Below are 57,671 nucleotides of genomic sequence, written 5' to 3'. Positions count from 1 at the left end.
CTTGTATCGTTTTTATCAATTTCTATAGAGGATATACTATTTATGAATGTGGCATCCGAAGAAGTATCAAATATTTTCGTAAAACTACAAAAGGGAGATGAAGAAGCATTTTCTTTCTTTTACAAATTCTTTATCAACGACATGTATGCCTATGGCAAGAGTCTGGGTGTAGAAGACGATTATGTAATGGACGCCATACAGGATGTATTTCTGAAAATTTTTTTTAACAAACCACGATTTAACTCTGTAGCGCATTTTAAGTTTTTTCTTCTGAAATCCCTGAAAAATAAGTTATATGATTTTTTCAGATACAAACCTTTCTCCAATACAACGGATATTCAGCATGATGCTTTTAATTTTTCCATCAAGACTACTATTCTTGATGAAATTATTGAGGATGAAGACCGGGTGGTGATACAACAGAAAATAGAGAAATTATTGAACAGCCTCTCTCCTCTGCAGAAAGAAGCTGTGTACTTACGATATATTCAGGAACTGGAATATGCCCAAATCTCCGAAATGATGGGGAGGAATGAGACTTCGATCCGGAAACTCGTATCCCAGGCAATCAATAAAATCAGAAAAGAAAATGCCACTTTACCTTCAATCATATTTATCATATTGTTATTCAAAGGATTTTAAATTATCTTTTAAATAAGCGATTTCACTACTGGACACTTAGATCCAGTTGATTTTTAATTGTTTATAATCGAGCTCTTTGACATTTTTGTAATCGCAATTCGTAAGTATCTCTCTTATAGGAGTTTTGTCCAGTAGGGAGATGCTGAGTATTTGCAGAATTTCGTAGATTGGACGCTCAACTTTCAATTCGTAACCAATCGAGGCTACCAGACAGTAAGCGATGATAGCACAATATAATTGGATTTTAACGGCGTTGATGGTCGTTCCCCAGAAGCTTTTTACTTTCAGGTGTTGTTTTATCCATTTGAAGAACAACTCAACCATCCAGCGTTTTTTATACAGTAGCGCTATCTCGACGGCCGTCAAGTCCATGTTATTGGTTATAAAAACGAAGTCCTGCCCAGTTCCACGTCGTGATACTTGATTCTGCGCAGTTTGCCGGGATAGTCCTTTTGCTGGTAGAATCCCTCCAGTTTCCCGATCTGGTCGCATTGCACGCCCGTCGACTTGTCAACTTCCCGGGAATACATCCTGCGGAACTTGAAGTTCTTCTTGGCCCGCGTGACAAACCAGGCTTCGGATTCATTCACCCGGTACAACCTGTCAAAGTCCACGTATCCGCGGTCGAAGATATAAAAGCTCCCGGATTCATAATGAAGATAATCCATCGCGTTCATATCATTGACCTTTGCGCTGGTGATCAACACGAAAGTCGGAATGGAAGTCTTCAGGTCATACAATGTATGCAACTTGATGCCTCCCTTGTGCTTGCGGAACTCCGCCCACCAGAAGACACTCAGGCACAGGTCGATGGTGGAGGAGTCAAAGGCATAGACGTTCCCGTCCACCTTGACTTCAAAGTCCTCCCTGTAATGACTTTGACGGGCCTTGTCCATCATCACATAGGCAAAATCCTCAAAGATTTTATAGCTACGGTTACGATTGGCTTTGCCCAGATTTGTCCGGGTTACGCTTGCCCCCAGTCCCAAATGGTAATATTTGGATTGATGGGCTTCCAAGCTCAACATCAAGTCCCGCATACTGTCACGGGCTGTCAATTGTCCAAAGATCATGCATAGCATCTGGTTCCAGCAGGTGAAACTTCGGACTTTCTTGTTTCCATCGTGCCTGGATACGATATGGTCAAACACCCTACGTGGTAGAAATTCTGTAAGCTGTGCGAAAATATATTTGCCTTGATTCATGATTTTTACTTTTGGGCAAAGTAAAATATAATCATCGCATTTCAAATCGTCACACAACTAAAATTTCTCAAAACTGCGATCTACAAAAGATTTCAAAGAACTATTTTTTTATTTAAGTGCCCACTAATGAAGCGATTTTCTTATAAAAAATGCTCACAAAAAAGAGAGATGTTCGTATCTAATGAAACAGGCTATAGGACGAATAATAAATGCGGAAGAATAAATATCAGGGATACAGGGCTATCGACTTTCTTAAAGATGAAGACTTCCTAAGGTGGAATTTCTTCAAAGAAGAGGATGATAATGCCTATTGGAAAAATGTGATGGAAAAAAATCCGGAACTAAATTCTTCAATAGAGAAAGCCATCTCTTTATACAGTACCCAAATCCGGCTGAATCATTATTCCCTTGCACCCGAGGCAATAGAAACTCATCACAACGTTTTTTATCAACGCATACATCAGCACAAAAGACGGCGGAAACTATATACATGGCTTTCTTTTGCTGCGGCTTCGTTCCTGCTCTTGTTTGCCGTTACCCAAATCTATCAACATTCTGAGAAACAGGAATCCGGATTGTTGGAATTCGTGGAAGCCAATCCGCTTTCAGCAGACTCATCTTCGGAGGACATTCAACTTTTTGTTTCCTCCGAAAAGATAATCAGGATAGAAGAAAAAGAACCTTCGATTTCTTACAATCCCGACAGCATCCAGATAACGGGAAAATCAGTAGCAGAAGTGAACACGCCGGAGTATAACCAACTCATTATTCCCAAAGGAAAAAGATCACGGTTAACTTTATCCGACGGGACAACATTACATGTAAATTCCGGCTCAAAAGTCGTTTACCCTAACCGGTTCACAGGAAATATACGCGAAATATACGTAAACGGAGAAGCGTTTCTCGATGTGGCAACTGATCCCGATAGACCATTTATAGTAAAAACAAATGATATAGAAATCAGGGTGTTGGGTACAAAATTCAATGTGATGGCCTATGAAGAAGACCATGAGACACAGGTTGTACTCGCTACGGGAGCGGTACAGATAGCATCCGGCAAAAACAGGTCAAAGACGGAGCTGACACCTTCACTGATGTATCAATATAAAGACGGACAAACATCGGTAACAAAAATTGAAGTGGAGAAATACATTTCATGGATCCATGGAATTCTTTACGCTGAAGACGAGAGGCTTGATATCTTGATGACCAAGCTATCCCGTTACTATGGAGAAGAGATCATTTACGATGAAAATATTGTCAATCAGCGGTGTTCAGGGAAAGTTGATTTGAAGAATGACCTGGGGGAAGTGCTTAACGGCCTAACCTTCTCTTTCCCGATAGAAATTGAGCATGAAAATGGAATATATAAGGTAAGAATCAAATAGAGTACCCTTGTTAGGCAATCGGTGTATAATAATTTGGTTTTTATAATCTATTTAGTACAAACTTAAAAAATATTTAACAATGAAAGATACAGGATAACAGTAAAAAAGGATCGGACGACATCGCCAAACACCATCCGATCCGGGATTTCAAAAAGTAAGCAAACAAAAAGTTCAACCCTTTAAAATCATGACAAATATATGACAAAAAAAGTTAGTATTCTCATAAAAGACGCTAATACTCGGAAAACTTTTAGAATTATGAAGTTAATCACACTGTTCCTTGCCATAGGAATAAGTATCAGTTACGCCGGCAATAGCTATTCACAGGCTACAACCCTCAGTCTGAAGCTAAAGAACAGAACTGTTCGGGAAGTTTTTACAGAGATAGAGAAACACAGTGAATATATATTCCTGTACAATAGGGACACGTTGGATCCGGAACGGGTAGTATCAATCAATGTGAAGGAAGAAACCATTAGTGAGGTGCTGGATAAATTGTTTGCCGGAACCGATAACATTTACAAAGTATCCGACAGGCAGGTTTATATTTCAAAAGCGCCGAAACAAGAAAATTTCACGAAAGAGATCCAGCAGCAGAAGAGGCAGGTCTCAGGAAAAGTGACGGATGAGAACGGTGAGCCGGTAATAGGAGCCAATATCATGGAGAAGGGTACAACCAATGGTACAGTCACGGATATTGACGGAAATTTCACCTTAGAGGTTGATGAAAATTCTTCGCTGCAAATATCATATATCGGTTATTTATCGGTGAATATAAATACCTCAGGAAAGAATAAAATTGACGTAACACTGCAAGAGGATCTGAAAGGATTGGAAGAAGTGGTAGTGGTTGGTTATGGAACACAAAAGAAAGCGAACCTCACCGGTTCTGTGGTGAGTGTGGACCTACAGGAAATATCTAAACGTAAGGTCGGCCAAACATCAATGGCCTTACAAGGAATTGTACCGGGACTAACCGTCACACAATCTTCAGGACAACCGGGGGCCGATGGAGGAACTCTCAGGATCCGGGGGATTACGACGTTGGGAGAAAACAATCCGCTGATATTGGTAGACGGGGTAGAAATGGGTATTAACAACATTGATCCAGCAATGATTGAATCTATCTCAGTACTGAAGGACGCAGCATCGGCCGCCATTTATGGGACAAGGGCTGCAAACGGTGTAATTCTCATCACCACTAAAAGGGCACAGGCAGACAAATTTATTGTTACTTATAATGGATATATGGGATTTCAGCAGCCCACAACTTTGCCAAAGAAAGTAAATGCGATCGATCATATGGAAATGCTTTCAATTGCACAGAAAAATGCCGGCACCAACCCCACATTCGATGATGCATACATCCAAAACTACAAGAATAATATGCACATTGATCCGGATGCCTATCCCAATGTGGATTGGTTTAATGAGGTTTTAACGGAATCAGGATTTTCTCACAATCATTTTCTGACCCTCAGTGGAGGATCCAATCGCATAAGGACAATTGTCAATATCGGGTATTATGATCAAAATGGGATTATACCCAATACAAAATATAACCGATATACATTACGCGTGAATATGGATATGGATGTATCACGTAAGATAGCAACACAAATCGACGCACATCTTGCCATGGGTAAACGAAAAGAGCCCAATCAGGGTGTAGGATCCATCGTCCATTATTCATTCCGCACCCCGGCAATTTTTCCAATGCAATTTTCAAACGGGGACTGGGGATACGCATATAACGGATTAAATGCCAGGGCAATGGCAATAGATGGAGGATTAAAGCATACTGAGAATCCATCTGCGACACTAAATCTGGGACTCACCTATAAGCCTGCAGACTGGTTGGTATTCCAAGGTAATTACAATCCTAATTACTATGCATTATTTACATCTGCATTCAACAAAGCCATAACTACTTTTTACTCTGACGGCTCACAGGCATTTACTCAACCAACCAACTCCGAACTGACAGAAAAAACCGATATGGGGCTGACTCATCTTCTTACTGCAACCGGAACAGCATCGAAAAGTTTTCACCAAAACAATTTCAAGCTTTTATTGGGTTATCAACAGGAGAGTACCAGAGTCAAATGGCATTCCGGTTATAGGGAAGGATTTCAGTTTCCTCAATATACTGTATTGAATGCCGGAAGTGAAGAAATTCAGAAAGCAAACGGATCTGAAAGCGAAATTGCACTTCGCTCTTACTTCGGACGCCTGAACTACGATTACGCAGGCAAATACTTGTTGGAAGCTAATATGCGATATGATGGTACTTCCCGCTTTGCAAAAGCAAACCGATGGGGGTTCTTCCCTTCATTTTCTGCAGGATGGAGGGTCTCAGAAGAGGATTTTTGGCAAACTCTCGTTCAAACCATCAGTAACTTTAAGGTGAGAGCATCGTGGGGCGAACTTGGCAATCAAAACGTAGGAGGGTATTATCCTTCTTATCAGACGATCTCCATGGATTTTCCCTATGTAAGCAATAATACAGTGATTGACGGCGCAGGAATCTCTACCCTTGTAAATGAAGAATTAATTTGGGAGACAACCAGAATGACAGGTGTAGGAGTGGACCTTGGCTTTGGGAATAAATTGGATGTAGTTGCTGACTATTATTACAGGAAAACCCATGATATCCTTCTCAGGCTCGATATTCCCCCTACGATTGGATTCGGTGCACCTTACCAAAATGCAGGCGTAATGGAAAACAAAGGATGGGATGTCTCTGTAACGTATCGGGATAATGCAGGCCCATTTAATTACAAAATGAGTTTCAACCTTTCAGACGTGCAAAATAAAATTCTCGATTTAAAGGGACAGGATCAAACCTCGCTTATTGCTAACAGAGAAGGCCATCCATTTAGATCTTTTTACGGGTTTGAGGCTGATGGTTATATCCAGGACTCTGATTATGATACTGAAGGCAAATATAAACACGCGACTCAATTTGCCGGATTTGGCAGAGGAGATATAAAATATAAAGATCAACTCACCGTAGATACTGATGGAGATGGTATTCCTGATTCGGGAGACGGCATCATCAATGATGCAGATAAGGTAGTCATCGGAAGTTCTATACCACGTTTTACCTACGGATTGAATTTTTACGGTGAATACAAAGGTTTTGACCTCAGCTTTCTTATCCAGGGTATTGGAAAACTCAAAGGCTATCTCGGCGGTCAGGCCATCCAGCCATTCTATGTAGGAGGAACCGCATTGGAAATGCACAAGGATTACTGGACACCAGAGAATACTGAAGCCAGCTTTCCCAGATTATATTTTAACGGAACCAATAATACGCAATACTCTTCATTCTGGCTGAAAGATGCCTCATACATGAGACTTAAAAATCTCCAGATCGGATATACTCTGCCACAGCATTTTTCAAAGAAAATGTCAATAAATAATATCAGAGTATACGCGAATGGAGATAACCTGCTTACATTCGATAATTTCTGGGATGGGTATGATGTGGAAAATACCAACAATGTTACCAGCGCCGCTTATTATCCAATGGTGAAAAATTTCACTTTTGGGGTAGAAATTTCTTTTTAAAATCGAATTAAAACTAAAAAACAATGAAAAATAGAAATTATATATTGGTTCTTCTGTTGATAACACTGCACGTTTCTTGTTCAGACTTTCTCGACAGATACCCTATGGATGCCCCTTCAAATGCTACATTCTTATCGAACCAGAAAGAAATGGAAATGGGGGTTATTTCATGTTACAATCCCTTATGGCTTACCTATTGGGGGTTACCATTTAACCTTGCTTTTGATTATGCAACGGATATAGGCTACGAAAGAAACGCCTACGGACTTCACACGTTACCTCAGGGTGCTGCAACTCCTACAGTGGATATTATAAGGGACTACTGGGCTTCATTCTATGATGGAATTGCTTATTGTAATTATTTCATCAACAATATGCATAATGGAGAGACAAATGTGGATCCGGTGATCTTTAACAGACTCAAGTCTGAAGCAAGATTTCTAAGGGCACTCTATTATTCCTATTTAACGGAGTTGTATGGAGATGTGCCACTGATTACAAAAGTACTGACAGTCACATCGCAGGAAGCGAGAACACCAAAATCGCAAGTGGTAGATTTTATTTTGAGCGAGCTCACCGAAATAGTCCAATATCTGCCGGAAGAAAACAACCCCCTGTCAGGAAAAATAGCCAAGGGTGCAGCATTAGCATTAAAGGCCAGGACTGCACTATACAATGAAAAGTGGAACGATGCCATTGATGCTTCATCGAAAGTGATAAGCATGGAAGGTGAGCAATATATAATTGAAAAGGATTTTTCAAAACTATTCACCCTCGCAGGAGAGAGTTCCAAGGAGATTATCTTATCAGTGCAATATTTGAAACCATATATGGTACACCCCACCTATCGTCAGTTGGGCTCCAGAACAGCAGGAGGGTATACAAACAAAAAACCGGCATATCAACTGCAGGATGCCTTTGAGTGTATTGACGGACTTCCCATTGACAAATCTCCCTTATATGACCCAATGAATCCCTATCAAAACAGGGATCCCAGATTAGAATATACGCTAGCAGTACCTGGATCAGTGTTCCTGGGATATCAATTTGAAACCCACGGTGATAGTGTGCTTATCTGGAATTACCGGAACAATACCCGTGTAAACAATCTGGAAGTAACCAATGCGTATGGAACATGGACTGGCTTGTGTTTCAGGAAATATTGTAATCTTGAAGACGCCGCGGATCCAAATAATTCCGATACAAATCCTATTCTCATCCGGTATGCAGAAGTATTACTCACTTACGCTGAAGCAAAGATCAAAGCTGGTCAGATTGATCAGTCCGTATTGGATGCGATCAATAAAATCAGAAGTAGAGAATCAGTCAATATGCCTCATGTAACCACTACAGACCCTCAAGAACTGTTCCAGATAATTTGTAGAGAAAGAAAAGTTGAATTTGCAGGTGAAGGATTGAGGCTATTCGATATAAGAAGATGGAAAATGGCAGAGAAAGTATTAAATGAGCCACTTCTGGGAAGAATGAAGAAAACGTATCCTGGAATACCACATATGGATGAATATGGCAACTCGTATTACGATCAATCAGTCATAGCCTCACCCGGAGAATCAGTTGACTATAAAATGCGTCTGGTAGATGAAAGACACTTCAATGCTTCACGTGACTATTTATGGCCCATACCTGAAACCGAAATGCAGGCAAATCCTAATATGACGCAGAATCCAAACTACTAAGAATAAAATGAAAAAATTTATGCTTACTGCTGGTGCCTAAAACGGAACAATAAATAAACTTGATCATCCCGGAGTGCTGAATAAAACCGGACATATCGGTTTGTTAGGGCACGTCCCGGAATTGAATTCAGAAACATACGTATTAAAGAGTTAAAGTAAATTTAATTAAACAGATCCTAATCATAAATATAAAGATGGATAGAAAAAAAATAATTGTAACGATTTTTTTTACTTTTTGCATTATAATGAATTCTTTTGGAGATATAAAGCAAAAAAAATATGATGTAGTTATTTATGGAGGAACTTCGTCCGGGATCTCCGCAGCTATTCAATGCTCACGAATGAACAAAACTGTTTTGCTCATTGAACCAACAAACAGAATAGGCGGATTGACTACAGGGGGGTTGGGAGCTACTGATATTGGGAGTAAAATAGCCATAGGAGGAATTTCTCGTGAATTTTATCAAAATATCAAAAAGTATTACGACAATCCTGAAAACTGGACACGACAGGATAAAGCAGACTATTCAGAATCGAGAAACAGGGATCAAAATGATGATGCCATGTGGACTTTCGAACCATCTGTAGCATTACAGGTCTATAAAGAAATGATAAAGAACGAGTCAATCGACCTGGTTTACAACAAACGTTTACTTCGCAATGGGGGTGTAAAAAAAGGAGGAACCTTCATAACAGAAATTACAATGGAATCAGGTGAGGTCTATAAAGGAAAGATGTTTATAGATGCTTCATATGAAGGCGATCTCATGGCTTCTGCCGGAGTCAGTTATATAATAGGAAGAGAATCCAATAAATTGTATGGCGAAACCCTCAACGGAGTACAATTGGATAAGATCAACAAGACAATAGGTAATAGAATATCTCACAATGCATTACACCATAATTTCATTAACAGGGTTGATCCGTATGTTATTAAAGGAAATCCGGACAGTGGCTTACTCCCATACATATCTAGTGATCCGCCGGGTATTGACGGAGAAGGAGATAATAAAATCCAGGCTTACTGCTTTAGAATGACACTTACAGACCATCCTGATAATCGGATTCCTTTCAAAAAGCCTGAAAATTATAATGAGTTGAATTATGAACTACTTTTTCGAAATTATGAAGCGGCTGAAGGACCTATAGAAGAGATGTACTCCTACGGTGATCCCTTGGTACCCTGGATCAATACCCCCATGCCAAACAGAAAAACGGATACAAATAATCAGAAAGGGTTTTCAACAGATTTCATCGGACAAAATCATGCTTATCCTGAAGCAAGTTATGAGGAACGAGACAAGATCGTTGAAGAACATCTAAACTATCAGAAAGGGTTAATGTGGACACTTGCCTATCACCCACGCATTCCCCAGAAAGTAAGAGATGTTGTGTCTCAATGGGGAGTATGCAAAGATGAATACACTGAAAATGAGGACAACTGGACACGCCAGCTGTATATCCGGGAAGCAAGGCGTATGGTTAGTGATTACGTAATGACACAGAAAAACTGTGAGGGTATTGAAGTAGCAGAAGATCCTATTGCCATGGCCGGATATGGGATGGATTCCCATCATGTGCAAAGATATGTGGATGTGAACGGTTTTGTGCAAAATGAAGGGAATGTGGAAGCCAGGGGATATCCTCCCTATCCTGTAAGTTATCGCTCAATTATACCCCGAAAGGATGAATGTTCAAACCTTTTGGTTCCTGTTTGCCTGAGTGCTTCACATATAGCCTTTGGTTCACTTCGCATGGAACCGGTGTTTATGATACTTGGACAATCAGCAGCCATGGCTGCTTCTCAGGCCATAGATGAGAATAAAAAAATACAGGATATAAGCTACCCCAAATTATTAGAAACATTACTGAAATACAAACAAATTATCACACTCCCTGTTCATTAATTTCTTTCTGAAAAACAGGAAATAACATTCGCATAAACTCTCCATGATTAAACATGGAGAGTTTATACCTTGTATGAATGGAAAAAAAGCATTCACACCCAAAAGTGTCATCTTTTAATTGCTATCCTGAATGACACTTTTGGATTTCTTTGTAAATAATCAAATTAGCAGCATAACACGTTTTTAATTTCAATAAAAAGATACCGTCTTCAATACTTTTATTTTTCCATATTGTTAGATATATAAAAAAATATCTATATTTGAATAATAAATCCGAAGTTTTTCGATATTTGAATGTTTTCGCTACACTAAATGAGGAAACGACTAATTGTAATAAATCTGACCGTTATGCTAAAGATACTTATTCTCATTGATTATTCCAGCGAATTCAGTCGCCGGCTACTAAGAGGATTGATCCAATACTCCAAAGAACATGGGCCTTGGATTTTTTACCGATTGCCCTCTTACTACAAAACACTATATGGTAAAGAGGGTATTGTGGAGTGGGCTAAAGAGTGGGAAGCCGATGCCATTGTGGCACGATGGGACCATGAAGGGACAAATCTGCTGGCTTCATTGAACATTCCTATCCTACTTCAGAATTACAAAGAACGGAGTAACTATTTCTCCAATCTGACCGGAGATTATTTTGGTACGGGAGAGATGGCGGCACAGTTTTTCATCAAAAGACGCTACCGTAATTTTGCATTCTATGGAAATAAAGGGGTGGTTTGGTCACGTGAAAGAGCGGAAGGGTTTAGAACCCAAATAGAAAAAGTAGGCGGGAATTATCACTATTTCGAAAGTGAGAATCTGAACGGAGAGGAATGGGGAACCAGCCATATACAACTCGACGAATGGCTCTTGTCACTGCCCAAACCTGTGGGACTATTCGCCTGCGACGATAATTTCGCATTAAGGGTATCCCAAATCTGTAAAATCAATAATATCCGAATACCCGAAGAGATTGCATTATTGGGTGTAGATAATGACGAACTGATTTGTAATCTGTCCGACCCGCCTATCTCTTCTATTGTTACAGATGTGGAAAAAGGAGGATATGAGGCAGGAAGACTCATTGATAGGATGAGTAAAGGCGAAATTATAGAACCTTTCAATATCATTATCCGGCCGACTAGATTTGAGCTTCGGAAATCTACAGAAAAATACGATATCACTAATGAATACATCTCCCAAATAGTAAATTTCATAGAAGACAACTTTATCTCCGATATCAATATTGAGGAACTTACAGAGCTGGTTCCGTTATCCCGACGCAACCTGGAAGTGAAATTCAAAGATGAAATGGGAACCTCTATTTATCAGTTTATCCTAAGTTGTAGGATCGATTATTTTGCACATTTATTGGTTACCACTGAAAGAACCCTATTCGACATGGCATTGGAGTCAGGGTTCAACGACTGTAAGAATATCGCAAGAATATTTAAAAAGATGAAAGGCTGTACTCCCATCGAATATCGTAAGAAATACAGTGATTCCCGCACCGCATAACGTTATTTGAAAACACAATTACGTTTTTAAAGCATTTCTATACCATATAAAAAAATAATTTTGTGCTTTAAGTACAAGAGGAAGTCCTACTTCCTATTTCTTCAAACTTATAACAATATGAGTAACAATCCTCAAATCAATCATGTACAAGACAGAAGCACTACCATCAAATCGATGATAATACTGGCGCTGCTGTTTTTTATTTTCGGATTGGTATCATGGGTAAACACCATCTTAATACCCTATTTCCAGCTAACTCTTCAATTATCGAATTTCCAGTCCTATCTGGTGACATTTGCCTTTTATATTGCCTATTTGATCATGGCAATCCCTTCTTCTTTTTTATTAAATAAGGTAGGATACAAAAAAGGGATGATGTTTGGATTATGGTGTATGTCGATAGGAGCTTTGCTTTTTGTTCCGGCTGCTTACTGGCGTATCTATCAAATATTCCTGTTGGGATTATTCCTGTTGGGAGTGGGACTGGCTATTCTCCAGTCTGCGGCTAACCCCTATGTAACTATTGTAGGCCCCATAGAAAGCGCCGCCAAACGGATGAGCATTGTAGGAACCGGCAACAAACTGGCAGGAGTGATTGCAAATCTGATATTTGCAGCCGTCGTTATCAGGGAATCCGACAAAGTACTGATGCGGGATATTGAAGCGGGAAATTACACCGGGGAAGCTTTAGAAACGGCTTTAGATACCCTAATAAAGGGGGTAATGACACCCTACCTCATTTTGGCTATTGCCCTGTTTATCTTCGGTATAATTGTCCGTTATTCGCCTTTACCTGATCTGGATCCCTCAATAGTAAATAAGCGATCCGAGCAAGATGAAAATTCACGTAAATCCATCTTACAATATCCAGCACTCATATTAGGAGTGGTTGCCATGTTCTTTCATATAGGAACCCAGATGATCGCATTAGGAACCAGTATTAAATATGCGGGAACTATGGGTGAGAGCCTTGCGGGGCCTGCCCAAAACATACCCTCTTACACTATGTTGCTGACTTTTATCGGTTATTTTTCAGGAATCGTGCTTATACCAAAATATCTGAAGCAACGGAATGCCCTCCTGATTTGTGCCTCTATCAATTTACTGCTATCTGTGATGATGATAACCACGTCGGGAACGGTACGGTTTCTTGGGATCACTTCCGATATCTCCCTTTGGTACTTAGTGATGATGGGACTTCCGAATGCCCTGCTATATGCCGGCATCTGGCCGTTGGCAATTAACGGATTAGGAAAATACACTAATCTGGGTTCCGCATTCCTCGTAATGGCTTTAAGCGGTAGCGCTATCATGCCCATCGTTTATAATGCTTTTGTAGAATTAAATGCATCTTTATCTCCCTTTGAGGCAATGAAACAGGCTTATTGGATCCTGATTCCCTGCTTTGCCTATATTGTTTGGTACGCTGCCAGTGGACACAAAATCAAATCATGGAGAAAATAATGTGGAATGATAGAAAGGTGAAAAGGTTTTCCAAATCCCAAATCAAACATCCCAAATTCTTTAGTTTTTAGTTTTTCACTTTTAGTTTTTAGTTTCTATGAATAATCGAATCATCATAAAAAACGGAAAGGTCATTTTCCCTGATAGGATAGAAGAGAATCTGGCTATTGTATGTGAGAACGGAAAAATAATTGACATCGTAAGCACGGAAGCAGTTGTTTTCGGTAACGAAGATATGGTCATTGATGCCCAAAACAAATATGTATCGTCCGGATTCATCGATATCCACACCCACGGTGGTGGCGGACACGACTTTATGGATGGAACCGTCGAGGCATACCTTGGAGCGGCAGAAATGCATGCCAAACATGGAACAACAGCACTGCTGCCTACCACTCTTACCAGTACGTTTGAAGAACTGCTGAAAACTTTTGCCACCTATAAAGAAGCGGTAAAACAGAACAATAAGGGAGCCCTATTTCTCGGCCTGCATCTTGAAGGTCCTTATTTCGCATATAACCAACGGGGGGCACAGGATCCCAAATATCTCAGAAATCCCGAACCGGAAGAATACAATAAGATATTGGAAGCATCGGACGATATCGTTCGATGGAGTCTCGCACCGGAACTGCCCGGTGCATTAGAGTTCGGGAAAGTGCTCGCAGAAAAGAATATACTTACTTCTATTGCACATAGCGATGCCATCTACGAAGAGGTAGTGGATGCTTACAATGCCGGATTCAACCATATCACCCATCTCTATTCGGCAATGTCGACCGTCACCCGTCGGAATGCTTTCCGGTATGCCGGGATTGTTGAAGCAGCCTATCTGATCGATAACATGAATGTGGAAATTATTGCCGATGGAGTACATTTGCCCAAATCTCTCCTTCAGTTCGTATATAAATTCAAAGGTCCTGACAAAACTGCACTCGTTACCGACTCAATGAGGGGAGCAGGTATGCCCGATGGAGAATCCATATTGGGTAGCCTCGACAAAGGGCAAAAGGTAATCATTGAAGATGGTGTGGCCAAACTGCCAGATCGTACAGCTTTTGCAGGAAGTGTTGCTACTACCGACCGGTTAGTCAGAACCATGGTAAACATAGCTGAAGTCCCTTTGGTGGAAGCGGTAAAGATGATAACCTTAACCCCGGCCCGCATGATGAAGATAGATCAGCAGAAAGGATCTATTCAGAAGGGTAAAGATGCCGATTTTGTTATTTTTGATAATAATATTAATGTTTCATACACAATCTTGGAAGGAAATGTCATATACCGAAATTAACACGAATGTAATCACATTCACTAAAGGAATGTTGGAAGTAAAAATCTTCCATACGCGAGAGGAAATGGGTAAGGAAGCGGCGGCTAATGTATCGGAGACCATCCGGCAATTACTCGGAGAAAAAGAGGAGATCAATATGATCTTTGCGGCCGCACCATCACAAAGTGATTTTATGAAAGAATTGATTGCCGATAAGCAAATCCGCTGGGAAAAGATCAATGCTTTTCATATGGACGAGTACATAGGATTGGAAAAAGATGCGCCGCAAGGATTCGGAAATTTCCTGAAAGAGCGTATTTTCGACAAAGTCCCGTTTAAAAGCATCCATTATATAAACGGCAGGGCCGAAGATCCTTACGCTGAATGCGAGAGATATGCAGGGTTGCTGAATCAGTACCCGGTAGATATTGTTTGTCTCGGGATTGGGGAGAACGGACACATTGCATTCAACGATCCTCCTGTAGCTGACTTCAATGATCCGAAACAAGTAAAAGCAGTAGAACTGGATATGTCTTGCAGGCAACAGCAAGTAAATGAGAATCTGTTTTCCAGCATAGACATAGTACCTACCCATGCTATTACAGTTACCATCCCTGCCCTGTTGAAAGCTAAATATATGTTCTGCATGGTACCGGCTAAAAACAAGGCTGAGGCGGTCTACCGTACATTAAATGAAGAGATCAGCGAGAAATGTCCGGCTACTATTTTGAGGACAAAAGAAGATGCTGTTCTCTACCTGGATAAAGCAAGTGCATCACTTTTAAATTAAAAAAACAATAGATACTGTGTCTTGAATCTTGATTCTTGATTCTAAAAATTCAATTATTATGAGACTAAAAATTATTTTATCAGCTATTTTGTCGGGACTTTTATTGATAGCCCAGGCACAGATAAAGGTAGGAATTATCGGATTGGATACCTCTCACGCCATCGCATTCACTAAAGAATTGAACGGAAATGATAAAAAGGAGCAATATAAAGATTTCAGGATTGTGGCCGCCTATCCCTATGGATCAAAAACAATCAAATCGAGTTACGATCGAATCCCCGGCTATATAGAGCAAGTAAAGGAAATGGGGGTGGAGGTTGTTTCATCCATTGCTGAATTATTGGATAAAGTAGACTGCGTAATGCTGGAAACCAACGATGGGAATCTCCATCTGGAACAGGCTTACGAAGTATTCAAGGCCGGGAAGCCCATGTTTATAGATAAACCCCTTGGGGCCACACTCGCTCAAGCCATCGCGATTTACCAACTGTCCAAAGAATACAAGGTTCCTATTTTCTCTTCCTCCGCTGTTCGCTTTACCCCTCAAAATCAAAAACTACGCAACGGAGAATTGGGAAAGATACTTGGAGCAGACACCTATTCACCCGCAACAAGAGAATTGACCCATCCCGACTTCGGATGGTATGGCATTCATGGAATAGAAGGATTATTTACTATTCTGGGGACAGGTTGTGTATCGGTGAACCGTATGTCGGCTGAAGGTACAGATGTGGTGGTCGGTTTATGGAACGATGGCCGTATCGGCACATTCAGAGGTCGTCGTACCGGAAAGCATGTTTACGGGGGTACTGTTTTTACCGATAACGGGGCAGCTCCTGCCGGAGGATTTGAAGGCTACGGGGTTCTTTTAGACGAAATAGTGAAATTTTTCAAAACCGAAATTCCTCCTGTAACAGAAAAAGAAACTCTGGAGATATTTACTTTTATGGAAGCTTCTAATGAAAGTAAACGCAAAGGAGGAAAAATTATTCTGATGGAAGAAACTTATCGTAAAGGCTTAAAAGAAGCCCATCAATTACTTCAGGAATTAAAATAACTTGCAGTAATGAAACAATATCTTAAAATTGTCGCAATAGGTTTGATGTTACTATCTTGTGTGCAAAAAAATAACAACGCAACCAAAGAAGAGACAATATTCACAGGGGAAATGGGAGAAATACAATTAATTGTGGTTGCCCCCGGTCATTTTCATGCTAATCTACTCCAAAAAAGCAGCATGCCACAGGTAAACGATTCGGTATTTGTATATGCACCTGCAGAAGATGCAGGATTAAAACAATATCTTTCGGCTATAGAATCGTTCAACCAAAGAGATAAAGACCCTACGAACTGGCAAACTATTGTCTATACGGGTGGCGATTTCCTGAATAAAATGGTGACTGACAAGAAAGGGAATGTAGTTATACTTGCCGGTAACAACAAAGAGAAGACAGGATATATTCTCAGTGCCGTAGATGCCGGTTTAAATGTGCTTTCTGATAAACCCATGGCAATTAAGCGGGAAGATTTCCATTTGCTCCAAGAAGCGTATGCCAATGCCGAAGCGCACAATGTGCTATTATATGATATGATGACCGAGCGTTATGATCTGCTGAATATCATAGAGAAGAAACTCATCAATAATCAAGATTTCTTTGGAGAGCTCCAAACAGGTACACCGGAAGATCCTGCTGTATATATGGAAAGCGTACATCATTTCTATAAAGAAGTATCCGGAGCACCGCTAATCCGTCCGGCATGGTACTACGATGTAGAACAACAGGGAGAGGGCATTGCTGATGTGACCACACACCTTATCGACTTGCTGTTCTGGAAATGTTTTTCCAATCAATCCATAGAGTATATCCGGGATATCGGGAACATCTCATCCACCCACTGGCCCACCGAAATTACATTGGCACAATTTACAAAATCAACCGGAGAAACCTCTTTTCCCGATTATCTGCAAAAATACCTTGACAACTCCATATTGAAGGTTTATGCCAACGGTACGGTCAATTTTGATGTGAAAAATCGGGCGATAGGCTTAAAAGTTATCTGGAACTGGCAGGCGCCGGAAGGTAGCGGTGATACTTTCAGGTCGGTTGTACAAGGAACAAAAGCCATTCTGAAAACGGTACAGGACAAGGAACATAATTTTATAAAGCAGTTGTACGTACAGAAGCCCGAAGGATTAGACGAAAACAAATTTTCCGACAGCATGAAAAAAGCGATCAAAAAAATCCAGACAACTTATCCTTTCGTATCTGTTTCACCCACATCTACTAAAGGAGAGTATCTTATCAATATCCCTGAGGTAAACAGAGAGGGGCATGAATCGCATTTCAAACAGGTTGCAGAAAGTTTTTTCAACTTCCTGGTAAACCGGGATATGCCGGAATGGGAAAGAGCCAATACATTGGCAAAATATTATATCACAACAAAAGCTGTAGAAATTGCAAAAGAAAGGAATTGACAACGGCGGAATTTATTATGCTTCATCAATGATGTTCCATGGCTCATTAAAAAATATAATGGGAACACGCTTTGATTTGCTAATTATAGATCAAGACAGATTGAAATGCCAAGAAGCCTGGAACTATATAAATTCCGAACTTCAACGACTTGATCAGCTCTTTAATCGCTTTGACAGTGCAAGCGAAACTTCAAAGATCAATCGTGAGGCCATTCACGCACCGGTTTATCCGGATCGGGAAATGTGGTCCATCCTAAGAAGTTGTCAGATGTATTATGAACATACAATGGGATTGTTTGACATCACATTAAACGATTTCTCGAAAGTACTCCTGAATGAAAAAGAGTGCACGGTATTCTTTCTGAAAAAAGATATTTCATTGGATTTTGGTGGATATGCCAAGGGATATGCATTGCTGAAAATTAAGGGTATAATCCATAAGACCGGTGTAAAAGATTGCTTTGTAGATTTCGGGAATAGCTCCATAATGGGGATTGGACATCATCCTTACGGAGATGCATGGAAAGTGAGTTTTGAAAATCCATATAACCAAGGTGTAGTTTTGGATGAAATATCTTTAAAGGATATGGCACTCTCGATCTCAGGGAATACGCCTTCGTATACAGGACATATTGCACGGCCTGGATCAATGAAACCGGTGAACGAACATAAGGCGATCGCCGTAATGTTAGAAAATCCATTAGATGCCGAAGTACTAAGTACAGTTTTCATGATTGCCACCAATGAAGAAAAAAAACGAATTTCTGAGAGTTTTAAAATACAATATATAGCAGAATATAATTTATAGATATCATGTCGAAAAAAAAACCTAAACAGGTAGACATAAGCCTGCGACAATTTATCAAAGACTTAGGTTATATTTCAGGAGGAGCCACACTCCTGGCAACTACACCCTGGCTGCAGTCGTTTACCCCGGACAAGGCCAAAGAAATAAAGAAAGAGAAAGCAAGGATAGGGTTTATCGGAACGGGATCCAGGGGGATGTATAATATGCATGCCGTAATGGCTTTACCACATGCCGAAATTGTAGCCCTATGTGATATATATCCGCCGAATCTGAAAGAAGCTTCCGGCCTTTGTCCTAACGCAAAAACATATACTGATTACAAAAAAATACTGGAATCTCCGGACATCGACGGAGTTATTATATCTACCCCGCTTTATCTGCATGCTCCCATAACATTGGATGCACTGGACGCCGGTAAACATGTATATTGTGAAAAGGCAATGGCATTGACCATGGAGGAATGCAAAGCAATTTACGATACATATCAAAAAACGGATAAAGTCCTTTATTTCTGTATGCAGCGTATGTTCGACAAGAAGTATATAAAGGGTATGCAGATGATCCACTCCGGCGTAATTGGTGACATCGTGGGAGAACGTTGTTATTGGTTCAGAAATCACGACTGGAGACGACCTGTTCCCTCACCTGAACTGGAACGCCAGATCAACTGGCGTTTATACCGGGATTATTCTGGCGGGTTGATGACTGAGTTGGCATCTCATCAATTGGAGGTATGTTGCTGGGCTATGCAAATGGTACCTGAATCAGTTATAGGAATGGGAGACATTGTATATTGGAAAGACGGCAGGGAAGTATATGACAGTGTAAACCTGGTATATCATTACTCCAATGGAGTCAAAATCAATTACGAATCCCTTATTTCCAATAAATTCAATGGGATGGAAGACCAGATACTGGGCAACAAAGGTACGATGAACCTTGCCACCGGTATTTACTATTTGGAAGATGAGCCCGGAGGGAGAAAATCAGGTATCGAGCAATTGATCGGGCAGATAGGCAATAAATTATATGCCTCCGTACCGGCAGCCGGCCCGAGTTGGCGTCCGGAAACGAAAGGGAATTATATTCCTTACAGCATTCTTGAAGGCGAGTTTCATGTGAATGACGGATTATCCATGATCGGTGCGCTAAAAGATGGTTCCGATGAAATTTTGTCTGCATTTTGCCAGGCTTGTATTACCGGTGAAAAAGGGAAAAATATCGTGGAAGAAGCATATCTGGCTACCATGCTTTGTCATTTGGGAAATCAGGCGATGGCAGAGCAAAAGCAAATCATTTTCCCGGAAGAGTACAAGATTCCTTATATGAAGTTTTCTTAAAGAAGTCCTGCCAATAATTATTATAACGAAGTATCCAGATGAAAGATTTAATTATAACGTCCGGGCGGCTAAAAAAAGAAATGATTATTATTTCCAGTTGCTTTACTACCGCTTTTTTGATTAACGTAGCTGCAATCATTATGTATAAAACACCGTGGCATGAAATGTTTACTCAAATAGGATATGTCATTGTCATAACGATCGTCCTCTATTTGGTTGTTGCATTTTTCCGGCTTATTTCTGTCGGGATAATTAGGTTAGTAAAGAAATCATGAATTCATATCAATGAGTATTTTCACGCAGTTATAAATGGAGCGTCTAATTCTTCGGTATGCCACAAAGCTTCTTGTATATCCTCTTCATTCAATTGGGGGTACTTTTGAGGATTGTCTCGTAAGAATAACCTGATGCCAGCAATCCAAATAATCATACCAATGGTTACTCGTAAACCTCTAATACAGAGTTTACCACCCACATATATCCGGATCAAGGATAATTCTTTTTAATTGTTTCATATTCACAACTTTTCTCCGTTTAAGTCTTAAATATACTACAACTAATAACCGTTTACACTATTTCTAAATCAGTTTATAAATCCAGTGACTACATTAATCTGACTTCTTTCAAAAAATATTCTCGTTTTTTGAGGAAATAATTTCGTGAAAACAAACTCCTATAAGCTATATTCTAATTTTCTTTGTACATGAAGAAGTGTTCACTTCTCTTCATTCAAGGGTAAGTTGGACTTATTAATACCTCAAAAAATGTTTTCAAAATCATTTGTTTTACTTCTTTGTATATTTTTCATTCAAAATGTCTCTGCACAATCATCACAAGAATGCAGAAAGAAAGAGAGAAAAATACTTGAATCCTACTTCATTCCCCCTGAAGAGTTTAAGGATAGATATGGCGATTATCGCTCACCGCTTATATTCTATAATGGGAATACAGTAAAAACAAAACAGGATTGGCAAAAACGCAGGGAGGAAATCCGCAGCAGATGGATGGAAATGATGGGGGAATGGCCTCCGATCATGGAAGATCAGCAATTCAAAATAGTAGAAACAGTACAGCGTGAAGACTTCACGCAACATCGTGTAAGATTTTACTGGACCCCCAATGAACAAACAGAAGGATATTTGCTCGTGCCGGATAAAAAAGGTAAAAAACCTGCCGTAATTACAGTTTTTTATGAACCTGAAACAGCCGCAGGAATAGGCGGCAAACCACATAGGGATTTTGCCTACCAACTGGTAAAAAGGGGATTTGTCACTTTATCGATAGGCACTACGAAAACGACCCAAAACAAAACATATTCCATTTATTATCCTGACAGGGAAAATGCTGTTATCCAGCCATTATCAACATTGGCTTATGCCGCAGCAAATGCTCTGGAAGCACTTGCAAAGATGGAAGAGGTTGATCCAGATAGGATTGGAATAGTAGGACATTCCTATGGAGGTAAATGGGCTATGTTTGCATCATGCTTGTATGAGAAATTTGCCACTGCCGTATGGATCGATCCCGGTATCGTCTTCGACGAAACCAAAGGATCAGGAGTCAATTACTGGGAACCTTGGTATTTGGGTTATTATCCGCCACCATGGGAAAATACATGGAGTAAAACCGGGACAAATGCCAAAGGGCTATACCCGAAGTTGCGGAGAGAAGGGTATGATTTGCATGAATTGCATGCCCTTATGGCTCCCCGGCCCTTTCTCGTATCCGGAGGTTCTTCTGATCCTATTGAGCGCTGGGTTCCTTTGAATCATACTATTGCTGTAAATAAGCTTTTGAACTATAGCCACAGGGTAGCCATGAGTAATAGACCGGAACATAGTCCGAATAAAGAGTCTAACGAAATAGTATACTCTTTTTTTGAATGGTATTTAAAATAAAAAACTTTTAGACCAAAGGGCAAAACACCTTATTGACTTGATAAGACTATTTAAATAAGATATGGAAAATATACGTGGAGGTTTTGTTCGTATTATTCTTTTTGGTTTATTCGCAATCTTTCATCTTACTTGTTATAGTGAGAGTATAACAATAAACGTGGTTCCTGATCACGATAATTGGATTTATAATACCGGTGAGAATGTGATCTTTAAAGTATCTGTACTGGGGGATATCCATAAGCCGTTTTCTGTATCTTATGAAATTGGTTTGGAAAAGATGTCCGCATGGGAAAGGGGTTCTTTCAATACTAGTAATAAAGAATTCGTTATCAATGGCGGCTCGTTGGAAATGCCAGGTTTCTTAAGGTGCACTGTAACTATTACAGATGGAAATATCAAAAAGACGGAGTATGCAACAGCTGCTTTTCAACCTACAGAAATTGCTCCTACAATAGAATGTCCCGAGGATTTTCATGATTTTTGGGAAGAAACAATTTCCAGAGTAAGACAGGTACCGCTAGACACTCAATTGACTCTGATCGAAGATAAATGTACAGACACATATAATATTTATCAAGTTAGCTATCTAAACAATGAATACAAAAACAGATCTTATGGGATCCTTACCATACCCAAAAAGAATGGGAAGTTTCCGGCAATTATTCGTTTTCCTGGTGCAGGAGTACACCCATTAGGTGGTAATCTTGCCATTGCAGACAGAGATATAATTACTCTCGACTTATATATCCATCCATTCCCTGTACTATGGAAAAAGGAATTTTATGACAACTTGAGAGACAGTCCTTATATCGATTACAAATTCTGGGGGTCATATGGACGAGATAGTTATTATTTTAAAAGAGTAATATCTGGATGTGTAAAAGCGGTCGATGTGATCTTTTCGTTACCTCAATTCGACGGGAAAAACTTAGCCTCCTGGGGATCAAGTCAGGGAGGGGCTTTATCCATTATTACCACATCCCTTGATAAAAGAATAAATATGCTTGTTGCATTATGTCCCGCAATGTGTGACTTTACAGGTTATTTACATGGTCGTGCTGGTGGGTGGCCTCATTTTTTTAATCAGGAAAATATCAAAAACTATAAAACTGAAGATGTCCTAAACACTCTACCTTATTATGATGTAGTCAATTTTGCAAGAAATATAACTGTTCCAGGGTTCTATTCCTGGGGATTCAAAGATGAAACAACCCCTCCGACTTCCTTTTATTCTGCATACAATGTAATAAAAGCACCAAAGCATGTTTTTATCATACCAGAAGGTCAGCATAGGATCTATCCGGAACAAACAGAAAAAACCAATCAATGGATATTGGACTCTTTTCAAAAATAAAATATATGACTAAGAAAAAGCATTTTAATTGGATACATACTATCGGTCCGGGCTTAATTGTCGGTGCCCTGGTATTCGGCCCCAGTAAATTGACCATTACTTCGAAAATAGGGGCAAACTTTGGTTACGATTTGCTATGGATCATCCTTATTGCCATATTTTTCATGGCAGTATATACTATCATTGCGGAACGTATAGGTCTGGCTACTGATAAGTCTTTACTCACAGTGATAGGTGAAAAATGGGGGAGAAAGTTTGCGGCCGTAGTAGGAATAGGAATTTTTCTAGTATGTACTTCATTCCAAACCGGAAACTCTGTAGGTGTAGGAATAGCCATAGGGGAATTAACCAATACAAATAACAACATCTGGATTATATTCTTCAATTGTGTCGGCATAGCATTGCTCTTCTTCCGGAACTTTTATAAAGTTTTGGAAAAGGTGATGATATTTCTGATAGGCATGATGTTGCTGGCATTCTTGATTACCCTATTCGAGGTAAGCCCGAATATCAGTAAAGTCATTTCCGGATTTGTTATCCCAAAAGTTCCGACCGGATCTATGGGATTAATCATCGCTTTCATGGCATCCTGTTTTTCAATTGTCGGAGCCTTTTATACATCCTATCTGGTACAGGAAAGAAAGAAAATAGATACAAAATCGGATGAAAAAGTATCCAGAAACAGCAGCCTGACAGGAATAATTGTCCTGGGAGTGTTGAGTACGATCCTAATGATTTGCGCAGCTGCAATTCTCCAACCCTTGGGGATCGAGGTAAAAACCGCAACAGATATGTCCCTGGCACTGCGTCCCGCCTTTGGAGAAGCCGCTTCTGCCGTATTTTTAATTGGGCTGTTTGCCGCAGGATTTTCTTCAATAGTCGGCAATGCCACCATTGGCGGCACTTTAATGAGTGATGCGCTGGCCTTTGGAAGCAGTTTCGGTTCCAATAAAACCAGATTACTGATAGCCCTTGTGATGATTGTTGGTGCTATTATTGCACTTCTTTTTGGTAGCGCACCATTGGAACTGATCGTTTTTGCGCAGAGTATCACCATTTTTATAGTCCCCGTGATCGGAATTGCCATGTTCCTGATTGCAAACGACAGGAAAGTAATGAAAGAAAATAAGATAGAGACTTTCCTGAGAATATCGGGATTTATTGGCCTATGCATTATAATAGTACTAGCCATATTTAATTTTATCGACATATTTTTAAAATAGAAAACTATGAAACCATTTGACAAAGAGTCTATATTACAAAAATATTTGCGCCCATCTTCTCAATTATTGAACGATATCGTTAAAATTGATGGTGATATACTTATTCTGGGGGCTGGTGGTAAGATGGGACCCGCACTGGCTAAACTGGCCAAGGATGCTATCAACGAAACGAAAATTCAGAAACAGGTCATTGCCGCATCAAGGTTTTCTGATCCTGGCGTATGGAACGACTTGAACAATTACGGCATTACAACCATTAAGGCAGACTTGCTGAATGAAGATGATCTCAAAAAGCTGCCGGAAACTCCCAACGTAATATATCTGGCCGGCCATAAGTTCGGTACAACCGGGAATGAATCCTACACATGGGCAATGAACACATTCCTGCCGGGGATGGTGGCCCAAAAATTCAAACAATCCAATATTGTGGTATTCTCTTCGGGAAACGTCTATCCCCTGTCTCCTGTCACATCGGGAGGAATGACTGAGGATATGCCGGCTTCTCCCATAGGAGAGTATGCCCAGTCCTGCCTGGGAAGGGAAAGGATTTTTCAATATTTTTCAAAGAAAAACAATACTCCCATCTTAATATACAGGCTAAATTATGCCAATGATGTTTCATATGGTGTATTGTTGGAAATTGCGAGGTCGGTCTACGGAGAAAAGGAAATCGATTTAACGATGGGGAATGTCAATGTAATCTGGCAGGGAGATGCCAATGAAATTGCCATCAGGTCACTTCTCCATTGTGCTGTACCGGCCAAGATGTTAAACGTTACGGGACCCGAAACAATATCGGTAAGATGGATTGCCGGAGAATTCGGGAAAGCTTTCAATAAAACACCGAAATTTATCGGCATCGAAGAATCAAACGCTTTGTTAAGCAATGCCGCCGAGTGTTTCAATCTTTTCGGATATCCCAATATCAGTTTGAAACAAATGATCGAACTGATCAGCCATTGGGTTATCGAAGGAGGAAAAATAAAAGAAAAACCAACTCATTTTCAAGAAAGAGAAGGAAAATTTTAAACTGATAATCAGATGAACGTTACAATAAATCCAAAAGCCCTGGAACGATTAAGAGGAGGCGGATGCATACCTGCACATCCTCTCGCCTTGCACGAAGATTTAACTATTGATGAAGAGATGCAACGCAGGTTGACACGCTATTATATCTCTTGCGGTGTCGACGGGATAGCGATTGGTGTCCATACTACCCAGTTCGAGATCAGGGATCCCGAATATGATTATTATGAGAAAGTGCTGGAAATTACAGCCGATGAGATCAAAAAAGTAAATCCGGATACCTCATTTATAAAAGTGGCAGGTATTTGTGGACCAACGCCACAAGCGGTAAAGGAAGCCCGTATTGCAAAAAATCTCGGGTACGATCTGGGGCTGCTTAGCATGGGTGGGTTAAGTTCTCTTTCAGAAAAAGAACTTATCGAGCGGACCAAAGCTGTCGCGCAAGAGATCCCCGTATTCGGGTTTTACCTGCAACCCTCTGTGGGAGGAAGAATATTCAGCTATTCGTTTTGGAAAGAATTTTGTGATATAGATAATGTCTACGCTATTAAGACCGCTCCTTTCAACAGGTATCACACTTTGGAGGTAGTACGGGCAATCTGCAATTCCAGAAGGAACAAAGAGATTTCCCTTTACACCGGCAATGATGATAATATCGTGTTGGATCTAATTACTCCCTATAGGATCCATACAGGAGACCGGTTGGTTGAAAAAAGATTTGTCGGCGGATTATTGGGACATTATGCTGTCTGGACAAAGAAATCGGTCGAACTGTTTCACCATATAAAGGACGGACTACAAAACAACACCCTGGATTATGATGAGATACTGAAAATAGCCGTTGAAGTTACCGATATGAATGCTGCCATTTTTGATGTAGTCAACAATTTCAAAGGTTCCATCGCAGGAATCCATGAAGTCCTGAGAAGGCAGGGATTATTGAAAGGGATATGGTGCTTGAGTCCCAAAGAAAAATTATCGGAAGGGCAAGCAGACGAGATCGGAAGGGTTATCTCCCAATATGAAAAATGGACAGACGACAATTATGTGAAGGAATTTATAGCCAACGACAGATGCCACTAAAAGATGAGATAAAAGCAATCGCCTCTGAGATCAGGGATGATATTCTTGCCAAGAGAAGACACCTGCATCAACATCCGGAACTTTCTTTTAAGGAATTCAATACTTCAGCCTTTATAAAGAAATCGCTCGATGAATGGGGAATCCCCTGGATGCCGGCTGCTAACACGGGAGTAATAGCCACACTACAAGGCAATAAAACAGATAAGACGATAGCCCTCCGGGCTGACATGGATGCTCTTCCCATTCAGGAAGAGACGAACCTCACTTTTAAATCGATCAACCATGGAGTGATGCACGCTTGCGGACATGATCTGCATGTTGCATCTTTACTCGGTGTAGCACATATACTCAAAAGATTAGAGAAGAAGATCAATGGAACTGTAAAGTTGGTCTTTCAACCTGCCGAAGAGATATTACCGGGCGGCGCAATTAAAATTCTACAAGAGGGGGTGCTGCTAAACCCTAAAGTCGACGTAATCCTGGGACAACATATAATGCCTTCGATTGAAAGTGGGAAAGTAGGGATCCGGAAAGGGAGGTTCATGGCCTCTATGGATGAAATCAGAATAAAGGTAAAAGGAAAAGGAGGTCACGGCGCCGAACCACATAACAATAATGATCCTGTTGTGGCAGCATCAACAATAATCGTCACACTACAACAGATTGTCAGCAGGTCTAATAATCCAAAAACTCCGAGTGTACTATCATTTGGGAAAATAGAGGCAAACGGTTCAACCAATATAATACCTGATGTTGTTTTCATAGAGGGAACTTTTCGTACCATGGATGAGCACTGGCGTGAAGAAGCACATAAAAAAATTATAGAGGTTTCAAAATCGGTAGCCGGCGGATTAGGTTGCGAATGCGATATAGACATTAAAAGAGGTTACCCCTGTCTCCATAACTGTGAAACCTTAACAGACAAGATTCATTCCTATATGAGAGAATACATTGGTGACACTAATATCATTGAAACAGATATCTGGATGGCATCGGAAGATTTCGCCTATTATGCCCAGAATTTCAGTTCCTGTTTTTATCTATTGGGTACGGGGTATTATGGCAGGACAAATCCTTCATTGCATACACCTACAATGGAAATCAATGAAGAATGCATAGAAACAGGTATGGGATTGATGAGCTATCTGACTTTTCGATATCTTAATCTTACAGAATAACGTTTTTTGAGAATTTAACTGCGGGAACTCAACCTTTAGGCATTATTAATTTATCCAAATTTGCAACCGAATACCATCGGCTTATAAGCTTTAGTGGATCCTTTCCAAAGGAAAAATTAAAGAAATAAGGGAATTTGCCCTGTCAATATAAAATATAATATGAAATACAAAAAATGATAATATTTTTTTCATAAATACCCTCAAAAAAATGACCTTCCATAGATTAACTTTTTCTCTTTTATTCATATTTTTCGTCATTTGTAATAGTACAAGTGCTTCGATTAAAATAACCGGTAAAGTTCAAAACGGCTTAGACGGTAAGCCCATCTATGGAGCAAAGGTTACTTTAGAAGAGATAGGAATAACTACATTTACCGGTAAAAATGGCGTTTTTACACTAAACATTCCCCCCGGTTCAAAATTAAAGATTACAGTCAAAGAAATCGACTCCAATCAATACATAATCAAGAGTCTTGACTCCCCGGAAATAGCATTAACTGTCGAGAAAGAACATTTTAAACGACTCAGTTACCGTATCTCAGACAAAATAAATGACTTGACACTCGGAATACTCCCTAAACCTGGGATATTCAACACTGAATATTATTCAGCTGATCAAATGCCCTCCACATATCTGATGGAAAATAAGGTGGAATGGGAGAAGATTATCGATGGTGTCCGATTATTTCACGAGAAACGATTAAAGTATCTCAAATCTCAAAGGGAACGATATTGGAATAGAGACCTTTCAACTGAAGAAGCATATAGTACCTCCATTGAGTTAAACCGTAAAAACTTCAGAAATATTCTTGGGGCAATAGATAAACGAGAACCGGTATCTATGACCAGAACAAATAAAGTGGCAGAAACTGTTAAATATACCGTCAGTGAGGTCTATTGGACTGTATTAAAAGAAATAATTCCCCGCCCGGCCTTACAAGATTGGCCGGCTTTGGATGTTCCAAAGAAAATTTTTGGAGAAGGACTTTTACTGGAACCCAAGGAGAAATCTAAAGGTTTTGTAATTGCAATTCCCGATGCAAATCAGGAACCGGAAGCGCTTATCGGGACAAAAGAGGGTATCGATTATCACTCACAATTCGCCCGTCGTTTAGTAGAAAATGGATATACGGTGGCAATTCCCGTTGTCATTGACCGATCGAATCGATGGTCGCGAGGAACCGACAGATCCTCCCGATCCTGGCTCTATGCTCAAACACATGAAATGGGACGAACTGTTACCGGTTACGAGATACAGAAAATGGAGGCGCTGATTGACTGGTTTGACCAACAAAGAGGTAAAGATCAAAAAATAGGAATCGCCGGTTACGGGGAAGGAGGGCTTTTGGCTTTCTACACCTCAGCACTCGATACCCGTGTGGAGGCTACTCTTGTAAGTGGTTATTTCGCTCCAAGAGAAGAGATTTGGAAAGAGCCTATTTATCGGAATGTATGGGGACTATTAAAAGAATTTGGAGATGCGGAAATAGCCAGTCTTATTGCTCCACGTTCGCTCATTATCGAATACAGCCAGGTACCATTTTACGATGGAAATAAAAATAATGGAAATAAGATTGAACCTCCCGGTGAGTTATGGACACATACTTTCATAGAAGTAGAATCAGAGTTTCATCGCATTTTTTCATTGACAGGGAATATAGGAAAACGTGTATTGTTAAAAAATGATTTAGACCAAACTTTGCCTTTCGGATCACAAAAAGCGATAAATACATTGATACATTTAATGGGGAATGAGAATCCCCGTCCTCTTTCAGATGAAATTCCAGATGATCTCCGTACAAATTTTGATTTCACCGCGCGGATGGGGCGTATGGTGGAACAAATGGTCGGACATACACAACTTCTGCTTAGAGATAGTGAATATGTCAGGGATGAATTTGTGCAAGAGTGGAAAAATAATGATCAGGAACAACTACGCACATTCTTTAAAGAAGAGATGGTGGGATGGACTTATCAGGATTTCTTACCTATTAATCCTAGAACCAGGCAAATTGAAGATCAACCGGGATATGTATGTTATGAAGTAATATTGGATGTTTTACCCAATATAGAGATGTGGGGGATTCTTCTTATTCCTAAAAGTATAAAACAAAATGAAAAACGACCGGTAGTGGTAATGCAACATGGCAGGGGTGGAAATCCTTATACTGCACTTACCGAAAATAATACCTATTACGGTATCGGGCGCCGATTGGCCGATATGGGATTTGTGGTTTTCACCCCTTTCGGCAACTGGACGGGTGAGACTCGTTTCAGATGGATCGACAGGATAGCTAAACCCTCTAAAAACACGCTTTGGTCAACTGTAGGCAGGCAACACCAACAATTAGTACGATGGTTCCAGACATTACCATTTATTGACCCGGATAGAATAGCTATCTACGGAAAAAGTATCGGGGGGCAGGCTGCATCCCTCATTGCATCCATGATGCCGGAATATGCATTGAGTATCAATTGCGCCTATTTTAACGAAAGTGCCAGAAAGAAATCATCGGTTTACTTTCCCACAAGTTTTGTTTTTCATGTTGATTCCGAAATGCCCATGTGGAACAGGGGACATACTCTTGAAGATGCAGAAATGGCTAATAGGCTTATATTTCCTCGACCATTTATGGTGGAACACGGGAAAAAGGACGGCATAGCGCCTCCCGGATGGGTTGAGCACGAATATGCCAAAATCCATAAATTTTACGATGAACAAGGAAAAGGAGACTTCACGGATATTGATCTACATGAGGGAGGACATATTATCAATGGAGTAAAAACTATTCCTTTTTTGCAGGAGCATCTTAAGTGGCCAAAAAAAATCAAAAAAATTTAATTACCAGAATAGTAGCATATTAAATAAAAAAGAATTATACATTTTTAAATCTTTATCACATGGACAAAGTTTTTTTATCAAAGAAAGAGTGTATGAAAAGATTTTTCTTTTTCTTACTAGTATCGTTGGTGTCGCTGAATACCTATTCTCAGGATTTTACTGTCCGGGGAAAAGTTTCAGACACAAATGGAGAACCCTTGATTGGGGTAAATGTTATAGAGAATGGAACCTTAAACGGGACTGTTACCGATATTGAGGGTAGGTTCGACCTAACTGTTTCGGATAGAAATGCGACATTGAAACTGACTTATATCGGATATGAAACCATGGAAGTCTCAATTGCCGGAAGAGTAAATATGGACATTACCATGGCTGAGTCCTCCAGCCAGTTGGATGAAGTTGTAGTCGTGGGTTACGGTACACAAAAGAAAGTAACTCTGACTGGTTCGGTAGACGCAATTTCAGGAAGTGAAATCCAAAACAGGTCGGGTGTACTTGTAAGTGATTTGATTAAAGGTGCTTCTCCTAACTTAAATATCTCCATGGGCATGCGTGGTGGGGAACCGGGTGCTACATCCACATGGAATATTAGAGGGTTAGGTTCAATTAATGCAAACGCAGCTCCATTAATTCTGGTGGATGGAGTAGAAGTCAATATCAACAACATCGACCCTGAATCCATAGAAAGTATCTCCGTATTAAAAGATGCATCTGCTTCAGCTATTTATGGATCAAGAGCGCCATTTGGCGTTGTGCTTATTACAACTAAGAAAGGAAAGCAAGGTCGGGTTAACGTGGAATACAGCAATAACCTGGGTATGAATACCCCCGTACGTTTTTCAAGTTTTGTGGATGCATTGACATGGGCTACAGCTTATAACCAGGCAAATGCAAATGCAGGGCTAACCCCGGTATATAGTGACGAACAAATGGAACGGATAAAAGGTTACATGAACGGCACCTTTCCCTATGAGTATGACCCGGAAAATCCTATAGATAACATTTGGGCCGGACGACGAAATGGAAATGCCAATTATAACTGGCCAAAGGTTTTACTTGCTGATCACTCATTCAATCAGAAACACCATGTCAATATATCGGGAGGTAGCGAAAGGACAAATTATTACCTATCCGGTGGATTAGTCGATCAGGATGGCATTTACCGGTATGGATATGATAATTATAAAAGATTCAATTTCCTTTCTAATTTAAATTCGCAAGTAACAGACTGGTTAAATGTCAGGACAGGGGTTAAATACGCCAAAGGGATGTCGGATTATCCAGTCGGACAAACCACTGTGGGGAGAGAGCATATGATTGGAGAAATGCTCACCTTTGCCCCTATGATGCCAATGTATAATATCAATGGAACGATACAAAGTCCGCTCGTTAGATGGCAGCAGGATTCTGGCAGGGATAAATGGGAAACAGGAGACTTTTTTGTAAACCTTGGTGCTGATCTAGAGCCTATCAAGGGTTGGGTTACCAGTTTCTCCTATAACTATAACGCGATTAACACACGGTCATTCTCACATCCAAAACCGGTGATGGTGGAATTGGGAACCGGCCAGTTCGGTAATGTCGGCAAACCGGAATCCAGTTGGGGAGTAGGTTATTCACAGGCTAATTATTCTTTAGTGAATGCCATCACATCATATGAAGCTACGTGGGACAATCATTATTTTAAGGGATTATTGGGATATGAGCAAGAGGAGAGGAAAAATACATCAATAACTGCATCAGGGACGGGCCTGATCACAGATGAAGTTCCCTCTCTAAAAACAGCGCTTGGAAACAAAACAGTTACAGATGGTATGAATCATTGGGCGACTCAGGGCGTTTTTGGTCGTATTAATTACAACTACAAAGAAAAATACCTGCTGGAAGCAAGTGCAAGGTACAACGGGTCTTCTCGGTTCTCACCGGATACCAGATGGGGATTCTTCCCGTCTGCCTCTGTAGGTTATGTCATCTCCAATGAAGAATTCTGGGAACCCATATACAGCGCAGTTAATAATCTCAAGATAAGAGCTTCATACGGTTCACTCGGCAATCAGAATGTTGGTCTTTACTCATACTTATCCACAATCGGCGTAGGAACTGAATTGAGTTGGATCATCGACGGAGAGAGACCCCAATATGCAAATCCCCCCGGATTAATTAGCAGTGACCTAACATGGGAAACCATAACTACTACCAATATTGGAGTGGATGCCGGATTTTTGAACAATCGATTGCAACTGACATTCGAATTGTACGATAGGGTAACAAGCAATATGTTGGGACCCACCGAACAACTACCATACCAATTAGGAGTTAGTACACCTCAAAAAAACAATGCCGAACTCTCCAATAAAGGATTCGAACTGATACTTTCCTGGAGAGATCGTATTTCATCCGATTTCTCATACGATGTAAAAGTGAGTTTAGGGGATAGTAGAGCAAAAATTCTAAAATATTTCAATGAAAAAGAATTGATCGACACTTGGTACCCGGGTAAAATGGTAGGTGAGATTTGGGGATATACCACCGACGGCATTATACAGGAAGAGGGAGAAGAAATACCCAACCAATCTAAGTTCTATGCAACATGGGGGCCTGGTGATATCAAATATAAAGATTTGAATGGTGATGGAAAAATTGATGACGGTACCAGAACCCTGAATGATTATGGCGATCTATCCCGGATTGGCAACACTACACCACGTTATAATTATAGTATATCCGGAGGATTTAACTGGAAAGATTTTGACTTCAACATGTTCTGGCAAGGGATAGGAAAACAAGATTATTTTCCACCTAACACTATGCAAGTTTTTTGGGGTATGTTAACAGCTACCGGTAGTTCCGGACTTTATGAAAATTCATGGACTATGGATTATTGGCGACCGGCAGACGAAACTAATATATTAGGTCCCAATACAAACGCCTATTTTGCAAAGCCCTATTTTTCAGCACAAACCAATAAAAACAGGCAAGTACAGACAAGATATCTCTTGAATGCAGCCTATCTTCGGTTGAAGAGTTTGCAAATCGGATACACACTCCCAACCCATATCTCGGAGAAAGTATTTTTACAAAGGGCAAGAATTTATCTATCCGGAGAGAATCTCTTAACTCTCACCAAGCTGCCTGACAATTTTGATCCGGAAACAACGATCGCATCCGACCCCGTAAATGATGGGTATCAGGCAGGGCGTATTTATCCTATTTCGAGAGTTTTCTCCGTAGGGATTAATTTAACATTCTAACTCAAAACATGTAATATTATGAAACGAATATATTTATATTTCAGCCTATTGTTTATTATTGGCTTAACATCTTGTAACGATGATTTTTTGAACCGTTACCCTTTGGATGCGATTGGGGAGGTAAGCTATTTTACTACTCCAAGTGACCTGAGGACATATATGAATAGCTTTTACAGTACCACATACTTTGCAAAATACCCCAATCATGGAGCTGACTTTGACAGCGACAACCAGGTAGGTACCAACGTGAACACTCGTTTGCAAGGAACCCGGGTAGTAGCTACCAGTGGAAGTATCGGTTTTGGCTGGATCAGGCGCGTTAATTACTTCTTCGATAATTATAAAAAAGTGGAGGAGAACTATGAGTTGAAAGACTATCAGCAATATCTGGGAGAAGCCTATTTCTTTAGGGCGCTATCTTACAATTCGATGTTGCGGCAATACGGTGATATACAATGGATAACCCATGCATTACAAACCGATTCCCCCGAGTTATATAATCCCAGAGATTCGCGTGATATAGTGGCTACTAATATCATCTTGGCCCTGGATTCAGCCGCCATGTATCTTACAACGGATAAAACTAAAGGACAAGGGCGTGTAAATAAATGGATGGCTTTGTTAATTCAGAGTAGAGTGGCTCTTTATGAAGGCACCTGGCAAAAATATCATGCAGGGACTCCTTTCGGAGTGCCAGGAGGAAATCCTGAAAAATATTTGCAGAAAGCGGCACAGGCAGCTTTGGAACTAATAGAATCAGGGCCTTATGACATCTATACTACGGGTGATCCATTGAATGATTACCGCGAATTATTCGCATTACAAGATTATTCTAATAATGAAGAAATTATGTTCTGGCGGGAATATAACAATGAAATTACAAAAGGGCATCAAGATTTCACAAATGATCGAAATCACAGGATGGAATTTCCAAATGATAATTCAATAACAAAGCAACTTGCTGATTCCTATCTCTGTATTGACGGAAAACCGATCAGTGTAAGCCCTTTGTTTGAAGGACATGAAACTCTGAAAGATGAAATGAAGAACAGAGATCCTCGATTTTTTCAAAATATCGCACCCCATGATGGAGTATGGCGGATACACAAAGACGGTACTGTTGAATATTGGGAACAAGTTTATAACAAGTTGAACACAAATGCAGCACATAATTCACCCGGAGGATATATCAATATTAAAGGATACAACCCTGATATGAATTACCATGTGCAGCAATATGAAGAATCTCCGGGCATCATCTACAGATATGCGGAAGCCCTTTTAAATTTTGCCGAAGCCAAAGCAGAACTTGGCACCATTACCCAGCAAGACATCGACATAAGTATCAATAAACTAAGAAAGAGGGTAGGAATGCCAGATCTGAAAATGGATAATATTGTTACAGATCCGGATTGGGATTTTCCCACACTTTCACCTCTTATCAACGAAATCAGACGGGAAAGACGCATTGAGCTTGCATGTGAAGGATACCGTTGGGGCGATATTGCCCGTTGGGCGGCAGCTGATGAATTGATTATAGGGAAAAGACCTAAAGGATTCAAAGCATCACAGTTAGCAGTTAATCCATTCCCTGTGGATGAAGACGGATTTTTAGATCCGTTTCAAAAGGCTGTACCAAATGGATATGGATTCGTACCCGGTAGAGACTATCTGAACTCCATCCCAATCTCTGAATTAGTATTAAATCCGAATCTAACCCAGAATCCGGGCTGGGAAGGAATTGATTAGCCATTATCTGTAAAGTTGTGGGATCTCTTTCCCACAACTTTACAGATATATATTCAAACAACAAGATCACTATTTTTCGATTTATCTCACGATGACATCTCGAAGACAATTTATATTAAGCAGTATCGGAGCGTTAGGCGGAATCTCCATTCTGAATTCAGGTTGCATGCAGACTACAAATAAAGAAGCAGATACATCCTCATATGCAGATTCTCTACAGTCTTTGCAAGGAAGTATTACAATTGCCCATACCAGTTCTCAATTCGAACGGGAACCGCTCATTAGTCCTTTCGGGTTTAAAGGTGGATACCTCTCGGAGTTATGGCAAGCTATCAGTTATCTGCAGAGTGAGAACGGTAAACATGCTATCGGGTTGGGAACACAAAGTGTTTTGTGGTCGGATGAAAAAATTTTCTCCTCCCATTCTGAAGCAGGAGGGAATACCTATATGTATGCCTTGACAGAGCGGGCACTTCATCTGCTTAATAAAGTTTCGTTTAGTTCTCCTATGGATTTGATTGATCCGTTATTTGAAGAAATTTATAAATATGGAAAATTGGTAACGTCCAATCCTGACCTTCGTAAAACATTTGCGCTGAATGCCCTGGTATCGGTCGATAATGCCCTCTGGCTCCTTTATGCAAAAGAGAATGGGATTACTAATTTTGACAGATTGATACCTCAGGAGTTCCAATCCACGTTCTCGGAAAAACATGCGAAGCTGGCTGCAATTCCCCTGATTTCCTATAATGTAAATCCTGAAGGACTCAGAAAAGAAGTGGATATGGGATACTTCTTTATGAAAATAAAAATCGGGCAAGCGGGTACCCAGCAGGAAATGCTTGAGAAAGATAAAAACCGGCTTCGGGAAATACACAACATATTGAAAGATATCCGGACTCCCTACACAGAAAATGAGAAATTGCCTTATTACTTCGATGCCAACGGCAGGTATGAATCAAAAGATATGTTCAACAGATTTTTAGATTATGCCGGGAAAATTGGAGCATTCGATCAAATTGTGATGATCGAAGAACCTTTTCCTGAGAAGATGGAAATAGATGTGTCAGATATCCCTATACGCTTAGCGGCGGATGAAAGTGCGCATACCGATAAAGATACCATCGAGCGGATTCAGATGGGATACAAAGCAATAGCACTCAAACCCATCGCAAAAACACTCAGTATGACAATGAAAATAGCCAAAGCTGCCACAGATAGGGGTATTCCCTGTTTCTGTGCTGACCTGACAGTCAATCCAGTGCTGGTAGAATGGAATAAGAATATTGCTGCACGGCTTAAATCATTTCCCGGCTTGGGAAATTTAGGCTTGGTGGAGAGCAACGGGCATCAAAACTATGTAAATTGGAATAAAATGCAGCAATATTTTCCACAGCATGATGCTTCATGGGTGGGTGTGAAAGAGGGGTTTTATTATACTAACGACGAATATTTCAACAATGGGGGAGGCATTTTTGATCCCATCCCTCATTACGAAGCTATTTTCAATAAATAAGTAATCACACATAAAAAAATAAGTTATGAAAGAAAAAACAACGCGTAGAGATTTCCTCAAAAAATCATCGATGGTTGCAGCCGGAATATCGATTTCCGGAGCCGGTATTGCTTCACCGAAAGCCCCTATAATTGACACGAGACAGAGGATTATCGGAGCAAATGATAGAGTCCGTGTTGGTTTTATCGGTGTCGGCAATCGTGGAACACAGCTTTTGCATTTATTTATGGAGCAACCGGATTGTGAAGTGGCTGCCTTGTGTGATGTGTACCAACCTTATGTCACTCGCGATTATTCAACGGTTATTGACCGTTATAAAAAAGACATGGGTAGTAGGATTCCTAAGATGGGTGAGAATTTTCCCAAAAGCGTAAAACAGTTTAAGGATTACCGTCAATTGTTAGAAGATAAAAGTATCGATGCTGTATGTATTGCAACACCCGATCACTGGCATGCTTTGCAAACAATTGATGCCATCAATGCCGGAAAAGATGTGTTTGTTGAGAAACCTTTGTCGAAAACAATTGCTGAAGGACGCAGGATGGTTGAAGTGGGAAAAAGCAGCAGGCAAATAATAAGCGTTGGACTCAACAGACGGGGAGCACCTACTTTTCAAAAATTGGCGAAAGAAATACCTGCCGGGAAAATTGGTAAAATAACTTTTGCTTCAGCATGTCATGTAAGTAATATGTATCCGAATGGTATCGGGAGATTACAACCCGAAACTCCACCCAAAGATTTTGATTGGGATATGTGGCTGGGACCAAGAGCTTACAGGCCATATCAATATAATATAGCACCGTATATGTTCCGTTGGTGGGAAGATTATGCCAACCAGATCTCGAATAACGGGGTTCATTATTTAGACCTGCTTCGATGGCTGATAAATGAAGAAGCTCCTATTGCCGTCAGTGCGCATGGAGGTAAATATGTTGTCGACGATGACCGTACAATTCCCGATACGATGCATGTTACCTATGAATTCAGATCGGGTGTACTGGTTACGTTGAGCATTTTGGAAGCAAGTTCCGCCAGTTTTATCCCCCATGGATTCCTTGAATTAAGGGGAACAAAAGGGACATTACACACAGGAGAAAATGACTACAAGATCACTCCTACCAGTGCCGGACAGTTCCAAACGTGGAAACCCATGATAAATCAGGAAGACTATTCTCTGGATAAAGATGATACTCTTCTGATTGATGGGAGTTATAAGAATAGTGCCTTCAGCCTGATACGGAATTTTCTGGATTGTGTAAAATCGCGTGAAGAACCTTGGGCTACATTAGAAATAGGCCATAGATCCACGACAATGGCACACCTTGGGACGATCGCCATGATGACGCGTGAAAGACTTGAATGGGATGCAGTAAATGAACGATTCACAAATTCCGATATTGCAAACAGATATTTATCCTACGAATACAGGAAACCCTGGAAACTGTGATAATGTGAATAAAGATATTTCCGAAGAAATTATATAAACCTATTTTATAATAACAAACTATGAAGCTACTGAGGAGGGATTTTTTAAAAGGGCTGGCGACAGTCCCTTTTTTGGGATATTTTGCTTTTGGGTTTAAAGATAATATCACTAAACAAATCAGGAAAAAAAGTATTGATTACAACCAGAGATTAAAAATAGACAGACTTGAAGCACCTTATGAAAAACTAGTACCTCCGACTGGCAATCAGGGAAATAAACTCCGGATTGGACTGGTGGGAAACGGTTGGCGCGGTGAGCAATTGTTGCAGAAATTCGGATATCTCCATCCTGATATAATAAAACAACACACGACCAATGGTGAAGCCTCAAAATGGCTACGGGATGTAATGGCACAGGAAGACCTGAATGTTGAAATAACGGGTATTTGTGACGTTTTTGATGTCCACACCCAACGGGGAGTAGAAATCTCCCGGCATAATGTTCTCGGAGGAAATAATCAGGAACGAAAAGCCGCCGAAATATTCCAGTCCTACCGGGACATGGTAAAAAGCGACAATATTGATGCAATTGTAATAGCTACAGCGGATCATTCACATGCTCCTATTGCTATAGCTGCGGCCAAAGCCGGGAAGCATGTCTACCTGGAAAAGCCTATGACACATAGTATAGAAGAAGCCATCGAGCTAAGGGATACTATAAAACAAACCGGTGTCGTTTTTCAACTAGGACATCAAAACAGGCAACAGATGAGTTATAAGGTAGGACGTGAATTAGTCCAAAAAGGCCTATTGGGCGAAATAACACAGGTTGAAACTTATACCAACAGAAACACTTTGTTTGGTGCCTGGATAAGGGATGATGCCTTCGATCATAAACTCGGGAATGAGAGCAATATAAACTGGGAGGAATTTTTATGTAACGCACCATGGCATGAGTTTGACCTTAAGCGTTTCTTCAGTTGGCAACGTTACAGTGATTATGGGACCAGTGTTACAGGAAACGACTTTGCACATTGGTATGATTGTGTGAATCAAGTGCTGGACCTGGGAATACCAGAATCAGTGGTAGCCCTGGGTGGACAATATTACTATAAGACTCACGGGGATATGCCGGATGTACTCAATGTCATCTTCAGTTATCCCGAAAAAGGCTTATCCATGACATATGATGCTACCCTAAAGAATGGAAACTTCCGGCAATCCCGAATCTTAGGTTCCGAAGCATCTTTAGATATTGACAGCGCTGTTCGAATGTCCAAGGATCGTAATTCAGAAATGTTTAAAGACGTAAAAATAGACTCTGAGGAACCTCTTTATTATTATGAGCCCAGAATGGATATCGATGCGGTCTCGACAGCAACATCAAGAGCCTATTTTAAAGGCGGATATGGACCCACATTCATAGACGGAAGAATAATCGATGTTACATTCCTGCATGTGAAAGAGTGGATTGATGCTATTCGGGGGCATGGGAAACCCAGTTGCGACATTGATAAAGGTTTTGAGGAATCGGTTACTTTCAATCTGGCCAATCTGGCATATGTGCATAAAAAACCCGTAAGATGGGACAGCATAAATGAAAAAGCGATTATAGGCTAATTATTTCCATACTGATAAAATTTAAATAAAATGAAGCATAACACTATAAAGTCAGATTATTCAAATTGGCAAATAAGTGCATTAACGATACTACGGGTTCTTATTGGATGGCATTTTTTATACGAGGGATTGGTAAAAATCTATACTCCGGGCTGGACTGCCAAAAATTATTTGCTCAACTCGGTAGGACCGTTCTCTTCCTTTTTCAAATCGATCGCACAATCAGACCAAATATTAAACATTGCCGATACTTTGAATGAATGGGGATTAATCTTAATTGGATTAAGTTTATTTGTCGGTCTATTCTGCAGACTATCTTCATTTTTTGGTATGGCTCTTTTGGCTTTTTATTATCTCTCTTACCCTCCTTTTGCAGACTTGGGGGTTGAAGCCTATGTTGAAGGCAATTATTGGATTGTAAATAGGAACTTGATTGAAATAGCTGCACTTCTTATTTTGGTGGTATTCCCTTCAAGCCATATCACGGGACTAGATCGATTTATTTTCTTGAACAAGAAAAATAAATCGGACAATAACCCTTCATGATCAGATAGTTCGGAATATTGGATTTCGGGGCAATCCCGATAAGAAAAAAATCAGATGAAAGTTATAATATCCTTTTATTTGCTCTTTCTTAATATTTTTGGTTTTTATATGGCTGCATACTCAAGCACTATGCAGGATGATAACTCTAAAAGTATTTCTGTCAAATTTGAGGCAGAGTCATCTATTATTAATCCCCAATATATGGAGGTTGTAAATGATAATAGATTGTCACAATATAAGGGTATAGCTCTTAAAGAAAAAGCTTCAAGTGCAATTAAAGGAGAAAGAACGGATCCTGATCTTTTCTTTGAAATTACATTGCCGCAAGGACGCTATATTCTGAGAACCCACACCTTCACAGATTGTGAAGGTGCTGAATTGATGAAGAAGGCAACGAGTAAATTTGAATCACTCTACACAAGAATCCAAATTGATAATGAACGTCCTACTCAAAGGGTAATTTACGTACCCTGGGATGTGAGAACACAGACTTTAGGCATATTTTATTTCAAAGGAGACAAACAAAGTTTAAAACTATGGCTTCCAAAGGGGGTAAGGCTTGACTATATCCAAATTCAGAGCTATACTCCTCCTCCAATACCAGATCGTGTGGCAGATTACATTCCCCCATATACACCTCCTCCCGGCAGACCTCGTCTCTGGCTTAACAATCAATCCCTGGATATCATAAAAGAGCGCCTCAATAAAGGCGAGAATAAAGTATATTGGGAAAAACTATCTAATAAAGCCCTTACACCTTATAACATAGAATATGAATATAATAAAGAAATAACCTACGACCCAGAACTGGAAACTACTGCCAGATATAAAGCTTTCTACTATTTGATGACAAACGACAAAGTTATAGGGGAGGAAGCCATCAAGCTAATGACAGGATATCTCTCCAGGGTTGAGTTTGGAAATCTGCTGGATATTACACGGGAGATTGGGAGAGCAATATACAGTGCTTCTTTGGTATATGACTGGTGTTACGAATTAATGAGTACGAATGACCGGAAAATATTATTCGAAAACCTGATACGGCTCGCGGAAGAAATGGAGATTGGATGGCCTCCTTTCAAACAGTCAGTGCTGACCGGACACGGCAGTGAAGCACAAATACATAGGGATTTACTCGCAATGAGCATTGCCATATACGACGAGGCCCCTATGCCATATAAGTATTGTTCATACCGTATACTTGAGGAATTGGTTCCCATGAGAAACTGGCAATACCAATCACCAAGACATAACCAGGGTGTAAATTACGGAGCATACAGAAGTCAGTGGGATATTCATGCAGCATGGCTCTTTTACAGGATGGCAGGTAAGGAGGTTTTTGACAAGAATTTGAAACGTTTTCCTTATTATTGGTTGTATATGAGGCTTCCAAATGGTCAAATGCTTCGCGATGGGGATGGATTTAATACCGGTAAACCGGAAGAATTCTACTACTGGAAAAGCCCGGAAACTCTATTTCTCTTTTATACATACGCGAATGATTCTAAACTGAAAGGAGAATTTATGCGTCAGGGAGGAGCCATTAACGATCCCATGCTCTTTTTATTGCTTAACGATCCTGACCTGAAAGCTGACGAAAACCTAAAAGATCTCCCCTTAAGTATCGATTTTGGGCCTATACTCGGATCGATGATAGCCAGAACAGGCTGGAATATCGGGATGGAGAGTGATGATGTGGTAGCCGAGATCAAAGGAGGAGGATACCATTTCGGGAATCATCAACATAGCGATGCCGGATCGTTACAACTCTTTTATCGTGGATTTCAGGTTGCCGACCTAGGGGTGTACGGTTTTTACGGTACACCTTACGACATGAACTTCAACAAAAGATCCATCTCTCACAGTATGATGCTGGCGGTTGATCCGGATGAGTTTTTTGATAATAGGGTCACATCCAATGATGGAGGGACAAGATTTAACCAACGACATCCTGACTCTCCGGAAGTTGCAATGAACGACCCCTGGTTCAATAATGGAACCGTTATCTCAACAGATTTCGGCCCTTCAAGCAAAACACCCCGGTTCAGTTATTTTTCAGTAAATTTAAAGAACGCATATTCTGACAAGATAGAAGATTATACAAGGCAGTTCTGTTTTGTCAATCTTGAGAATGACACCATACCTGCCCTTATTGTACTAATGGATAAAATGATAACAGCAAATCCGAATTTTAAAAAATATTGGCAAATTAACAGTCACACAAAACCTGTAATCTCTAATGGGAGATTTGTACTAGAGAACAGAATGAGAGAGAGGGTAGGAAAAACCTACGTACAACTTTTGACTCCAAAAAGCGGTACCTACTCAGTAGAACTCCTCAGCGGCAGAGATGCTAATAGCTCTTTTGGCACAAAATATGAAATTCCCAGCAGAGAAATGACTAGAAATCTTCCGGAAACGAATGGGCATCGTTTTATGGTATCACCTCTCAAACCACAAAAATCTGATCACTTCCTTGCTTCATTTCAAGTGGTTGCAGGGGATCAAAAACCAATTGATATCAGTTGTACAGAAACAAACGACAACTATTTTCTCTCCTTTGAAGATTATCTGCTTGCGATCAATAAAGAGACAGAGTTAACCGACAGTCCATTTCCCATGGTAGTGCCGGAATGTGGCCACCCTACACAGCAAGTAGTGATAATGGGGCTTAAAGAAGGACTATGGAATATCTCCAATGATCCTGGTAGTGTCAACTTTGACGTTGAAGTACTTCCTGATAAAAATACAATTTACTTCCAAATGACCTCCGGGACATATAAAATCACTCCAAGAAAGTAATCCTATGCTCTTTTATTTATTCATATTCATCGGCAAAATAAGTACATGAAGAAGTGAAAACTTAAATTTATTTTCTGGTAACTATAAGCTCAGTTATAACTGAACTTGATGTAGTAAACCTCTCTCGACAGATAAATAAATGATAAAATTTCGCATATTAAGTAATTATCTTTAAATTAGGCATTTCATAGTAGTAAATAAAAGAACAAAATTATGGGTAAAATATCGCGAAGATCATTTTTAAAAGCATCGTTAACAACAGCTTCGGGTTTAGCCTTGTCACACGTGGATGGGTTTCCTAAAGAAGTAACAAAGAAAAATGTAAAACTAAAGTTCGATGCAAAAGGATTACCGACCACGGTCTTAGGAAAAACTGGTGTTATTGTACCTCGATTAGCTTTTGGGTTAGGAAGTCGTTTCTGTAATAATAAAAATGAGGAAGAGGCCATCGCCCTACTGGAGAAAGCCTTGGATGAGGGTTTATATTATTGGGATACGGCGAGCGATTACAGCAGTAGTGACGGTAAAGTTATAAGTGAAGAAAGAGTTGGCCGGGTATTAAAAAATCAAAGGAACAGAGTATTCCTGTCCACAAAAGTCCTTCCAAGAGATCCGAATGAAGCACTAAGAAGTATAGAACTCAGTCTAAAGAGATTACAAACCGATCACGTGGATGTTCTGAATATACATGCCGTGAACTCTCTTGAAGACAATAAAAATATCCTTAAGAAAGGAGGGCTACTTGATATTTTGTATCGGATGAAGGAAGAGAAAGTAACTCGCTTTATTGGTTTTTCAGGTCATGCTGATCCGTTAGCATTGACCGATTTGATCGAAAAAGGAAATTTTGACTGTATGATAGTGGCTATGAATCATTACCCGAAAGGGTTGGATACAAGTACGACCAGAATAGAACAGGTTGTTCCGAAAGCCAAAGAGAAAAATATGGGAGCTATCCTCATGAAAGTGATACGTCCGTTGGACACTATTGAAGGTATAAGCCTAAATGCAGAGAATTTGATACGTTACGCCCTCTCATTAGAAAATATTGACGGTATCACAGTAGGAATGGACAACATGAAAGTATTGGAGTCAAACCTAAAAACACTTAGAGAATTTACTCCTATGAATATCCAGGAAAAGAAGGAAATAACACTTGCATTAACTCCTTTTTTTAATCATGAGAATTTGCCATGGATGAACGAGGAGTATCGCGACGGTAACTGGACGTAGATCTGCTGGGAACAGGTTATCCCGACAGGACAAATCCTATACTACCCTCCCCTGTAATGGAAATAAACGAAAAATATATCGAAGCAAGCATAGGGTTGATGGGTTATCTAGCCCTATAATATCTTGTAAAAAACGTTTTTTGAGAATTTAACTGCGTGAACTCAACCTTTACGCATTATTAATTTATCCATTTTTGTAAGCGAATACTACCGGATTATAAATTTTAGAAGGGCGTTCCCGAAAAAAGAGATTAACGAATTTACTCTACCAATAATATTAGTTAGATATGAAATCTATTTTGATGTATCCGTTGTCCTTATTGTTTTTATTCTTTCAAATCGGAGTAATGAATGCCGAGGAATTATTACCATACGACAAGGACAACAAGTCTATTTGCGTAAAACCCGAAGATTTTGAAGGCCGTAACATTTCGGAGAAAATATCGAATGCTCTTGATTTTTTAAAAAAATGCAATGGCGGAATCATCCTATTTAAAGATAATCCATTATACCTGATTTCAGAGTCAATCTGTCTCCCTTCCAATACAAAAATGATCATTGATGGCTGTAAAATTAAACTTGCGGATCATGTTTTTGACAATATTATTCGTTCCGACAATTTTGAGATAGATAAAAATAATCCTAATGGATATGTAAAAAAACTATTACCTGCACAAAATATCCGTATTGTAGGACTGAATGGAGCAACTGTAGAAGGAGCAGACTTTTTCTATGAAGGAATTAATCCCAAAACAGGCATAAAAGAACAATGGTTAGGAGATTTTTGGGGATGGCGGAATTTTTCCATATTACTTTCATACGTAGATGGTTTTGAAATCTCCGGATTGAAAGTAACCAAAACGCATAGTTGGGCTATCGTTGTGACGAATGGGTGTAAGAATGGTCATATTCATACAATTGATTTCAAAACTACTGTAAAGAATGGTGATGGTATAGATATTATTCAGGGCGGCTCTAATATTCTGATTGAAAATATTACTGGTGAGACATCAGACGACACCATTGTATTTGGTGCTTTTGATGAATCTAGATGGAGTAATGAGAAATATATCTTTCCTCTACTTCCTGTAAGATATTCAGATTATTCTTACGGTGCAGATATGCATGATATTGTTTGTCGTAATGTTAATACATCGGGAAACCATCATGTGTTGATTATTCTTCCCTCAAGGACAAGGATATATAATATTTTCTGCTCTAATATTTCCGATAATCCGAAAGGTGGAAAAAGGAAGATAATACGGATCTACGGAAACGGACAATATGGCCAAGGGTTTAAGGCTGGAAATATGTATAATATTTACATGAATGATATTCGTTCATATAAGGCTGATATTGCATTAGAACTTCTTGCTCCTGTATATGATTCGCACTTTAATAAAATCGTTCAACTCAATTATACGGGATTGGATATTAAAATGGATTCAACTTGCATAAACACGAATTTTACAAATATCCACAAAACACAATCAGTGAAGTAAGTTAAATGTAATTCATTGATAATTAATATAATAATTATTTATAATTGACTTTGGTAGAAATATCCAAAGTAATAAGTATTGTTTAATTTTGCCAGCATCAAAGAATATGAAAGGAATGCTTAAGAACTATATCCTGTATTGTTTAATAACTTATATTGTTTTTAGCTCACTTAGCATCGATATTCTTGCGCAATCTTCTTTCCCCTTAGCAAGTGAATCATCAAAGAAAAATGGTTATATATCTGTATTAGACGTTTCCAAAGCAAAGATTAATAATAAAACCACAAAGATAGTAAAAAGAGAGAGCGACCTCCATTTAAACTGGGTGATATTAAAAGATGATGTTGTAGAAAAAGTACATGATCAAACAGATACTGATCCGGATGCAATATTTCATATAGAAATTCCCATGTCGGGTATTTATACGATAAGCACTTCTGTCATAAGAGATGAAGAAATAGAAGTTGGGAGTAAAGTAGAGACCCGTTTTGCCAAAATTCAGATAGACAATGAACGTATCACAAAGCGAATAATATCTGATGAATATAATTATACGAACCACTCATTAGGACGCTTTCAACTGAAAGGGGGAAAACAAGTATTAAAAGTTTGGCTACCAAAAGGTATTTTATTAGGTGCTGTTGAAATAGAAAGTTATATTCCGTTGACAATTCCTCCAGGAGTAGCAAATTATCATCCTAAAATTGTCCCGCCGACAAGCAGACCCCGACTTTGGGTAGATAAAGATATATTACCTGTCATACAAAAGAGGTTAACTAAAGGAGAAAATCTCTCAGTTTGGAAGAACCTAAAAGAAAAAGTATTAATTCCTTTTCCTTTTGAATTTAATCCAACAAGGGAAATAGCCCAGAATCCAGTGTTAGAAAGGGTTGTACAGGAAAAAGCTTTTTATTATCTCATGACTGGGAATCTCAAGATAGGAAACGAAGCCGTAAGACTAATACTCGATTATTTATCCGTTCTCGAATTTGGAAATGTAAAATCGGGGGATATAACGAGGGATATAGGAAGAGCCATCTACACAACAGCCCTTGTTTATGACTGGTGTTATGACATCATTCATGAAGGGGATAGAAAGATTCTATATTCCGAAATGATGCGGCTCGCTGATAATATGGAAATCGGATGGCCTCCATTCAAAGAAAGCATTGTTAGCGGTCATGCAAGTGAAGCACAAGTTAATAGAGATCTTCTGGCTATGAGTATCGCTATTTATGATGAAGATCCGGAACCATATCGTTATACCTCCTATCTTATTCTAGAAGAATTAGTACCTATGAGATCTTTTGAATATCAGTCTCCTCGCCATAGTCAAGGAGTAGATTACGGGGCATATAGACACGGATGGGAAATGCATGCTGCATGGCTCTTTTATCGAATGGCGGGTATGCGTGTTTTTGATGACAACATCATGGGTTTAACAAACTATTGGTTATATATGCGACTCCCTGATGGAGAGATGCTACGTGACGGAGACATGTTTTCCAAAAGTGGTGTTTATTGGAAGAACCCTCAAACGATGCTATTAGATTACTCATATGCAAATGATCCGATCATAAAAGCCGAGTTTGAACGTCAGGGAGGTCTTCCAGATAATCCTGTTTTGTTTTTGTTACTAAATGACCCTGACCTTGAACCTGAGTATGACATTTCTTCCCTACCCTTATCTATTGACTTTGGGTCTGTTTTGGGTGGGTTAATTGCCCGAACAGGTTGGAATATGAACGACAACAGTAACGATGTTGTTGCAGAAATAAAGGGAGGAGGGTATCATTTTGGGAATCATCAACATGCTGATGCGGGAGCAATTCAACTGTATTACCGCGGGTTACAGATCTGTGATCTTGGACTCTACGTTGCTTATGGAATTCCTTATGATTATAATTTTAATAAAAGGTCTATTGCACACAGTATGATGCTGGTTATTGACCCTAAAGAAGAAATTTATCGCAGAGCCAAGAATGATGGGGGAACAAAATTTAATCAAAGGGTTCCGGAAACACCTCAAGAAGTAATGTCGGATCCTTGGTTTGATAATGGGAGGGTGATTTATTCTGACTTTGGCCCATCCTTACAAAAACCCTTATATAGCTGTTTTAAAGTTGATTTAACAGGTGCATACACGAGCAAAGTCAGTAATTATACCCGCAGTTTTTGTTTCTTCAACTTGGACAGAGACGACACTCCTGCAGTAATCATACTATCAGATGATATTAGTACGTCCAAAGCTGAGTTCGACAAATTCTGGAAAATAAACACATTGGAGAAACCTTTTTTGTCCGATTCAAGTATAGTTCTCCGAAACCAAAAGAAAGGAGTTGTTGGTAAAACCCATGTTAAGATGTTGCGTCCTTTGCCTGAAAACTTAAAGTTGGAAATATCACACAGAAAAGATCCGGAAAATATTCTAGGAACTATGGATCGGATTTCCTCCGACTCGCCTGAGGCCAATGGATATCAAATTATATTTTTTCCAGAAAATGAGGAAAAACGCCATCGTTTTCTGACCATTTTTCAAATGACTTCAGATGACACTCCCCCATTACCCATAAATTTACAGGAAGACAATGACAAATATATTCTCCGTCTTTCTGATCGGATTTTGTGTATGAGTTCCGGTTCTCAACTAATTCAATCTCCTTTTTCAATGACTGTGTCAGATGATTCTGAATATCAGATTCTACTTACAGATTTGAAACCGGGATTCTGGAATATATATAGTCCGGACAAGAACATAAATCTTAATTTCAAAGTTGAACAGGGAAAGAATACTTGTTTCTTTAGTGCATCCAAGGGTTTGTACTATATTTCACCTGGCAGGTCTTATAATAATCATTGAAAAATAAAAATGTACTTACAGACTATTTAATATTTTATTTCATAGAACTTAACAAACCAAACCCTATATGACTTCAATCTTCATATTTTAAGCATTATAACTGAATTTTGGGGATAATTTATAATCCTACGTATTTTGAGGATGGTTTTACGTGAATACAGATAATTGAGGATAAAAAATCGATACTTTTATTATATAATTTATAATAATATTGTAAAGAGCATAGAAATAAAGATAAATAGAGCAAGATTATATTCAATTTGCAATGTAATATATCGTAACTATCACAATATAAGTGTAAGATTGAGATTATTTATGTTACTGATATCATTGATATTTATCGCTTATTAAAAGAATGTGTAATCATTAAAGCTTGAGACATGAAAGAGTGTAAAAAATGTATTTTACGAACAGTTGTATTTGTGTGTTGTGTCTTTTTTGGATTATCCGGATTTGTTGCATCTGCACATGGTTCCTATGACATGGAAAATAATAACTCCGCCCAGACTAATCCACTGGTTTCTCATCAAAAGAAGAGAATAAAAGGGAGTGTTACGGATGATTCCGGGGAACCTCTTATAGGAGTGAATATTGTAGAAAAAGGGACAACGAATGGTACCATTACAGACATAAATGGTCTGTTTACCTTAGATGTAGCTGAAGGAAGCAACTTAGTGGTTTCATACGTAGGCTTTGAAGACAAAGAGATTGTAATAGACTCTAAAACGGAGTATTACATTCTATTGTCTGAAAGTATTTTAGGCATTGACGAAGTTGTTATTGTCGGTTATGGTACAATGAAAAAACAAAACCTGACAGGAGCTGTTTCAGCCGTAAAGTTTGACGAGGCAATGACTAGTCGTCCAACACTAAATCTTTCTTCGGCATTAACTGGTTTAAGTGCTGGACTTAATATTTCACAACTATCGGGAACCCCTGGAGCTGAAAATGTAAATATCATGGTAAGGGGTAGAGGAACAATGAACGACTCTTCACCTTTAGTAATAATTGACGGGGTACCAGGTGCACTGAATGATGTTAATCCGAACGATGTGGAGAGCGTGTCAGTTCTTAAAGACGCCGCTTCTTCTGCAATATATGGTTCGCGTGCCGCTAACGGAGTTATCCTTGTTACTACTAAGAGAGGTTCAGAAGAGAAAGTAAATGTCACCTACAATGGATATGTTGGTTGGCAAAATGCTGCTAATAATATCGAATTCATCTCCGATATGGCAACTCATATGGAGATGGTAAATGCAGCGTATGGTCGTGAACAGTTTCCAAATAACTTAATCGAAGAATGGAGGCTGGAATCAGCAAAAGGAAATCCGCTTTATCCAAATACCAACTGGTATGACGAAATGCTCAACACTTCTGTTCTTACTGAACATAATCTAACAATTAGAGGAGGGAATAACAAAAATAACTTCTCATTATCTGCTGGTTACCTTGACAATAAAGGTATTATAGATAACTCAGGATATAAAAAATATTCTTTCCGATTAAGTGCAGACTCCAAGGTCAATAACTGGCTTGATATAGGTGGAAATGTATTCGGGTCATGGTCTGATAGAGATCCTATCGATGTAATTCAATTTTTTAATCTAATAAAAAATACAACCCCTGGGGTAATACCAAAATCCGAGGATGGCCGCTATGGAAGAGAAATGTTTCCGGGTTTAGCTATAGGAAAGAATCCACGTGCATACGTAGATAATATACGTGGAAATTATGAAAGACAAAAGTTAGGATTAAAGGTCTACAAAAAGATAAAATTCCTGAAATATATGGAATGGGAAAGCAGCTTCGGGTTTAATTTCGATAATAGGCGTAATTGGGAATATTACAGACCGTATACCGTCTGGAATTTTCAAACAGAAACAGAAGAGTCTGGAGGTCTGAATGAAGATAAATTATTTAATGGTAGCCAGAGGAATTATACAACTATTGTGAATACATTATTACGCTTTAATTATTCTTTGAATAAAGAGCATAATTTTGCTGCTCTGGTGGGTTTTGACCAACAATATAACCGTATGGATAAATTTAATGCCACCAAGGAAGATATTTTAGGAGACGATGCTATATACATAATGGACGCTGGTGTGCTTATGAGTTCCATAGAAGGTTCAGGAACCGACGATGCTCTCAGATCTTACTTCGGACGCATTAACTATGATTATAAAGGCAAATACTTATTCGAAGCGAATAGTCGGTACGATGGTTCTTCTAGATTCTCAAAAGATAACAGGTGGGGCTTTTTTCCTTCTTTCTCGGCTGGTTGGAGAGTTTCAGAGGAATCCTTTGCTCAATTTTTGAAAACTATTTTCGATGATTTTAAAATAAGGGGATCTTGGGGTAAACTTGGTAATAATAGAATTGGGGATTATGCTTATCAAGCTATATACAATTCTTTAAAATATCCATTCGGAGGAAGTCTCCAGCAAGGAGTTGCTCCTACTGCACTGTCTAACAGCAAAATCAAATGGGAAACCACTACCATGACAAATATAGGTTTAGATTTAGTCCTCCTAAAGAATAAGTTATCATTAAGTGCCGAATATTATAATAAAACGACCAATGACATATTAACAACTATTCCAGTACCATATGTATTGGGAAACCTTACTGCTCCTTGGCAAAATATTGCAGAAATGAGTAATAAGGGTGTAGAGTTGCAATTGACCTACTATGGTAATATTGGAAAAGATTTTTCATATAGTATCAATGGTAACTTATCAACAATAAATAATGAAGTCGTTAAATATGGCGATGAGTCAATAAGCGGAGCAACAATCATAAAGGAAGGAAGCCCCTATGGAGCTTTCTATGTTCTCGAATTCGATCGCATTATACAAAATCAGACGGAAATAGACCAGTTATTAGCAGAAGGATATTCCTTTAGTACAGACCTAGGCGGTACTCCTAAACCAGGTGATATACTTTATAAAGATACCAACGGAGACAAGGTTTTTGATAGAGAAGATAGAGTAATTAAAGATTATTCAACCCTTCCAAAAATGACTTACGGCATAAATATCAATACGGCATACAAAGGGTTAGATTTCAGCATTGTAGGACACGGCGTGACTGGATCAAAAGGATATTGGGGGCAGGATGGAATTAATAGTTTCAATATAAATGAAGGTTTCTTGTTAAGGACTAATGTATTAGATCACTGGACTCCGGAAAACAGATCAACTAAATATCCGCGTCTACAGATTGCAGGAACATCTAACACTTATTATAGTGATTATTGGCTATATGACACATCTTATTTCAGGATAAAATCGATTCAACTGGGATATTCTTTACCTAAAAGAATGATATCGAAATTTCAAATTGAAAGATTAAGAATCTATGCAAATCTTGAAAATTACTTTACGTTCACTAGTTTCGAAGGATATAATCCAGAAAACACCTCAATGGATTATCCTCTTATGAAACAATGTGTTATTGGTTTAAATCTAACATTTTAAATAAAAAAAGAGATGAAAAAACAGAATATAATATTAATCTTGCTATCGATCTGTCTTCTATCTTCTTGCGATGATGGTTTTTTGAACCGCAATTCGTTGGTTGGATTATCAGAAGGAGGTTTTTGGACAACTCAAGAAAATGCAATATTGGGAACTAACTCCCTTTATCATGCAAATCGAGAATTTACAAATAACATCGTAATATATGGAATGATGGATGATTTCTCAGATATCTCATACCATTCATTAAATATCGGACTTACAACAGGATCATACCCCGCAAATGCAGGATTTTTCTTAAACTCTTGGGGTATCTTTTATAAAGGTATTTACCGGGCAAATACTGCTCTTAAATATATACCAGATATTACAATGGATAGCCAGATTAAAGATCGTTGCCTGGGAGAAAGCAAGTTTTTCAGAGGATACTTCTATTTTAAACTATGGGATTATTTTGGAGGCGTTCCAATTTATGATTTCCCGATGAATCCCAGTGAAGCATACAAGCCTCGAGATACAGAAAAAGATGTATATGAATTCATTGTTAAGGACATGACTGATGCATATGCACTATTACCTGCTAGTTATACAGGCACTGATATCGGACGTGCCACCAAATGGGCAGCATTAGCAATGCGTGGCAAAGCCCACCTCTGGGCTAAAGAGTATGCAAAAGCTGCTGCTGACTTTAAGGAACTGATGGAAAAAAGCGATCGTGAATTGCTTGATGATTATCATACTTTATTCCGTGTGGCAGGAAATAACAACAGTGAAGTCATTTTTGACGTACAATATATAGAAGAGGCTGGACATGGAATACAAACAGATAGGGCCTATGGCGCCAGTACCTCTTCCAATGCTACATCGGCTTCTCAATATACACGTCCGACGAATGAATTAGTGAATTCGTACGAAATGATAGACGGTGCTCCATTCGATTTCAGCAATTTTACAAATGCGAAAGGAGAACCTTTCGATCCTAATGTTGCCGAGAACTGGCATGACGAAGCATCTGTCAAGAGATTATTTGAAAATAGAGACCCTCGTTTACAACAATCGATTATAGTTCCATGGTCAACGTTTGTCGGTAAAGGAGATGTAGTGTTTACCTACAGATTCCCTGTTACAAGTGCTCCCGATTCTTATCAAATTGTTTGGCAAAATGGCAGCTATGCTTGGAGGAAATTTGTGGAAACGGGTTCTGTATACTCTTTGCGTTTGTATACACCTCAAAATATCCCACTTATCCGTTTAGCTGATGTGATGTTGATGTATGCAGAAGCACAAAATGAAGCATTGTCATCTCCTGATCAGTCGGTTTACGATGCTGTAAATGCAGTACGCAACAGAGCTGGCATGCCTGGTCTGCCAACAGGCCTGAATAAAGATCAAATGCGTGAAAGGATACGCCATGAAAGAAAAATTGAGCTTTGCGGAGAGGGACAACGTTATTCGGATATCCGTAGATGGAGGATTGCCAAAAATTTATTGGATGGGGTGTGGATGAGAGAATTCACCGGTACACAAGGACGTCATCAGAGAGGTTTCCCAGATCATTTCTATCTATGGGCAATACCCCAACAAGAAATTACTTTAAATCCGGAATTAAAACAAAATCCGGGGTGGGAATAATGACTCTTTTTGGGGCAGATCTTGTAAAAAGTTATATGCCCCAAAAAGGTTTTCTTTGTCTTGAGGAATTTTTTTTAAAAGGCTGGAACGGAAATATACACCACCGATAGTAAAAAAGATCGGTGAATTGGCTAAACAAATCAATGATCACGAGGGGATTTCCTTATGGGCTGGCCAGTTCAAGAAAATCACATTATTCCCACAGAAGAAGGAAACGGAAGAAAGAAAAACGCCGGAGGAAGCATATATCATATTTTACATACTTCCCCGGCGGAATAAAAAGAGAATTTTCAAAAACAGTTTATAATTTCATTTCCCAGCCTTTTTGGTATTTCCTATTCCAGAGTTTACCTGCCGCACGGTTGTTGATGATATGTCCGTTCACAGGATTTGTCCTGAACGTGGTCTTTGTGCGCTGGGCAATATTACCTAAATGGGCTAGGGTCGTGCTTATACATCCCACATTGATATCAGCATTCAAAGAGGTTCCTTTTCTGATACCATCCAGGAAGTTTGAAAAATGGAATGAATCAAGTTGTTGAGTGGGATTCGAGATATCTCCGGCTTTAAACGACATTTCACTGGTTACTTCTTTTACCAGCTTGTTTTTCAGATCGTATACCTTATAGGCATTTCCTCCACCAATAACTAACGTACCAGTCTCTCCGTAAAACGCACAACCTACCGAAGATTCTTCAATATTTCGACTATTGCAACTTCGTCCTTCCCATGTAATCAATTTGTCATCTCCATATTCAAGATTAACCACTTGGGTATCGGGGAACTGCCAGTCATCCTGATAAGCATATCTTCCTCCCGAAGAATTTACATAGGAGGGATAAGTAAGATCCATACCCCATCTGAGAATATCTAGAAAGTGTACTCCATTATTTCCTGCTTCACCTGTTCCCCAATTATAAAACCAATGCCAATGGTAATGTAGATAATTGTCTTTGTACTCAGATACTCTCGGTGCTGGACCTTGCCATAATTCCCAATCCAGCCAATCGGGTATAGCAGTAACTTTACCTGTTCCTATGGAAGGTCTGTTATTTACATACCAAGCTTTACCAAAATAAACCTTTCCGATAACCCCCTCCTTTATTTCCTGTACTGCTTTAATTACATTGGGCCATGATCTGCGCTGCATACCTGTTCCTGCAACCACATTGTATTTTTTTACTACCTCCATCAATATTTCGTCCTCAGCAGGATTGTGACTGGTTGGTTTTTCCAGATATACATGTTTTCCTGCTTTCATAGCCATAAGTGCACCGGGTGCATGCCAGTGCTCGGGTGTTGCAATAATAACGGCATCAAGATCTTTCTTCTCCAATAATTTTCTGATGTCCTTCTCCCCTATTGGTGTATTACCTGCAATTTTTACCACGTTGGAGATACATTTTTCCATGGCACGCTTGTCTACATCGCATACATACGCTATCTCGCAGCCTTTCTCCTTTGCAAATCCTCCGGCCAATGCATTCCCCCGTGAATTTACCCCGATAGCACCCATTCTAATTTTTTCATTGGCGCCGACAATATTGTTATAACTTTTTGCACTGAAGCCAGGTAATACACCTCCGACAGATATGGCAGCAGTGCCGATCGCGACATTCTTGATAAATTCTCTTCTTGTTGTCATAGTATTTATAGTTTATTGAAATACAAATTTATAGAATTTAACCCTGTATTACTTTCCATTTACGACCAAGTATCATCAAAAAACGCAAAACACTTTCTGATTACATCTTTGATTAGTGTTTTTTTGATATAGGCATCTAATCCAAAGGGGTAACTCCTTTCTTCAATATAATATTCCCGTATTTTGCAATTTCACCTGTAATAACCACAGCAAATGCCGACTTTGCCCGTTCGTAGAAAGCAAAACGATTAATCCGTTCTATGGGTGCTACATCAGGATTGGTGATACGGATACTTTCCAGATACGCTTTTTCAACATTGGGATCGAGCGTATCCCCCTCTACTGCATCCATCATCACTAACGGATGTGGAACATAAGTATCTAATTCAAATAAAGGCAGGATTGCAGCTAATAAGTCGGGAATGCGAAGTCCATCGGCTCGCAATACCCTACCGTTGAACGATTCTGCGGGAAAATGTGCATCGGCGAAAACGATTTCGTCGCCATGTCCCATACGTGCCAGAACGGCCAACAACTCGGGACTGATCAGAGGTGAAATTCCTTTTAGCATAGTTATCTCTCTTTTTAGTGAATCATTAATTAACTAATACCATAACTATCACTCTTTTACAAATACCCAATACCCTCTATCACGAATGTATAAAGTGAGTAATGGGCATAAAAAATAAAAGGTAACGTGTGATTTATATGCATAACAAAAAAGCGGCATCTTCTTTTCAAAGATAACCGCCTTATTACCAAGTGACCCCGGAGAGGCTCGAACTCTCGACCCAATGATTAAGAGTCATTTGCTCTACCAACTGAGCTACGGAGTCATTTTTTGGGAGGACAAAGGTAGGGATTTTTTCTTTTGCACAAACAACCTTTGTCAGAAATTTTGCAATTTCCTCCTCAGGGACTGCTCCATAGTATGATTCAACTTTACGGTACAATCCCTAAAAAAGGAACAAATCTGTCAATTTGTTCCTTTTTTATTCTACAATCAACCAAGATCTTAGAGATTGGATAGCTCTGAACCGGCTTTAAATTTCGCTGTTTTTTTCGCAGGAATATTGATCGATTTTTTAGTACGGGGATTGATCCCTTTTCTGGCACTTCTTTCAGAAACAGAAAATGTTCCAAAACCTACCAATACTACTTTACCACCAGCTTTTACTTCTCCAGAGATAGTTTCAAGGGTAGCATCCAACGCTTTTTTGGCGTCCACTTTGCTAAGGCCCGATTTATCGGCGATAGCGCTAATTAGTTCTGATTTGTTCATAAGAAAACGTAAATAAAGAATTAAACATACATTAAGTCAAGGCTGAGCCTCATTTTGGCGTCAAATATAAGCGATAAATCGAAAACAATCAAGAAAAAAGATAAAAAGTATTTGTTTTTGGTAAAAAAAATCCTTTTATGGGGCAAAAATCCGCATTCTCAACGAAATAATACGTAATTTTGCGCTTCAACAATTAATTGTCAAGAATGGATAATACAAGGAATAGCTTTGCCGGGGTACTTCCCACGGTTACAAAAAATATTATTATAATAAACGGGATTATTTGGCTAGCCCAATTCGTATTGTTTAGAAGAGCTGACATCGACCTGTCGCAACAATTTGGATTGCATTTTGTGGCTTCCGATCATTTCAGGATCTATCAGTTGGTAACCTATATGTTCCTGCACGATCCCCACTCCATTTCCCATGTCTTTTTTAATATGTTTGCCGTTTTTAT

39 protein-coding genes and 1 tRNA gene (1 of these 40 cut by a window edge) are annotated in these 57,671 nt (G+C 39.4%); 33 read left to right on the top strand and 7 right to left on the bottom strand.

Annotation, left to right across the window (positions count from 1 at the left end; genetic code table 11):
• Nucleotides 1-42 precede the first annotated feature (42 nt).
• Nucleotides 43-642, top strand: coding sequence for an RNA polymerase sigma factor (locus PSM36_RS01715; RefSeq protein ID WP_076928514.1), 600 nt, complete (start codon nt 43-45; stop codon nt 640-642).
• A 36-nt stretch (nt 643-678) separates the two neighbouring features.
• Here PSM36_RS01715 and PSM36_RS17930 read toward each other — a convergent pair whose 3' ends face one another.
• Nucleotides 679-1,134, bottom strand: a complete 456-nt coding sequence (locus tag PSM36_RS17930) for a transposase (protein WP_449421182.1) — start codon at nt 1,132-1,134, stop codon at nt 679-681.
• Entirely contained in the window at nt 1,023-1,847 is an 825-nt protein-coding gene (locus PSM36_RS01710) for an IS4 family transposase (RefSeq protein ID WP_449421181.1), read from the bottom strand. Before PSM36_RS01710 ends, PSM36_RS17930 begins: the two co-directional genes overlap by 112 nt.
• Nucleotides 1,848-2,056: 209 nt before the next feature.
• Between PSM36_RS01710 and PSM36_RS01705 the strand changes: the two genes are divergently transcribed.
• The 12 genes from PSM36_RS01705 (at nt 2,057) to PSM36_RS01650 (ending at nt 20,069) form a co-directional block, all read left to right on the top strand.
• Nucleotides 2,057-3,235 carry a FecR family protein gene (locus PSM36_RS01705; protein ID WP_076928513.1) on the top strand — a complete coding sequence of 393 codons (1,179 nt, stop codon included), beginning with the start codon at nt 2,057-2,059 and terminating at the stop codon, nt 3,233-3,235.
• A 258-nt stretch (nt 3,236-3,493) separates the two neighbouring features.
• Nucleotides 3,494-6,808 (top strand): TonB-dependent receptor, encoded by a 3,315-nt coding sequence (locus tag PSM36_RS01700; protein ID WP_161947538.1) that lies wholly within the window; start codon nt 3,494-3,496, stop codon nt 6,806-6,808.
• Between the two features lie 23 nt (nt 6,809-6,831).
• Nucleotides 6,832-8,505 (top strand): RagB/SusD family nutrient uptake outer membrane protein, encoded by a 1,674-nt coding sequence (locus PSM36_RS01695; RefSeq protein ID WP_076928511.1) that lies wholly within the window; start codon nt 6,832-6,834, stop codon nt 8,503-8,505.
• A 341-nt stretch (nt 8,506-8,846) separates the two neighbouring features.
• Nucleotides 8,847-10,412 carry an FAD-dependent oxidoreductase gene (locus PSM36_RS01690; protein WP_232001498.1) on the top strand — a complete coding sequence of 522 codons (1,566 nt, stop codon included), beginning with the start codon at nt 8,847-8,849 and terminating at the stop codon, nt 10,410-10,412.
• Nucleotides 10,413-10,760: 348 nt separating this feature from the next.
• Nucleotides 10,761-11,924: a XylR family transcriptional regulator gene (locus tag PSM36_RS01685; RefSeq protein WP_076928509.1), complete on the top strand. Its 1,164-nt coding sequence runs from the start codon at nt 10,761-10,763 to the stop codon at nt 11,922-11,924.
• A 117-nt stretch (nt 11,925-12,041) separates the two neighbouring features.
• Complete coding sequence (locus tag PSM36_RS01680) at nt 12,042-13,388, top strand: MFS transporter (protein WP_076928508.1); 1,347 nt, start codon at nt 12,042-12,044, stop codon at nt 13,386-13,388.
• Between the two features lie 97 nt (nt 13,389-13,485).
• Nucleotides 13,486-14,676 (top strand): N-acetylglucosamine-6-phosphate deacetylase, encoded by a 1,191-nt coding sequence (gene nagA, locus PSM36_RS01675; protein WP_076928507.1) that lies wholly within the window; start codon nt 13,486-13,488, stop codon nt 14,674-14,676.
• Nucleotides 14,657-15,445 (top strand): glucosamine-6-phosphate deaminase, encoded by a 789-nt coding sequence (locus tag PSM36_RS01670; protein ID WP_076928506.1) that lies wholly within the window; start codon nt 14,657-14,659, stop codon nt 15,443-15,445. Before nagA ends, PSM36_RS01670 begins: the two co-directional genes overlap by 20 nt.
• Nucleotides 15,446-15,503: 58 nt before the next feature.
• Nucleotides 15,504-16,502: a Gfo/Idh/MocA family protein gene (locus PSM36_RS01665; protein WP_076928505.1), complete on the top strand. Its 999-nt coding sequence runs from the start codon at nt 15,504-15,506 to the stop codon at nt 16,500-16,502.
• 9 nt (nt 16,503-16,511) lie between these two features.
• Complete coding sequence (locus tag PSM36_RS01660; RefSeq protein WP_076928504.1) at nt 16,512-17,921, top strand: putative oxidoreductase C-terminal domain-containing protein; 1,410 nt, start codon at nt 16,512-16,514, stop codon at nt 17,919-17,921.
• Nucleotides 17,902-18,729 (top strand): FAD:protein FMN transferase, encoded by an 828-nt coding sequence (locus PSM36_RS01655; RefSeq protein ID WP_394333043.1) that lies wholly within the window; start codon nt 17,902-17,904, stop codon nt 18,727-18,729. The genes PSM36_RS01660 and PSM36_RS01655 overlap by 20 nt, the downstream gene beginning before the upstream one ends.
• A gap of 5 nt (nt 18,730-18,734) precedes the next feature.
• Nucleotides 18,735-20,069, top strand: coding sequence for a Gfo/Idh/MocA family protein (locus tag PSM36_RS01650; protein ID WP_076928503.1), 1,335 nt, complete (start codon nt 18,735-18,737; stop codon nt 20,067-20,069).
• 295 nt (nt 20,070-20,364) lie between these two features.
• Here the strand turns inward: PSM36_RS01650 and PSM36_RS17850 are convergent, their stop codons facing one another.
• The gene (locus PSM36_RS17850; protein WP_394333042.1) at nt 20,365-20,499 is read right to left on the bottom strand and encodes a hypothetical protein; all 135 of its coding nucleotides are present in this window, start codon (nt 20,497-20,499) and stop codon (nt 20,365-20,367) included.
• Nucleotides 20,500-20,833: 334 nt separating this feature from the next.
• Here PSM36_RS17850 and PSM36_RS01635 point away from each other — a divergent pair, with 334 nt between their 5' ends.
• From PSM36_RS01635 to PSM36_RS01545, 19 genes are all read left to right on the top strand, one after another.
• Nucleotides 20,834-21,967, top strand: coding sequence for an alpha/beta hydrolase family protein (locus PSM36_RS01635; protein ID WP_139298009.1), 1,134 nt, complete (start codon nt 20,834-20,836; stop codon nt 21,965-21,967).
• A gap of 61 nt (nt 21,968-22,028) precedes the next feature.
• The gene (locus tag PSM36_RS01630) at nt 22,029-23,321 is read left to right on the top strand and encodes an acetylxylan esterase (RefSeq protein WP_076928501.1); all 1,293 of its coding nucleotides are present in this window, start codon (nt 22,029-22,031) and stop codon (nt 23,319-23,321) included.
• Nucleotides 23,322-23,326: 5 nt separating this feature from the next.
• Nucleotides 23,327-24,544, top strand: coding sequence for an Nramp family divalent metal transporter (locus tag PSM36_RS01625; protein WP_076931978.1), 1,218 nt, complete (start codon nt 23,327-23,329; stop codon nt 24,542-24,544).
• Nucleotides 24,545-24,550: 6 nt separating this feature from the next.
• Nucleotides 24,551-25,573, top strand: a complete 1,023-nt coding sequence (locus PSM36_RS01620) for an NAD-dependent epimerase/dehydratase family protein (protein ID WP_076928500.1) — start codon at nt 24,551-24,553, stop codon at nt 25,571-25,573.
• A 12-nt stretch (nt 25,574-25,585) separates the two neighbouring features.
• Nucleotides 25,586-26,653: a dihydrodipicolinate synthase family protein gene (locus tag PSM36_RS01615; RefSeq protein ID WP_076928499.1), complete on the top strand. Its 1,068-nt coding sequence runs from the start codon at nt 25,586-25,588 to the stop codon at nt 26,651-26,653.
• Nucleotides 26,599-27,831 (top strand): M20 metallopeptidase family protein, encoded by a 1,233-nt coding sequence (locus PSM36_RS01610; RefSeq protein ID WP_232001497.1) that lies wholly within the window; start codon nt 26,599-26,601, stop codon nt 27,829-27,831. Before PSM36_RS01615 ends, PSM36_RS01610 begins: the two co-directional genes overlap by 55 nt.
• 619 nt (nt 27,832-28,450) lie before the next feature.
• Complete coding sequence (locus PSM36_RS01605; protein WP_161947537.1) at nt 28,451-30,673, top strand: alpha/beta hydrolase family protein; 2,223 nt, start codon at nt 28,451-28,453, stop codon at nt 30,671-30,673.
• A gap of 92 nt (nt 30,674-30,765) precedes the next feature.
• On the top strand, nt 30,766-33,924 hold the full coding sequence (locus PSM36_RS01600) for a SusC/RagA family TonB-linked outer membrane protein (protein WP_083711122.1): 3,159 nt from the start codon (nt 30,766-30,768) through the stop codon (nt 33,922-33,924).
• A gap of 18 nt (nt 33,925-33,942) precedes the next feature.
• Nucleotides 33,943-35,673 carry a RagB/SusD family nutrient uptake outer membrane protein gene (locus PSM36_RS01595; RefSeq protein WP_076928496.1) on the top strand — a complete coding sequence of 577 codons (1,731 nt, stop codon included), beginning with the start codon at nt 33,943-33,945 and terminating at the stop codon, nt 35,671-35,673.
• A gap of 166 nt (nt 35,674-35,839) precedes the next feature.
• Nucleotides 35,840-37,189 (top strand): mandelate racemase/muconate lactonizing enzyme family protein, encoded by a 1,350-nt coding sequence (locus PSM36_RS01590; protein ID WP_076931976.1) that lies wholly within the window; start codon nt 35,840-35,842, stop codon nt 37,187-37,189.
• Nucleotides 37,190-37,214: 25 nt separating this feature from the next.
• Nucleotides 37,215-38,636, top strand: a complete 1,422-nt coding sequence (locus PSM36_RS01585) for a Gfo/Idh/MocA family protein (RefSeq protein ID WP_154670943.1) — start codon at nt 37,215-37,217, stop codon at nt 38,634-38,636.
• Between the two features lie 59 nt (nt 38,637-38,695).
• A complete protein-coding gene (locus tag PSM36_RS01580; protein ID WP_076928495.1) occupies nt 38,696-40,234 on the top strand; it encodes a Gfo/Idh/MocA family protein in 1,539 nt (512 codons plus the stop codon).
• Nucleotides 40,235-40,264: 30 nt separating this feature from the next.
• The gene (locus PSM36_RS01575; RefSeq protein ID WP_076928494.1) at nt 40,265-40,780 is read left to right on the top strand and encodes a DoxX family membrane protein; all 516 of its coding nucleotides are present in this window, start codon (nt 40,265-40,267) and stop codon (nt 40,778-40,780) included.
• 54 nt (nt 40,781-40,834) lie between these two features.
• Nucleotides 40,835-43,582, top strand: coding sequence for a hypothetical protein (locus PSM36_RS01570; RefSeq protein ID WP_076928493.1), 2,748 nt, complete (start codon nt 40,835-40,837; stop codon nt 43,580-43,582).
• Nucleotides 43,583-43,795: 213 nt separating this feature from the next.
• Complete coding sequence (locus tag PSM36_RS01565) at nt 43,796-44,815, top strand: aldo/keto reductase (RefSeq protein WP_076928492.1); 1,020 nt, start codon at nt 43,796-43,798, stop codon at nt 44,813-44,815.
• A 286-nt stretch (nt 44,816-45,101) separates the two neighbouring features.
• Nucleotides 45,102-46,316 carry a glycoside hydrolase family protein gene (locus PSM36_RS01560; protein ID WP_076928491.1) on the top strand — a complete coding sequence of 405 codons (1,215 nt, stop codon included), beginning with the start codon at nt 45,102-45,104 and terminating at the stop codon, nt 46,314-46,316.
• Between the two features lie 106 nt (nt 46,317-46,422).
• Entirely contained in the window at nt 46,423-49,176 is a 2,754-nt protein-coding gene (locus PSM36_RS01555; RefSeq protein ID WP_083710880.1) for a hypothetical protein, read from the top strand.
• 380 nt (nt 49,177-49,556) lie between these two features.
• Nucleotides 49,557-52,655: a SusC/RagA family TonB-linked outer membrane protein gene (locus PSM36_RS01550; RefSeq protein ID WP_076928490.1), complete on the top strand. Its 3,099-nt coding sequence runs from the start codon at nt 49,557-49,559 to the stop codon at nt 52,653-52,655.
• Nucleotides 52,656-52,667: 12 nt separating this feature from the next.
• On the top strand, nt 52,668-54,287 hold the full coding sequence (locus tag PSM36_RS01545; protein WP_076928489.1) for a RagB/SusD family nutrient uptake outer membrane protein: 1,620 nt from the start codon (nt 52,668-52,670) through the stop codon (nt 54,285-54,287).
• A 301-nt stretch (nt 54,288-54,588) separates the two neighbouring features.
• Here PSM36_RS01545 and PSM36_RS01535 read toward each other — a convergent pair whose 3' ends face one another.
• The 4 genes from PSM36_RS01535 to PSM36_RS01520 form a co-directional block, all read right to left on the bottom strand.
• Nucleotides 54,589-55,932 (bottom strand): Gfo/Idh/MocA family protein, encoded by a 1,344-nt coding sequence (locus tag PSM36_RS01535; protein WP_076928487.1) that lies wholly within the window; start codon nt 55,930-55,932, stop codon nt 54,589-54,591.
• Nucleotides 55,933-56,068: 136 nt separating this feature from the next.
• A complete protein-coding gene (fucU, locus tag PSM36_RS01530) occupies nt 56,069-56,503 on the bottom strand; it encodes an L-fucose mutarotase (protein WP_076928486.1) in 435 nt (144 codons plus the stop codon).
• 192 nt (nt 56,504-56,695) lie between these two features.
• Nucleotides 56,696-56,768, bottom strand: a tRNA-Lys gene (locus PSM36_RS01525).
• Nucleotides 56,769-56,947: 179 nt separating this feature from the next.
• Entirely contained in the window at nt 56,948-57,214 is a 267-nt protein-coding gene (locus PSM36_RS01520; protein WP_019540162.1) for an HU family DNA-binding protein, read from the bottom strand.
• Between the two features lie 206 nt (nt 57,215-57,420).
• Here PSM36_RS01520 and PSM36_RS01515 point away from each other — a divergent pair, with 206 nt between their 5' ends.
• On the top strand, nt 57,421-57,671 hold the 5' portion of the coding sequence (locus PSM36_RS01515) for a rhomboid family intramembrane serine protease (RefSeq protein WP_076928485.1). The gene runs 427 nt beyond the window's last position; only the first 251 of its 678 coding nucleotides appear in the window; its start codon is at nt 57,421-57,423; the stop codon falls past the right edge of the window.

The sequence above is a fragment of the Proteiniphilum saccharofermentans genome (genome assembly GCF_900095135.1).
Lineage (GTDB): Bacteria > Bacteroidota > Bacteroidia > Bacteroidales > Dysgonomonadaceae > Proteiniphilum > Proteiniphilum saccharofermentans.
The sequence above is the reverse complement of the archived record's forward strand: the minus strand, read 5'-3'. Positions and strand labels throughout refer to the sequence as shown.

Bases quoted from the DNA above. Each gene is read 5' to 3' on its own strand.
- PSM36_RS01715 (WP_076928514.1), top strand. From the start codon at position 43: ATGAATGTGGCATCCGAAGAAGTATCAAATATTTTCGTAAAACTACAA.
- PSM36_RS17930 (WP_449421182.1), bottom strand. From the start codon at position 1,134: ATGCGACCAGATCGGGAAACTGGAGGGATTCTACCAGCAAAAGGACTA.
- PSM36_RS01710 (WP_449421181.1), bottom strand. From the start codon at position 1,847: ATGAATCAAGGCAAATATATTTTCGCACAGCTTACAGAATTTCTACCA.
- PSM36_RS01705 (WP_076928513.1), top strand. From the start codon at position 2,057: ATGCGGAAGAATAAATATCAGGGATACAGGGCTATCGACTTTCTTAAA.
- PSM36_RS01700 (WP_161947538.1), top strand. From the start codon at position 3,494: ATGAAGTTAATCACACTGTTCCTTGCCATAGGAATAAGTATCAGTTAC.
- PSM36_RS01695 (WP_076928511.1), top strand. From the start codon at position 6,832: ATGAAAAATAGAAATTATATATTGGTTCTTCTGTTGATAACACTGCAC.
- PSM36_RS01690 (WP_232001498.1), top strand. From the start codon at position 8,847: ATGAACAAAACTGTTTTGCTCATTGAACCAACAAACAGAATAGGCGGA.
- PSM36_RS01685 (WP_076928509.1), top strand. From the start codon at position 10,761: ATGCTAAAGATACTTATTCTCATTGATTATTCCAGCGAATTCAGTCGC.
- PSM36_RS01680 (WP_076928508.1), top strand. From the start codon at position 12,042: ATGAGTAACAATCCTCAAATCAATCATGTACAAGACAGAAGCACTACC.
- nagA (WP_076928507.1), top strand. From the start codon at position 13,486: ATGAATAATCGAATCATCATAAAAAACGGAAAGGTCATTTTCCCTGAT.
- PSM36_RS01670 (WP_076928506.1), top strand. From the start codon at position 14,657: ATGTCATATACCGAAATTAACACGAATGTAATCACATTCACTAAAGGA.
- PSM36_RS01665 (WP_076928505.1), top strand. From the start codon at position 15,504: ATGAGACTAAAAATTATTTTATCAGCTATTTTGTCGGGACTTTTATTG.
- PSM36_RS01660 (WP_076928504.1), top strand. From the start codon at position 16,512: ATGAAACAATATCTTAAAATTGTCGCAATAGGTTTGATGTTACTATCT.
- PSM36_RS01650 (WP_076928503.1), top strand. From the start codon at position 18,735: ATGTCGAAAAAAAAACCTAAACAGGTAGACATAAGCCTGCGACAATTT.
- PSM36_RS17850 (WP_394333042.1), bottom strand. From the start codon at position 20,499: ATGATTATTTGGATTGCTGGCATCAGGTTATTCTTACGAGACAATCCT.
- PSM36_RS01635 (WP_139298009.1), top strand. From the start codon at position 20,834: ATGTTTTCAAAATCATTTGTTTTACTTCTTTGTATATTTTTCATTCAA.
- PSM36_RS01630 (WP_076928501.1), top strand. From the start codon at position 22,029: ATGGAAAATATACGTGGAGGTTTTGTTCGTATTATTCTTTTTGGTTTA.
- PSM36_RS01625 (WP_076931978.1), top strand. From the start codon at position 23,327: ATGACTAAGAAAAAGCATTTTAATTGGATACATACTATCGGTCCGGGC.
- PSM36_RS01620 (WP_076928500.1), top strand. From the start codon at position 24,551: ATGAAACCATTTGACAAAGAGTCTATATTACAAAAATATTTGCGCCCA.
- PSM36_RS01615 (WP_076928499.1), top strand. From the start codon at position 25,586: ATGAACGTTACAATAAATCCAAAAGCCCTGGAACGATTAAGAGGAGGC.
- PSM36_RS01610 (WP_232001497.1), top strand. From the start codon at position 26,599: ATGGACAGACGACAATTATGTGAAGGAATTTATAGCCAACGACAGATG.
- PSM36_RS01605 (WP_161947537.1), top strand. From the start codon at position 28,451: ATGCCCTCCACATATCTGATGGAAAATAAGGTGGAATGGGAGAAGATT.
- PSM36_RS01600 (WP_083711122.1), top strand. From the start codon at position 30,766: ATGAAAAGATTTTTCTTTTTCTTACTAGTATCGTTGGTGTCGCTGAAT.
- PSM36_RS01595 (WP_076928496.1), top strand. From the start codon at position 33,943: ATGAAACGAATATATTTATATTTCAGCCTATTGTTTATTATTGGCTTA.
- PSM36_RS01590 (WP_076931976.1), top strand. From the start codon at position 35,840: ATGCAGACTACAAATAAAGAAGCAGATACATCCTCATATGCAGATTCT.
- PSM36_RS01585 (WP_154670943.1), top strand. From the start codon at position 37,215: ATGAAAGAAAAAACAACGCGTAGAGATTTCCTCAAAAAATCATCGATG.
- PSM36_RS01580 (WP_076928495.1), top strand. From the start codon at position 38,696: ATGAAGCTACTGAGGAGGGATTTTTTAAAAGGGCTGGCGACAGTCCCT.
- PSM36_RS01575 (WP_076928494.1), top strand. From the start codon at position 40,265: ATGAAGCATAACACTATAAAGTCAGATTATTCAAATTGGCAAATAAGT.
- PSM36_RS01570 (WP_076928493.1), top strand. From the start codon at position 40,835: ATGAAAGTTATAATATCCTTTTATTTGCTCTTTCTTAATATTTTTGGT.
- PSM36_RS01565 (WP_076928492.1), top strand. From the start codon at position 43,796: ATGGGTAAAATATCGCGAAGATCATTTTTAAAAGCATCGTTAACAACA.
- PSM36_RS01560 (WP_076928491.1), top strand. From the start codon at position 45,102: ATGAAATCTATTTTGATGTATCCGTTGTCCTTATTGTTTTTATTCTTT.
- PSM36_RS01555 (WP_083710880.1), top strand. From the start codon at position 46,423: ATGAAAGGAATGCTTAAGAACTATATCCTGTATTGTTTAATAACTTAT.
- PSM36_RS01550 (WP_076928490.1), top strand. From the start codon at position 49,557: ATGAAAGAGTGTAAAAAATGTATTTTACGAACAGTTGTATTTGTGTGT.
- PSM36_RS01545 (WP_076928489.1), top strand. From the start codon at position 52,668: ATGAAAAAACAGAATATAATATTAATCTTGCTATCGATCTGTCTTCTA.
- PSM36_RS01535 (WP_076928487.1), bottom strand. From the start codon at position 55,932: ATGACAACAAGAAGAGAATTTATCAAGAATGTCGCGATCGGCACTGCT.
- fucU (WP_076928486.1), bottom strand. From the start codon at position 56,503: ATGCTAAAAGGAATTTCACCTCTGATCAGTCCCGAGTTGTTGGCCGTT.
- PSM36_RS01520 (WP_019540162.1), bottom strand. From the start codon at position 57,214: ATGAACAAATCAGAACTAATTAGCGCTATCGCCGATAAATCGGGCCTT.